This window comes from Pseudomonas sp. BCRC 81390, assembly GCF_030341915.1.
In the GTDB taxonomy this organism is placed as follows: Bacteria; Pseudomonadota; Gammaproteobacteria; order Pseudomonadales; family Pseudomonadaceae; genus Aquipseudomonas.
In genome coordinates this window covers 23,440-71,971 of the sequence record NZ_JATAAG010000091.1, presented here as the reverse complement: position 1 = coordinate 71,971, position 48,532 = coordinate 23,440, and the positions used below count along the sequence as shown (strand labels likewise).

40 protein-coding genes and 1 other RNA gene are annotated in these 48,532 nt (G+C 63.7%); 28 read left to right on the top strand and 13 right to left on the bottom strand.

The genetic code is table 11. The features are described from left to right. The first annotated feature begins 124 nt into the window (after positions 1-124). The 6 genes from QSV36_RS25420 to QSV36_RS25395 all read left to right on the top strand — a co-directional run bounded on the left by QSV36_RS25420 (position 125) and on the right by QSV36_RS25395 (position 6,489). The gene (locus QSV36_RS25420; RefSeq protein WP_289135850.1) at positions 125-2,599 is read left to right on the top strand and encodes a heavy metal translocating P-type ATPase; all 2,475 of its coding nucleotides are present in this window, start codon (positions 125-127) and stop codon (positions 2,597-2,599) included. Further along, positions 2,578-2,793, top strand: coding sequence for a cbb3-type cytochrome oxidase assembly protein CcoS (gene ccoS, locus QSV36_RS25415; RefSeq protein WP_289135849.1), 216 nt, complete (start codon positions 2,578-2,580; stop codon positions 2,791-2,793). Before QSV36_RS25420 ends, ccoS begins: the two co-directional genes overlap by 22 nt. Beyond that, on the top strand, positions 2,786-3,469 hold the full coding sequence (locus QSV36_RS25410) for a sulfite exporter TauE/SafE family protein (RefSeq protein WP_289135848.1): 684 nt from the start codon (positions 2,786-2,788) through the stop codon (positions 3,467-3,469). Before ccoS ends, QSV36_RS25410 begins: the two co-directional genes overlap by 8 nt. A gap of 119 nt (positions 3,470-3,588) precedes the next feature. Then, the gene (gene hemN / locus QSV36_RS25405) at positions 3,589-4,971 is read left to right on the top strand and encodes an oxygen-independent coproporphyrinogen III oxidase (RefSeq protein WP_289135847.1); all 1,383 of its coding nucleotides are present in this window, start codon (positions 3,589-3,591) and stop codon (positions 4,969-4,971) included. Positions 4,972-5,152: 181 nt separating this feature from the next. Next, positions 5,153-5,887 (top strand): Crp/Fnr family transcriptional regulator FnrA, encoded by a 735-nt coding sequence (gene fnrA, locus QSV36_RS25400; protein WP_015271145.1) that lies wholly within the window; start codon positions 5,153-5,155, stop codon positions 5,885-5,887. A 53-nt stretch (positions 5,888-5,940) separates the two neighbouring features. Beyond that, the gene (locus QSV36_RS25395; protein ID WP_027921268.1) at positions 5,941-6,489 is read left to right on the top strand and encodes an adenine phosphoribosyltransferase; all 549 of its coding nucleotides are present in this window, start codon (positions 5,941-5,943) and stop codon (positions 6,487-6,489) included. 39 nt (positions 6,490-6,528) lie between these two features. Here QSV36_RS25395 and recR read toward each other — a convergent pair whose 3' ends face one another. The 3 genes from recR to dnaX all read right to left on the bottom strand — a co-directional run bounded on the left by recR (position 6,529) and on the right by dnaX (position 9,738). After that, positions 6,529-7,131 carry a recombination mediator RecR gene (gene recR, locus QSV36_RS25390; protein WP_289135846.1) on the bottom strand — a complete coding sequence of 201 codons (603 nt, stop codon included), beginning with the start codon at positions 7,129-7,131 and terminating at the stop codon, positions 6,529-6,531. Between the two features lie 144 nt (positions 7,132-7,275). Beyond that, positions 7,276-7,611, bottom strand: a complete 336-nt coding sequence (locus QSV36_RS25385; protein WP_289135845.1) for a YbaB/EbfC family nucleoid-associated protein — start codon at positions 7,609-7,611, stop codon at positions 7,276-7,278. Positions 7,612-7,674: 63 nt separating this feature from the next. Continuing rightward, positions 7,675-9,738 carry a DNA polymerase III subunit gamma/tau gene (gene dnaX, locus QSV36_RS25380; RefSeq protein WP_289135844.1) on the bottom strand — a complete coding sequence of 688 codons (2,064 nt, stop codon included), beginning with the start codon at positions 9,736-9,738 and terminating at the stop codon, positions 7,675-7,677. 124 nt (positions 9,739-9,862) lie between these two features. Between dnaX and QSV36_RS25375 the strand changes: the two genes are divergently transcribed. After that, a complete protein-coding gene (locus QSV36_RS25375) occupies positions 9,863-10,630 on the top strand; it encodes a substrate-binding periplasmic protein (RefSeq protein WP_289135843.1) in 768 nt (255 codons plus the stop codon). Between the two features lie 22 nt (positions 10,631-10,652). Here the strand turns inward: QSV36_RS25375 and QSV36_RS25370 are convergent, their stop codons facing one another. After that, positions 10,653-11,141 carry a DUF2938 domain-containing protein gene (locus tag QSV36_RS25370; RefSeq protein ID WP_289135842.1) on the bottom strand — a complete coding sequence of 163 codons (489 nt, stop codon included), beginning with the start codon at positions 11,139-11,141 and terminating at the stop codon, positions 10,653-10,655. A gap of 82 nt (positions 11,142-11,223) precedes the next feature. Here QSV36_RS25370 and QSV36_RS25365 point away from each other — a divergent pair, with 82 nt between their 5' ends. Further along, the gene (locus QSV36_RS25365) at positions 11,224-11,646 is read left to right on the top strand and encodes a helix-turn-helix domain-containing protein (RefSeq protein WP_289135841.1); all 423 of its coding nucleotides are present in this window, start codon (positions 11,224-11,226) and stop codon (positions 11,644-11,646) included. A gap of 126 nt (positions 11,647-11,772) precedes the next feature. Then, entirely contained in the window at positions 11,773-12,198 is a 426-nt protein-coding gene (locus QSV36_RS25360) for a hypothetical protein (RefSeq protein ID WP_289135840.1), read from the top strand. Between the two features lie 252 nt (positions 12,199-12,450). On the opposite strand, the gene ffs is transcribed toward QSV36_RS25360, so the two are convergent. The 5 genes from ffs to QSV36_RS25335 form a co-directional block, all read right to left on the bottom strand. Next, an RNA gene (ffs, locus tag QSV36_RS25355) (signal recognition particle sRNA small type) lies at positions 12,451-12,547 on the bottom strand. 176 nt (positions 12,548-12,723) lie between these two features. Then, positions 12,724-15,054, bottom strand: a complete 2,331-nt coding sequence (ligA, locus tag QSV36_RS25350; protein WP_289135839.1) for an NAD-dependent DNA ligase LigA — start codon at positions 15,052-15,054, stop codon at positions 12,724-12,726. Positions 15,055-15,229: 175 nt separating this feature from the next. Then, positions 15,230-16,120, bottom strand: a complete 891-nt coding sequence (gene zipA, locus QSV36_RS25345; protein ID WP_289135838.1) for a cell division protein ZipA — start codon at positions 16,118-16,120, stop codon at positions 15,230-15,232. A 204-nt stretch (positions 16,121-16,324) separates the two neighbouring features. After that, complete coding sequence (gene smc, locus QSV36_RS25340; RefSeq protein WP_289135836.1) at positions 16,325-19,813, bottom strand: chromosome segregation protein SMC; 3,489 nt, start codon at positions 19,811-19,813, stop codon at positions 16,325-16,327. A 3-nt stretch (positions 19,814-19,816) separates the two neighbouring features. Further along, on the bottom strand, positions 19,817-20,476 hold the full coding sequence (locus QSV36_RS25335) for a GntR family transcriptional regulator (protein WP_289135834.1): 660 nt from the start codon (positions 20,474-20,476) through the stop codon (positions 19,817-19,819). 267 nt (positions 20,477-20,743) lie between these two features. On the opposite strand from QSV36_RS25335, the gene xdhA reads away from it, so the two are divergent. The 4 genes from xdhA (at position 20,744) to guaD (ending at position 26,835) form a co-directional block, all read left to right on the top strand. Then, complete coding sequence (gene xdhA, locus QSV36_RS25330; protein ID WP_289135832.1) at positions 20,744-22,198, top strand: xanthine dehydrogenase small subunit; 1,455 nt, start codon at positions 20,744-20,746, stop codon at positions 22,196-22,198. After that, positions 22,191-24,590, top strand: coding sequence for a xanthine dehydrogenase molybdopterin binding subunit (xdhB, locus tag QSV36_RS25325; RefSeq protein ID WP_289135830.1), 2,400 nt, complete (start codon positions 22,191-22,193; stop codon positions 24,588-24,590). The genes xdhA and xdhB overlap by 8 nt, the downstream gene beginning before the upstream one ends. Positions 24,591-24,674: 84 nt before the next feature. Further along, positions 24,675-25,520, top strand: coding sequence for a xanthine dehydrogenase accessory protein XdhC (xdhC, locus tag QSV36_RS25320; protein WP_289135828.1), 846 nt, complete (start codon positions 24,675-24,677; stop codon positions 25,518-25,520). A 10-nt stretch (positions 25,521-25,530) separates the two neighbouring features. Beyond that, entirely contained in the window at positions 25,531-26,835 is a 1,305-nt protein-coding gene (gene guaD / locus QSV36_RS25315; RefSeq protein WP_289135826.1) for a guanine deaminase, read from the top strand. Positions 26,836-26,883: 48 nt separating this feature from the next. Here guaD and QSV36_RS25310 read toward each other — a convergent pair whose 3' ends face one another. After that, entirely contained in the window at positions 26,884-27,639 is a 756-nt protein-coding gene (locus QSV36_RS25310) for a GntR family transcriptional regulator (protein WP_186674849.1), read from the bottom strand. 283 nt (positions 27,640-27,922) lie between these two features. Here QSV36_RS25310 and QSV36_RS25305 point away from each other — a divergent pair, with 283 nt between their 5' ends. After that, a complete protein-coding gene (locus QSV36_RS25305) occupies positions 27,923-29,272 on the top strand; it encodes an NCS2 family permease (RefSeq protein WP_170030995.1) in 1,350 nt (449 codons plus the stop codon). A gap of 129 nt (positions 29,273-29,401) precedes the next feature. Here QSV36_RS25305 and uraH read toward each other — a convergent pair whose 3' ends face one another. Next, positions 29,402-29,755, bottom strand: a complete 354-nt coding sequence (uraH, locus tag QSV36_RS25300; protein ID WP_225778619.1) for a hydroxyisourate hydrolase — start codon at positions 29,753-29,755, stop codon at positions 29,402-29,404. Positions 29,756-30,161: 406 nt separating this feature from the next. Here uraH and puuE point away from each other — a divergent pair, with 406 nt between their 5' ends. The 8 genes from puuE to QSV36_RS25260 all read left to right on the top strand — a co-directional run bounded on the left by puuE (position 30,162) and on the right by QSV36_RS25260 (position 39,520). Further along, complete coding sequence (gene puuE, locus QSV36_RS25295; RefSeq protein WP_170030999.1) at positions 30,162-31,088, top strand: allantoinase PuuE; 927 nt, start codon at positions 30,162-30,164, stop codon at positions 31,086-31,088. Continuing rightward, positions 31,088-31,603 carry a 2-oxo-4-hydroxy-4-carboxy-5-ureidoimidazoline decarboxylase gene (gene uraD / locus QSV36_RS25290; protein ID WP_289135822.1) on the top strand — a complete coding sequence of 172 codons (516 nt, stop codon included), beginning with the start codon at positions 31,088-31,090 and terminating at the stop codon, positions 31,601-31,603. The genes puuE and uraD overlap by 1 nt, the downstream gene beginning before the upstream one ends. Before the next feature lie 57 nt (positions 31,604-31,660). Beyond that, the gene (locus QSV36_RS25285; RefSeq protein WP_056801462.1) at positions 31,661-32,164 is read left to right on the top strand and encodes an ureidoglycolate lyase; all 504 of its coding nucleotides are present in this window, start codon (positions 31,661-31,663) and stop codon (positions 32,162-32,164) included. A 59-nt stretch (positions 32,165-32,223) separates the two neighbouring features. Continuing rightward, entirely contained in the window at positions 32,224-33,552 is a 1,329-nt protein-coding gene (locus QSV36_RS25280) for a urate hydroxylase PuuD (protein WP_289135820.1), read from the top strand. A 207-nt stretch (positions 33,553-33,759) separates the two neighbouring features. Next, positions 33,760-35,112 carry a nucleobase:cation symporter-2 family protein gene (locus tag QSV36_RS25275; RefSeq protein ID WP_186688431.1) on the top strand — a complete coding sequence of 451 codons (1,353 nt, stop codon included), beginning with the start codon at positions 33,760-33,762 and terminating at the stop codon, positions 35,110-35,112. 153 nt (positions 35,113-35,265) lie between these two features. Next, a complete protein-coding gene (locus tag QSV36_RS25270) occupies positions 35,266-36,051 on the top strand; it encodes an outer membrane protein OmpK (RefSeq protein ID WP_289135817.1) in 786 nt (261 codons plus the stop codon). A gap of 350 nt (positions 36,052-36,401) precedes the next feature. After that, positions 36,402-37,184, top strand: coding sequence for an outer membrane protein OmpK (locus tag QSV36_RS25265; RefSeq protein WP_289135815.1), 783 nt, complete (start codon positions 36,402-36,404; stop codon positions 37,182-37,184). A 392-nt stretch (positions 37,185-37,576) separates the two neighbouring features. Next, a complete protein-coding gene (locus tag QSV36_RS25260) occupies positions 37,577-39,520 on the top strand; it encodes an LTA synthase family protein (protein WP_289135813.1) in 1,944 nt (647 codons plus the stop codon). Here the strand turns inward: QSV36_RS25260 and QSV36_RS25255 are convergent. Continuing rightward, on the bottom strand, positions 39,510-40,418 hold the full coding sequence (locus QSV36_RS25255) for a DUF808 domain-containing protein (protein ID WP_289135811.1): 909 nt from the start codon (positions 40,416-40,418) through the stop codon (positions 39,510-39,512). The genes QSV36_RS25260 and QSV36_RS25255 overlap by 11 nt on opposite strands. Positions 40,419-40,550: 132 nt before the next feature. Between QSV36_RS25255 and QSV36_RS25250 the strand changes: the two genes are divergently transcribed. After that, entirely contained in the window at positions 40,551-41,162 is a 612-nt protein-coding gene (locus QSV36_RS25250) for a TetR/AcrR family transcriptional regulator (RefSeq protein ID WP_013973538.1), read from the top strand. A 118-nt stretch (positions 41,163-41,280) separates the two neighbouring features. Here the strand turns inward: QSV36_RS25250 and QSV36_RS25245 are convergent, their stop codons facing one another. Next, on the bottom strand, positions 41,281-41,721 hold the full coding sequence (locus tag QSV36_RS25245) for a GlcG/HbpS family heme-binding protein (RefSeq protein WP_289135808.1): 441 nt from the start codon (positions 41,719-41,721) through the stop codon (positions 41,281-41,283). A 256-nt stretch (positions 41,722-41,977) separates the two neighbouring features. Here QSV36_RS25245 and gcl point away from each other — a divergent pair, with 256 nt between their 5' ends. The 5 genes from gcl to pyk all read left to right on the top strand — a co-directional run. Beyond that, the gene (gcl, locus tag QSV36_RS25240; RefSeq protein ID WP_170031015.1) at positions 41,978-43,753 is read left to right on the top strand and encodes a glyoxylate carboligase; all 1,776 of its coding nucleotides are present in this window, start codon (positions 41,978-41,980) and stop codon (positions 43,751-43,753) included. A 69-nt stretch (positions 43,754-43,822) separates the two neighbouring features. Continuing rightward, entirely contained in the window at positions 43,823-44,647 is an 825-nt protein-coding gene (hyi, locus tag QSV36_RS25235; protein WP_289135805.1) for a hydroxypyruvate isomerase, read from the top strand. An 81-nt stretch (positions 44,648-44,728) separates the two neighbouring features. Further along, the gene (locus tag QSV36_RS25230) at positions 44,729-45,622 is read left to right on the top strand and encodes a 2-hydroxy-3-oxopropionate reductase (RefSeq protein ID WP_289135803.1); all 894 of its coding nucleotides are present in this window, start codon (positions 44,729-44,731) and stop codon (positions 45,620-45,622) included. A 233-nt stretch (positions 45,623-45,855) separates the two neighbouring features. Further along, the gene (locus QSV36_RS25225) at positions 45,856-47,130 is read left to right on the top strand and encodes a glycerate kinase type-2 family protein (protein ID WP_289135801.1); all 1,275 of its coding nucleotides are present in this window, start codon (positions 45,856-45,858) and stop codon (positions 47,128-47,130) included. Beyond that, a partial coding sequence (gene pyk, locus QSV36_RS25220) for a pyruvate kinase (RefSeq protein ID WP_289135799.1) occupies positions 47,127-48,532 on the top strand: 1,406 nt, incomplete at its 3' end. The genes QSV36_RS25225 and pyk, both read left to right, overlap by 4 nt.

Here is a 48,532-nt window from a genome sequence, read left to right as displayed (position 1 = left end):
GGAGCGGGCTTGCCCCGCGAAAGGGCCTGACCTGTGAACATCATTTTCCAGGCCTGGCCCTTTTGCGGGGCAAGCCCGCTCCCACAGGGGCCTACGTTCCCGTCAGAATTATTGTGTTCGCCTTATGACCCAACCCACCCCCTGCTACCACTGCGCCCTGCCCGTCCCCGCCGGCAGCCGCTTCACCGCCGTGGTCCTGGGCGAGCCAAGGCAGTTCTGCTGCCCCGGCTGCCAGGCGGTGGCCGAGTCGATCGTCGCCGGCGGCCTGGAGCATTATTACCAGCACCGCAGCGACAGCAGTGCCAACCCCGAGGCACTGCCCAAACAACTCCAGGACGAACTGGCCCTGTACGACCGCAGCGACGTTCAGCAGAGCTTCGTCCGCCATGCTGGAAACCTGGCCGAAACGACCTTGCTGGTCGAAGGCATCAGCTGCGCCGCCTGTGGCTGGCTCATCGAAAAACACCTGCGCAACCTGCCCGGCGTCGCCGAAGCCCGCCTGAACCTGTCCAACCACCGCCTCCTGCTGACCTGGGACGACCAGCAACTGCCGCTGTCCCGGCTGCTCGCCGAGCTGCGCCAGATCGGCTACGCCGCTCACCCTTACCAACCCGACCAGGCCGCCGAGCAGCTGGCGCGCGAAAACCGCAGTGCCCTGCGCCGCCTGGGCGTGGCCGGGCTGCTGTGGTTCCAGGCGATGATGGCAACCATGGCCACCTGGCCGGAATTCAACATCGACCTGTCGCCTGAGCTGCACACCATCCTCAGGTGGGTGGCGCTGTTTCTCACCATCCCCATCGTCTTCTACAGCTGCGCGCCGTTGTTCAAGGGCGCCGCGCGCGACTTGCGCACCCGTCACCTGACCATGGACGTCTCGGTGTCGCTGGCCATTGGCCTGGCTTTCGCCGCCGGCATCTGGACCGCCATCACCGGCAGCGGCGAGCTGTACTTCGACACCGTGGGCATGTTCGCCCTGTTCCTGCTCACCGGCCGCTACCTGGAGCGCCGTGCCCGCGAACGCACGGCCGCGGCCACTGCGCAGCTGGTCAACCTGCTGCCCGCCTCATGCCTGCGCCTGGATGCCCACGGCCACACCGAGCGCATCCTGCTCAGCGAGCTGCAACGCGGCGACCGGGTACAAGTGCTGCCAGGCGCGGTGATTCCTGCCGACGGCTGCATTGTCGATGGCCGCTCCAGCATCGATGAATCGCTGCTCACCGGCGAATACCTGCCGCAACCCCGCCGGGCCGGTGAACGCGTCACCGGCGGCACGCTGAATGTCGAAAGCACCTTGAATGTGCAAGTCGAAGCGCTGGGCGCCGATTCGCGGCTATCCGCCATCGTTCGCCTGCTGGAGCGTGCCCAGACCGAGAAACCGCGCCTGGCCGAAATCGCCGACCGCGCCTCGCAGTGGTTCCTGCTGTGCTCGTTGCTGGCCGCCCTGGCCATCGGCCTGTGGTGGTGGCACCTGGACCCGACGCGGGCGTTCTGGATCGTGCTGGCCATGCTGGTAGCGACCTGCCCTTGCGCACTGTCCCTGGCCACGCCGACGGCCCTGACCGCCGCCACCGGCACCTTGCACAAGCTTGGCCTGCTGGTGACCCGTGGCCATGTGCTGGAAGGCCTGAACCAGGTCGACACAGTGGTGTTCGACAAGACCGGCACACTGACCGAAGGCCGCCTGACCTTGCGCAGCATCCGCCCGCTCGGCAACCTGCCGGCCGACCGCTGCCTGGCCTTGGCCGCGGCCCTGGAAAACCGCTCCGAACACCCCATCGCGCGTGCCTTCGGCCGCAGCGCCAGCCCTGCCGATGACGTGCAGAGCGTGCCGGGCCTGGGCCTGGAAGGCCAGGTGGCAGGCCAGCTGCTGCGCATTGGCCAGGCCACCTTCGTCTGCGCCCTGAGCGGCGCTGCGCCCCCCGCGGTGCCGGAACCGCGCGGCCAGTGGCTGCTGCTGGGCGACCGCCAGGGGCCGCTGGCCTGGTTCGGCCTGGACGATCGCCTGCGCGACGACGCCCCTGCCCTGCTGGCCGCTTGCAAGGCCCGCGGCTGGCGCACGCTGCTGCTGTCCGGTGACAGCTCGCCGATGGTTGCCGAAGTGGCCGCCCAGCTGGGCATCGACCAGGCCATCGGCGGCCTGCGCCCGGACGACAAACTGGACCGGCTGAAGGCGCTGCAGGCAGCCGGGCGCAAGGTGCTGATGCTGGGCGATGGGGTCAACGATGTGCCGGTGCTGGCCGCCGCCGACATCAGCATCGCCATGGGCAGTGCCACCGACCTGGCCAAGACCAGCGCCGATGCCGTGTTGCTGACCAACCGCCTGTCGGCGCTGGTGCAAACCTTCGAGCTGGCCCGCCGCACCCGCCGTAATATCCTCCAGAATCTGTTGTGGGCGACCCTGTATAATGGCCTGGTGCTGCCGTTCGCCGCGCTCGGCTGGATCACCCCGGTGTGGGCGGCCATCGGCATGTCGCTCAGCTCGCTGGTGGTGGTGCTCAATGCCCTGCGCCTGACCCGCCTGCCGCCAGCATCGGGTGTGCCCACCCATCAAGCGTCCTTGCCCGGGAGTAAGTCACCATGCCCGCCCTCTATGTCATGATCCCCGCGGCACTGCTGCTGGTTGGCGTGGCCGTGTACATCTTCTTCTGGGCAGTGGACAGCGGCCAGTACGACGACCTCGAAAGCCCTGCCCATAGCATCCTGTTCGACGACCAGGACCCGCGTCACCAGGCAGCCGTGACGCCTGACGACAGCCAAGCCGCCAGCGCCAAGGAACCGCCACCCCGTGCCTGAACTGCTACCCCTGCTGGGCTCGGCACTGATCCTGGGCCTGCTGGGCGGTGGTCACTGCCTGGGCATGTGTGGCGGCCTGATGGGCGCGCTGACCCTGGCCATTCCCCCGGAACAACGCGGCCGGCGCCTGCGCCTGCTGCTGGCGTACAACCTTGGCCGGGTGCTCAGTTATGGCTGTGCCGGCCTGCTGCTGGGCCTGGCCGGCTGGGCCGTGGCCAGCAGCCCTGCGGCCCTGGCGTTGCGGGTGCTGGCGGCGCTGCTGTTGATCGTCATGGGGCTGTACCTGGCTGGCTGGTGGAGCGGGCTGACCCGCATCGAGGCGCTGGGCCGTGGGTTGTGGCGGCATGTCCAGCCCGTGGCAGCGCGCTTGCTACCGGTCTCCAGCCTGCCGCGCGCGCTGCTGCTCGGGGCACTATGGGGGTGGCTGCCGTGCGGGCTGGTGTACAGCACCTTGCTGTGGGCGGCCAGCCAGGGCAATGCCGGGTACAGCGCAGCATTGATGCTGGCCTTCGGGGTAGGGACCTGGCCGGTGCTGCTGGCGACCGGGTTTGCGGCAGAACGGGTAAACACTTTGTTGAAACGGCGCAGTGTGCGCGTGGCTGGCGGGGTGCTGGTAATGCTGTTTGGCATCTGGACCCTGCCTGGGCCACACCAGCATTGGCTGATGGGGCATTGAAGGGGGCCGCTTTGCGGCCTCGGCATCCACTGCCAATTCCCCTTGATACAAATCAACACAGATTCCTACAGACAACCCTAGACTCCGGTGCATTGCTGCTCTTTCCGGGGACCGCCCTCATGCTCGACGACCTACGTTGGGATACCGACCTGATCCGCCGCTACGACCTGGCCGGACCACGCTACACCTCTTACCCGACCGCCGTGCAACTGCACAGCGAAGTGGGCTCGTTCGACCTGCTCCACGCCCTGCGCGAGAGCCGTCGGGCCGTGCGCCCGCTGTCGCTGTACGTACATGTGCCGTTCTGTGCAAACATTTGTTACTACTGCGCCTGTAACAAAGTCATCACCAAGGACCGTGCCCGTGCCGCGCCGTACCTGCAGCGCCTGGAACAGGAAATTCAGCTGATCGCCTGCCACCTCGACCCCAGGCAACGGGTCGAGCAGCTGCATTTTGGCGGTGGCACCCCGACGTTCCTCAGCCATGTGGAACTGCGTCAGCTGATGGCCACCCTGCGCCAGCATTTCCACCTGCTGGACGACGACTCCGGCGACTACGGCATCGAGATCGACCCCCGCGAGGCTGACTGGTCGACCATGGGCCTGCTGCGCGAACTGGGCTTCAACCGCGTCAGCCTCGGCGTGCAGGACCTCGACCCGGCCGTGCAACGCGCCGTCAACCGCCTGCAGAGCCTGGAACAGACCCGCACCCTGATCGAGGCTGCACGTACCCTGCAGTTCCGCTCGGTCAACCTCGACCTGATCTACGGCCTGCCCAAGCAGACCCCGGAAGGCTTCGCCCGCACCGTCGAAGAAGTGATCCGCCTGCAACCCGACCGCCTGTCGGTATTCAACTACGCCCACCTGCCCGAGCGCTTCATGCCGCAACGGCGCATCGACAACAATGACCTGCCCAGCGCGGCCGCCAAGCTGGAGATGCTGCACAGCACCATCGACCAGCTGACCGCAGCCGGCTATCGCTATATCGGCATGGACCATTTCGCCCTGCCCGATGACGAACTGGCCATTGCCCAGGAAGAAGGCACCCTGCAGCGCAACTTCCAGGGCTACACCACCCACGGGCACTGCGACCTGATCGGCCTGGGCGTGTCGGCCATCAGCCAGATCGGTGACCTGTACTGCCAGAACAGCAGCGACCTCAACACTTACCAGGACAGCCTCTCCAACGCCCAGCTGGCAACCCAGCGCGGCCTGATCTGCAACCACGACGACCGCTTGCGCCGCGCAGTGATCCAGCAGCTGATCTGCCATTTCGAGCTGGACTTCGAGCCGATCGAACAAGCCTTCACCCTCGATTTTCGCGGCTATTTCAACGACCTCTGGCCTGAACTGCTGACCTTGCAGCGCGACGGCCTGATCCGCCTGGACGACAAGGGCATACGCATCCTGCCGGCCGGCCGCCTGCTGGCGCGCTCGGTGTGCATGGTGTTCGACGCCTACCTGGGCCTGCACAACCGCCAGCGCTTTTCCCGGGTCATCTGAACCGAGTCGTTCAACCGCATGGACAAGTTTCCTTGCCAGGCACACCATGGGCACAGCGAAGGCCCCGGCATAGCCGCCGGGGCCTGGCCTGCGCGCAGTACGACAGCGTACGCTGGCCTACACCCTACGCCGTGAGTTACCCTTACGTCTTATGTGTGCTTTCCCACAAGGATCGAAGAAAATGTCCGAGCCAGTCAAACTGCGCCCACACAACCAGGCCCATTGCAAGGACTGCAGCCTGGCCCCCCTGTGCCTGCCCCTGTCGCTGAACCTGGAAGACATGGATGCACTTGACGAAATCGTCAAGCGCGGGCGGCCGCTGAAAAAAGGCGAGTTCCTGTTCCGCCAGGGCGACAACTTCGGCTCGGTCTACGCGGTACGCTCCGGCGCCCTGAAAACCTTCAGCCTCAGCGACAGCGGCGAAGAGCAGATCACCGGCTTCCACCTGCCCAGCGAGCTGGTCGGCCTGTCGGGCATGGACACCGAGGCCTATCCGGTGTCGGCCCAGGCGCAGGAAACCACCTCGGTGTGTGAAATCCCCTTCGAGCGCCTCGACGAACTGTCGGTGCAGCTGCCACAGCTGCGTCGCCAGCTGATGCGGGTGATGAGCCGGGAAATCCGCGATGACCAGCAAATGATGCTGCTGCTGTCGAAAAAGACCGCCGACGAGCGCATCGCCACCTTCCTGGTCAACCTGTCGGCGCGCTTCCGTGCCCGCGGTTATTCGGCCAACCAGTTCCGCCTGAGCATGTCGCGCAACGAAATCGGCAATTACCTTGGTCTGGCCGTGGAAACCGTGTCGCGGGTGTTCACCCGCTTCCAGCAGAACGGCCTGATCCGCGCCGAAGGCAAGGAAGTGCACATCCTCGACCCGATCCAGCTGTGCGCGCTGGCCGGCGGTGCGATGGAGGCCTGAGGCGGCGTTTAGCAGGTATACTTGGGCATCGTTTTCCCAGGATACCCGCAACAATGCACAGCGACGCCTTTGACCTCAAAGCCCTGATCCGCCCGGTAGTGGATTTCCCCAAGCCGGGCGTGATCTTCCGCGACATCACCCCGCTGTTCCAGTCGCCGCGCGGGCTGCGCTATGTGGCCGACCAATTCATCGAGCGCTATGTCGAGGCCGAGTTCAGCCACATCGGTGCCATGGATGCGCGAGGCTTCCTGATCGGCTCGATCATCGCCCACCAACTGAACAAGCCGCTGATCCTGTTCCGCAAGCAAGGCAAGCTGCCCGCCGATGTGCTGAGCGAGGCCTACCAGACCGAGTACGGCGAAGCGTTCCTGGAAGTGCACGCCGACAGCCTGTGCGAAGGGGATTCGGTGCTGATCTTCGATGACCTGATCGCGACTGGCGGTACGCTGCTGGCAGCGGCCAACCTGGTGCGTCGGACCGGTGCGCAGGTGTTCGAGGCGGCCGCAATCATCGACCTGCCGGAGCTGGACGGGTCGCGCCGGCTGCAGGCGGCGGGTGTGCCGACGTTCTGCCTGACCGAGTTTTCGCTCAGCGAATATTGAGACCACGGGGCTGCTTTTTGCAGCCCCGGCAATTCTGAATCAGAGCGAAATCGGCCGCCGCCCGGCGAAGGCATGGGCCAGGGTTCCGCCGTCGACCAGCTCCAGCTCCCCACCCAGCGGCACGCCATGGGCAATGCGCGACGCCACCAGGCCCTTCTCGCTCAGCAGTTGGGCAATGTAATGCGCAGTCGCCTCCCCTTCCACCGTCGGGTTGGTTGCCAGGATCACCTCGGTGAAGGTGCCCTGCTCCTCGATCCGCGCCATCAGTTGCGGAATGCCTATCGCCTCCGGCCCCAGGCCGTCCAGCGGCGACAGGTGGCCCTTGAGCACGAAATAGCGGCCACGGTAGCCCGTCTGCTCCACCGCATACACATCGGTCGGGCCCTCGACCACGCACAACTGGGTATCGTCACGGCGCGTGTCGGCGCATTGCGGGCACAGCTCCTGCTCGGTCAGGATACGGCACTGGCGGCAATGCCCTACCCCTTCCATGGCCTGGGTCAGGGCCTGAGCCAGGCGCAGGCCGCCGCTGCGGTCACGCTCGAGCAGCTGCAGGGCCATGCGCTGGGCGGTTTTCTGGCCGACACCCGGGAGAATACGCAGGGCGTCGATCAGTTGGCGGATGAGAGGGCTGAAGCTCATGGGAAAGGCCTGACAATTCAATGAGAGGCGGTTTATACCCAGCGCTGACAATGCCGTCAAATCAGCAGACCGTGTCCGGGGGAAATCTCACCCGAAAAAAAAACCGCCGCTGTTGTCAGCGGCGGTTCCCGGTATGCAATGCCTTCAGAAAGGCATCTTGAAGCCCGGCGGCAATTGCATGCCGGCAGTCATGCTACCCATCTTTTCCTGGCTGTTCTGCTCGACCTTGCGCACGGCGTCGTTCAGTGCAGCGGCGATCAGGTCTTCCAGCACTTCCTTGTCGTCTGCCTCAGTCGACATCAGGCTCTGGTCGATGCTGACGCGCTTCACGTCGTGACGACCGGTCATCACCACGCTCACCAGGCCGCCACCGGACTGGCCGGTAACTTCGGCGTTGGCCAGCTCTTCCTGCATCTTCTGCATCTTTTCCTGCATCTGCTGGGCCTGCTTCATCAGGCCGGCCATGCCACCTTTCATCATGGGGTATACCTCGATTGGGTCATGTGATGCGGCCCGGCACCTGGCCAGCCGCATGGTTATCCGTTACTGGCCCTGACTGGCCAGGGCCTCTACAGGTTCAATAGTATCCTGACGCACCTTGGCACCGAACAGCTTGATCATCTGCTGGATCAACGGATCCTGCTCGATCGATACCACGGCCTCGTGCTGACGCTCCCTGCGCTTGCGCGCTGCCGCCTGGGCCGGGGTTTCCTGCTCGGGCTGAATCAGCTCGATACGCAGGTTCAGCGTACGTCCCAGGTGCTGGTTGAGCGCTTCGTTCAGGCGTCGCTGCTGGGTGGCATTGAACAGCGCCCCTTGGCCAGGGTCCAGGTGCAGCAGCCAGTCGTCACCCTCGACGGCGATCAAGGTACAGTTCGCTGCGATGTTGCCTGTCATCCCGGACACAGGCAACTGGGGGAACATTTCCAGCCATTGCAGGGCCAGGCCGGTAGCCGGCTTGGCCGCTGGCAGCGGCTCGGCGACTGGTTTGGGCGCCTCTTCCTGAACGTGTTCGGCCAGCTCGTCCAGGTAGCTGAAGCCGACCGGGTCGTTTTCGCCGCCATAATAGTCTTCGTCCAGTGGCGGCTCATCGTCGCGGTCCATGCCCACGGCAGCGTAGGCCGACGGGTCGAAGGGCGGCTCGTCGTCGTGGGCCGGGGCCGCCTGCATCGGCGCGGGCGCAGGCGGCGGTGCAGGCGCGGGCTCAGGCGCTGCCGGTTCCGACTCTTCCCATGGCAGGTCAACCTCTTCTGCGACGGCAACTGGCTCCGGCTCGGGCTCGGCTTGCGGCTCGGGTTCGATAACGAGGGCTGGCTCAGCCGGCGGCACAGGCGCATCAACCAGCGGTGGTACTGGCGCCACCGGCGCGGGTGCCTGCGGCGCTGCAGCCGCAGCGGCAGGTTGCACGGCAGCGGCTGGCGCTAGCGCGGCAACCGCCGGCGCTGCCACCGGGGTTGCTGGATCAGCTGTGGCCTGGCTGATCCCCACTGGCTTTAGCAGCGGCTTCGGCGCGTCGTCGGTGTCGGCCGGGCGGAAGGCCAGCATGCGCAGCAGGACCATTTCAAAACCACCGCGCGGGTCCGGCGCCAGGGGCAGGTCACGGCGACCGATCAGGCCCATCTGGTAATAGAACTGCACGTCCTCGGCCGGCAATGCCGCGGCCAGCGCGAGTACCCGCTCGCGATCGCCCTGGCCGTTGTCCACGGCCTCCGGCAATGCCTGGGCAATGGCCACGCGATGCAGCACATTGAGCATCTCGGCCAGCACGCCAGCCCAGTCCGGGCCCTGCTCGGCCAGGTTGCGCACGGCCTCGAGCAAGGCCCGTGCATCGCCCTCGAGCAGCGCTTGCAGCACACCATAGACCTGGCCATGGTCAAGGCTGCCGAGCATGGCCCGCACATCGGCGGCCAGCACCTTGCCTTCGCCAAAGGCGATGGCCTGGTCGGTCAGGCTCATCGCATCGCGCATCGAGCCATCGGCAGCGCGGCCCAGCAACCACAGGGCATCCGTCTCGAACGGCACGTTTTCCGCAGTCAGTACATGACTGAGATGTTCGACCACCCGCTCCGGGCTCATGTTCTTTAGCGAGAACTGCAGGCAGCGCGACAGGATGGTGGCCGGCAGCTTCTGCGGGTCGGTGGTGGCGAGGATGAACTTGACGTAGGGCGGCGGCTCTTCGAGCGTCTTGAGCAAGGCGTTGAACGAGTGCGTCGACAGCATGTGCACTTCGTCGATCAGGTAGACCTTGAAGCGCCCACGGCTCGGGGCGTACTGCACGTTATCGAGCAGTTCGCGGGTGTCCTCGACCTTGGTGCGGCTGGCGGCATCGATCTCGATCAGGTCGACGAAACGGCCTTCGTCGATCTCCCGGCACACCGAACAGGTGCCACAGGGCGTCGAGGTGATGCCGGTTTCACAGTTCAGGCACTTGGCTATGATCCGGGCGATGGTCGTCTTGCCCACGCCCCGGGTACCGGTGAACAGGTAGGCATGGTGCAGGCGCTGGTTGTCCAGGGCGTTGATCAAAGCCTTGAGCACATGGGCCTGGCCGACCATTTCGCGGAACGAGCGCGGACGCCATTTACGTGCAAGGACCTGATAACTCATCGAAAAACCATCGTAGCCTGATCGAGCGGAAGATCGCTAATGCTAGCGGAGCGGGGGCAAAAATGCACCCCGCGCAGCTCGTCTAAGCTAGAAACTGAGTGTGCTGTCCAGGGAGGATACGCCTTTGCGCAGACTGCTGACCTTGTTGTTGATCTGGAGCTCGCAGAGTCTCGCCGAACAGGCGGTGCTGCGCTTTTCCGTGGCGGAAAGCTGGAGCATGCCGCTGGCGCGCATCGAAGCCGAGCAGCCAGTCGAAGGCCTGCTGTACGACCTCACCCAGGCGCTGGCCAGAGAAGTTGGCGCGAACCCGGTGTACCACGTCATGGCCCGCCTGCGCCTGCAGGAGGCAATGGAGCAGGGTGATATCGATGTGCGTTGCTATGTCAGCACCCGCTGGTTCGCTAACCCGCCGAAGAATTTTGTCTGGAGCATCCCGTTGATGCACCAGCGCGACCTGCTGGTGGGCCGCCCGGGCGTCAGCCCGCCAACATCCCTCGGGCAACTGCCGTCCCAGACGATCGGCACGGTGCTGGGCTACACCTACCCAAGCCTGCAGCCTCTGCTTGAGCAGGGCCGATTGCAGCGTGAAGACAGCCGCAACCAGTTGCTGGTACTGCAGAAGTTGCAGGCCGGCCGCTATCGCTACGCGGTCAGCAACCAGCTGTCCTTGCAGTGGTACAACCGGAGCCAACCAAACGGGCAACGCCTGCAGGCACTGACGGTGCTGGACGAGCAGGAGCTGGGCTGCATGGTACGCAATGATCCGGCGATACCGACCCAGGGGCTGCTGCGGGCGCTGGCGCGGATGAAGCAGTCAGGGGAAATCGAGCGGATTGTGCAGCGCTATGAAGGGCTGGGTCATCAGCACGCCATGCCGGTAGCCCAACCATGAGCAGGCCCGCCGCAAAAGCCCCTCACACCAGCGCCACCAGGGCTGCACTGAGGAACAGCCCTACCCCGAACACTGCGTGCGTCACCAGGCTCCTCAGGCAGTTGCGCGCCGGTGCCGGTGTCTTCGAAGCGAAGAACCCCGCCCCCATCGCCGGCTGCATGAGACACAGCGGCGCCACCACAGTCCCCACACCCACCATCAGCGCCGGCCACAGGGTCGGCGCCAACAACCAGCCTTCGCCGACGATCAGCACCAGCAGCAGGGCGAACAGCACGCCGATGACGTAATGGATCAGCCACCCCCACACCCGTTCGTGGCGCACCGGCTCCGCACGGGCAATTGCCTGATGCCGCACCCGTCCCTGCAACAAATGCCCCACCCAGCGCCCGACCATGGCGAAGTTCGGCGTGGCGCCCCCCAGGCGCCGCAACAACAAGCCCCACCCATCCATGACCAGCGTGGCACCCACGCCGATCGGCAAGGCAGCAGAAAGCATCGCAGTAAAGGTCATTGAAAAAGCCCTCGAAGGTTGACGGTCATCACTACGCCACGCAGCATAGAAGTTGAAGTCAACTTCAAGTCAAGGGCCCGGAATGGACATTGCCGATGTCGCCAGACGTACAGGCGTACCCGCCTCGACGCTGCGTTACTACGAAAAGAAAGGCTTGCTCAAGTCACTTGCCGGGCGCGGTCAACGACGGCAGTTTGCCGCGGATGTGGCAGACCGCTTGGCACTGATAGCCCTTGGGCAAGCGGCGGGGTTTTCCCTGGATGAAGTGGGAGCGATGCTGGTGGACCTGCAGGTCGACCGGCAGCTGCTGATCGCCAAGGCCGACGAACTGGATGCACGGATCAGGCGCTTGCAGGCAATGAGCAAGGGCCTGCGGCATGCGGCGCAGTGCCCTGAAGCGGATCACCTGGCCTGCCCGACATTCCAGCGGCTGATGAAGTTGTCGGCGGCGGGGCTTGGAAAAAGGCAGAACGGGTCAACGCCTGTCATGAAACACTCAGGTTAGAGCTACTGTGCAAACCCGAACTGAATGATGGCCCATTAATATCAATAAGCCATCACTCAGTGTAGAGTGACGCGCCTCCGCACCCAGCTGTGCGCGAGAACCGTACTCACACTCAGGAAACGTTGCATGCCCACAGTAAGAAACCTCACCGCTGCCGCACTCATAGCGCTGACCCCTGGTTGTGCTACAGGCCCCAATTCGGTTCAGGAGTCGGAACTTGCCGGCTATCGCGCCAGAAACCTCGCGGTTGAAGAAAAGAACCCTGGGCTTGCTGCCGGCCTTGGCCTGCTTCCGGGTGGCGGCTCCTTCTACGGTCGCGCATACGGCTTTGGCGTGGTCAACCTGCTGTTCTGGCCGCTTTCCATATTTTGGGACCCAGTAAGCGGGCATGACGCCGCAGAACTCATCAACTATCAGGCTACCAAGGCTCATGTTGCGAGCTTGAAAAAACACGATATGGACGCGCTTGACGCCCAGCTTGAGTCCGATGCGATCGACGTCAAGCGCTACACGCTCGACAAACGCAGAATCGATGAAAAGTACAACCTCTGAGGGCTTCGGCCGAACAGCGCAACGTCTGGCCTGAGGCTGGCGTATCCGAGGATACGGCCTGGGTCGGCCTGCCTGGCTTGTGGCGCGGATGGGATGAAGACCTGTCCGCTGCCAATCATTGTACGGATGCTGGGAGTGTTGGGGTGTCAGCTTGCAAGATGCCGCTTCATCCGGGAGATCCCGAATACGGTCGTAACCGGAAATGTTTCTAGCGAGGCGTCTTGAGGATTCAAGAGCCTGAAATGGAGGCAGCCCCACCAGCCACACCCCGGCACTCGATGTTCCCGCTATGGCTGCTCCCTTCCGGGCCTGACCAGGTTAACGGGTAATCAATGCGGGGGGACCGATGGGGCCACCACTGCAGAGCTCGCTGAGCAGCGAGTGGCGCCATTGTACCGGTCTTGAAAGCAGATACAACCTCTGGGGCGAGAAAAAGTCATCATTTCTCAATGACTTGTCCGGGTTGCTGCGGCCTGGCGGGCCTCTTCGCGACAACGCCCGCTCCCCTAACGGGCGAGCAGGACTTCAGACCGCTATGCCCTGCTCGGCCAGGAAGGCAACGAAGGCGTCTTCGTCCAGCACCTTTACCCCCAGTTCGCTGGCCTTGGCCAGCTTGGAGCCCGCCCCTGGCCCCGCCACCACGCAGTGGGTCTTGCCAGACACCGAACCGGCCACCTTCGCCCCCAGGCTTTCCAGCTTGTCCTTGGCAATGTCGCGGCTCATGCGCTCCAGGGTGCCGGTCAGCACCCAGGTCTGGCCAGCCAGCGGCAAGCCTTCAGCGACTTTCTTCTCACTGCTCCAGTGCATGCCGAACGCCAACAACTGCGCTTCGATGGCGCGAGCCAGTTGCTGGTTGGCTTCGACCTTGAAGAATTCACGCACGGCCTCGGCCTGCTTGGCCGCCAGGGCCTGGCGCAGGTCGATGCCGTCAGCGGCGATGATCTTGTCCAGGCTGTCGAGCCTGGCTACCAGCTTTTCGGCACCGGTCGGGCCAACCGAGGCAATGTCGAGCTTGGCGATCATCCCGGCCAGGGTGGTGCTGGCCGCGAATTCCGCAGCCAGGTCGCCTTCGCCCTGCAATTGCATGCCGCTATCGAGCAACTGTTTGATAACCTTCTGGTTGTGCTCGTCTTCGAAGAAGTTGTGAATTTCGTAGGCCACCTCCAGGCCGATATCCGGCAGGTAGGTGAGCACTTGCGGCAGCGCCTGCTGCACGCGCGCCAGGCTGCCCAGCGAGCGAGCCAGCACCTTCGCGGTCTCCTCGCCAACGTCGGGAATGCCCAGGGCATAGATAAAGCGCGCCAGGCTCGGGCGCTTGCTGGCTTCGATGGCATCCAGCAGCTTGCGGCTGGAGACCTCGGCGAAGCCTTCCAGGCCGACGATCTGTTCGAACTCCAGCTTGTACAGGTCTGCCGGCGAGCCGATCAGGCCTTCGTCCACCAGTTGCTCGACGCTCTTCTCGCCCAGGCCTTCGATGTCCATGGCCCGGCGCGATACGTAGTGGATGATCGCCTGCTTGAGCTGGGCAGCACAGGCCAGGCGGCCGACGCAGCGGTACACCGCGCCTTCGCTGGTGGTTTCCTTGCCTTTGCTGCGCTTGACCAGCTGGGTACGCTCGACCTGCGAGCCGCATACAGGACATTGACTTGGCACTGGCACCGGGCGGGCATCTTCCGGGCGACGCTCCAGCACCACCTGCATCACTTGCGGGATCACGTCCCCGGCGCGACGGATGATCACCGTATCGCCAATGCGCAGGCCCAGACGCGCAATTTCGTCCATGTTGTGCAGGGTGGCATTGGACACGGTCACCCCAGCCACCTTGACCGGCTTCAGGCGGGCCACCGGGGTTACCGCACCGGTGCGGCCGACCTGGAACTCGACGTCCAGCACCTCGGTCAGCTCTTCCATGGCGGGGAACTTGTGGGCGATCGCCCAGCGCGGCTCACGGGCACGGAAGCCCAGTTCGCGCTGCGCAGCCAGGCTGTTGACCTTGAACACGACACCATCGATTTCGTAGGGCAGGCTGTTGCGCCGCTCGCCGATGTCGCGGTAGTAGGCCAGGCATTCTTCGATGCCGGCAGCGTGCCTGAGCTCGCGACTGATCGGCAGTCCCCAGGCCTTGAGCTGCTCGAGGATGCCGATGTGGCTGTCGCCGATGCTCTGCGACACCTGGCCGACGCCATAGCAGCAGAACTCCAGCGGGCGGCTGGCAGTGATCTTCGAATCCAGCTGGCGCAGGCTGCCGGCAGCGGCGTTGCGCGGGTTGGCGAAAGTCTTGCCACCGGCCTCGGCCTGGGCGGCGTTGAGCCGCTCGAAACCGGCCTTGCTCATGTACACCTCGCCGCGCACCTCGAGCACCGCCGGCCAGCCTTCGCCCTGCAGCTTGAGCGGGATGTTGCGCACGGTGCGCACATTGGCGCTGATGTCTTCGCCGGTAGTGCCGTCGCCACGGGTAGCGCCCTGCACCAACAGGCCGTCACGGTACAGCAGGCTCACCGCCAGGCCGTCGAGCTTGGGCTCGCAGCTGTAGTCCACTGCACCGGGCTGGTCGAGGCCATCGACCACACGGCGGCCGAACTCACGCAGGTCGGCTTCTTCGAAGGCGTTGCCCAGGCTCAGCATCGGCACTTCGTGGCGCACCTGGCTGAACGCGGCCAAGGCCGCGCCGCCAACCCGCTGGGTTGGCGAGTCAGGGGTCACCAGGTGCGGGTGTTCGGCTTCAAGCGCCTTGAGCTCGTTGAACAGGCGGTCGTATTCGGCATCGGGCACGCTGGGCTCGTCGAGCACATAGTAGCGGTAGTTGTGCTGGTCGAGCTGGTGACGGAGTTCGTGGATACGGGATTCGACGGTCATGGGGTTGTCTTCTCTTGCAAAGCAAAAGAGCAGCCTGGGGGAGGTGCCTGGCGTTCAAGGTCTTTGTCGCCTGTTCCGGCCTCTTCGCGGGTAAACCCGCGAAGAGGCCGGAACAGGGGAAAACAACACCTGCACCGCCCAGCACGCCCTCAGGCTGCTCTTTCGTCTGGATCTGTCAGCGCTTCTGCGTCAGCGCACGGCGCTCGAATTCGACGATACGCTGGCGATAGTGCTCGATGGTCTGGGCGGTCAGCACGCTGCGCTGGTCGTCCTTGAGCTCGCCGTTCAGTTCGTGGGCCAGCTTGCGCGCCGCAGCCACCATCACGTCGAAAGCCTGCTTCGGGTGACGCGGGCCGGGCAGGCCGAGGAAGAAGCTCACCGCACGGGTGCTGAAGTGGTCGATATCGTCCAGGTCGAATACGCCAGGCTTGACCGCGTTGGCCATGGAGAACAGCACTTCACCGTGGCCGGCCATGCTCTCGTGACGGTGGAAGATGTCCATTTCGCCGAAGCGCAGGCCACTTTCCAGAATGTTCTGCAGCAGCGCCGGGCCCTTGAAGCCACCCTCGTCGCGGGAAATCACGCTGATCACCAGCACTTCCTCGGCCGGTGGCAGCTCCTTGACGCTGCTGCTGGCAGGTGCCGGATTGCTGCTGCGGGTGGTTTCCGCAGCAAAATCGTCATCGCTGTCGGCAAACAGGTCGGCCTCACGCGGCTCGGCACTCAAATTCAGGTCGCCCTGCTGCGCCTCGGCAGCCGCGGTGGCACGCTTGTTGCGCTTGCTGGCCTTGGCCGGCTTGGGTTCGCGTTCGCGGTCACGTGCGGAAGCGCTGAGCGACGGCAGGTCGCTTTCGTCCAGCTCAGGCTCCTTGTGGGTTTCCAGCACCCGCGACGGGCCAAGCACTTCGGCATTGCCCTCTTCGTCCGGCAGGTTGGCATAGCTGCGATCCAGACGGAATTTCAACTTGCCTTTGCCGCCGCGCATGCGGCGCCAGCCGTCGAAAAGAATCCCGGCAATGACAATGATGCCGATGACGATCAGCCACTCGCGCAGACCGATTTCCATGTAATCCCGTGCCTCTATAAAAATATGCTTGAAAACAAAGGGTTCAAAGCCCTTTAACACGTGGCGCCAACTCTATGTTCTGACAGGCGTTTTCCCCACGCAAAAAACGAGTGACATTAAGCTAGCACGACCAAAGACAACTTTACACCGTCTGTCGCACATGGCGGGGGCATTTCGCAACAGAATATGCCCCATCGTCGCGTATCAGGCGTCGACCATGGCCATGGCCTCCTCCACATCCACGGCCACCAGCCGTGAACAGCCCGGCTCATGCATGGTCACCCCCATCAACTGGTCGGCCATTTCCATCGCGATCTTGTTGTGGGTGATATAGATGAACTGCACGCTTTCACTCATTTCCTTGACCAGGCGGGCATAGCGCCCGACGTTGGCATCGTCCAGCGGCGCATCGACCTCGTCGAGCATGCAGAACGGTGCGGGGTTCAACTTGAAGATGGCAAACACCAGCGCCAATGCGGTCAGTGCCTTTTCGCCGCCGGACAGCAGATGGATGGTGCTGTTCTTCTTGCCCGGTGGTCGCGCCATGATCGTTACCCCTGTATCGAGTAGATCTTCGCCCGTCAGTTCCAGATAAGCGCTGCCACCACCGAAAACTTTTGGGAAAAGTGCCTGTAATCCGGCATTTATCTGATCAAAGGTATCCTTGAAACGGTTACGGGTTTCCTTGTCGATCTTGCGGATGACGTTTTCCAGGGTCTCCAGCGCTTCGACCAGGTCTGCGTCCTGAGCGTCCAGGTAACGCTTGCGCTCGGACTGCTGCTCATACTCCTCGATGGCCGCCAGGTTGATCGCCCCCAGGCGCTGGACCCGCGCGTCGAGCTGCTCCAGCTCCTGCTCGGTGCCTTGCTCGGTGGCGTCGGCCTCGAGGCTGGCGAGCACGCCCTGCAGGTCGTAACCATCGGCCAGCAATTGTTCCTGCAGGGTCTTGCGCCGCACGTCCAGGCCCTGGCACTCCAGGCGCAACTGCTCCAGCTGGCCGCGCAGCAGTTGGGCTTGCTGCTCGGCCTGGGTGCGGCGCTTCTCGGCATCGCGCAACTCACGGTCCGCCTCGTCCATGTGCAGGCGGGCCAGGCGCATTTCTTCGTCGACGCTCATGCGCTGCTCCAGCAGCGCTTCGAGCTTCAGGCGCAATTCCTCGAGTGGCGCCGCGCCCTCCTCCAGGTTCAGGCTCAGTTGTTCCTGGCGCTCGGTCAGGCGTGCGGCCTGCTGCTCCAGGCGCTCCAGGGCCTGCCGGGTGGAATCGTGCTGGGCGCGCAGCGAGCCCAGGCGCACGGCCAACTGGTGGGCATGGTCCTTGTGCTGGCGGGCCTCCTGGCGCACGCGGTCGAGGCTTTCGCGCAGGGTGTCGCGACGGGCCATCAACTGCTCGCGCTGCTCGGTGTCCTGGGCCATCAGCTCAAGGGCTTCCTGCAACAGCAGGCGCGCTTCGCCCAATTGCTCGTGCTCCAGGGCGCGCTGCTCCTCCAGCTCAGCCAGTTCTTCCTGCAGGCGTTGGCGGCGCAACTCCACCTGCTCGGCGCGCGCGCGAACGGCTGACAGGCTGGCCTTGAGCTCGCCGTGCAGGCGGTTTTCTTCCTGGGTACGGCGGCGCAGCTGCTCGCGCTGCTCCTCCAGGCCCAGCTGTTGCTCGCGCAGGGCCTGCAATCGCTGCTCCAGCTGCTCCAGGGCCGCTTCCTGTTGCAGTTGCTCGTGGCCCAGGCGTTCGATTTCCTGACTGCGCGCCAGCACCCCGCCTTCGGCCTCGCCGCCACGACGTATGCGCAGGAAATGCCGACCAACCCAATAGCCATCGCGGCTGACCAAGCTCTGCCCGTCACCGAGCGAAGCACGCTGCGCCAGCGCCTGCGCCAGGTCTTCCACCGGTTTGACCTGGCCCAGCCAGGGCGCCAGGTCGATCGGGCCTGTGACCTTTTCCAGCAAGCTGCCGGGCAGCGACGCAGTGGCGCCGTCGGCCAACAGCAAGTGCAATTCGCCCTGCTCCAGGCTGGCAAAGTCGAGGCGGTTGAAATCGTCGACCAATACAGCCTGCAAGTCGGCACCCAGGACCGTTTCCACGGCCAGTTCCCAGCCCGGCTCCACGCGCAGCCCTTCAGCCAGGCGTGGCCGCTGCCCCAGGCCTTGGCCGTGCAGCCAGTCGGCAGCCCCTGCGCCCGGCTCCAGCGCAGCTTGCTGCAAAGCCTCAAGCGAAGCCAGGCGGCCGCCCAGACGTTGCAGCTCCCCCTGCGCCTGCTGTTGGGCCTGGGTGGCCTGCTGCAATTGTTGGCGCACGCCTTCCAGGCGCTCGACCCCTTGCTCTTCGGACAATTGCAGTTCTTCGAGCAGCATTTCGCTGCTGGCCAATTGCTCGGACAATTCGAGCATGGCGGCATCCTGCGGGTCGCTGCCCAACTGCTCGCGTTCCTCGCCCAACTTGCGCTGGCGTTCGGCCAGCCGTTCGAGGCTGGCCTCCAGCTGCACCAGGCGCGCCTGCTGCACTTCGGCCTGGCGGCGCGGCTCGGCGGAGCGGCTGTTGAAGCTGTCCCACTGCTCCTGCCAGCCGTGCATGCCCAGTTCGGCCTCTTCAAGCGCGGCGGCGGCTTCTTCGGCAGCGGCCAGGGTCATTTCCTGCTCGGGTTCGAGCATGGCCAGCTCTTCGCCCAGGGTCGCCAGCAGGGTGCGATCGTGGCCCAGGTGCGATTCGGTCTCCAGGCGCGTGCGCTCGGCTTCCTTGAAGTCGTCCTGCAACTGGCGCAGGCGCTGCTGGCCGTGCTGGATGCTTTGCTCGACCCGGGCGATATCCCCGGCCACCGAGTAGAAGCGGCCCTGCACCTGGTTGAAGCGCTCGGACAATTCGTGATGGCTGTCGCGCAGGCGCTCGATACTGGCATCGGCGTTGCGCTGCTCGGCAACCAACGCCTCATGGGCCACGTCCTGGTCGCCGATCACCGCCTCGCGCTGGCGTACCCGCGTGTCCAGGTCGCGCCAGCGCAAGGCCGACAGGCGAGCCTTCAGCTGGCGTTCCAGGGCCTTGTATTCGCGGTACTTTTCCGCCGCCTGGGCCTGCCGGTGCAGGCGTTCCAGCTGGCGCTCCAGTTCTTCGCGCAGGTCGGTCAGGCGCGCCAGGTTCTCCTGGGTGCGGCGGATGCGGTTCTCGGTTTCGCGGCGGCGTTCCTTGTATTTGGAAATGCCGGCGGCTTCCTCGATGAAGTTGCGCAGCTCCTCCGGCTTGGCCTCGATCAGCTTGGAGATCATGCCCTGTTCGATGATCGAGTAGCTGCGCGGCCCGAGGCCGGTACCGAGAAAAATGTCGGTAATGTCGCGGCGACGGCACTTGGTGCCATTGAGGTAGTAGCTGTTCTGCCCGTCACGGGTGACCTTGCGACGGATCGAGATTTCGGCGTAGGCGGCATATTCGCCGACCAGCGTGGTTTCGCTGTTGTCGAACACCAGTTCGATGCTGGCCTGGCTGACCGGCTTGCGGCCACTGGAGCCGTTGAAGATGACGTCGGTCATCGACTCGCCGCGCAGGTTCTTCGCCGAGCTCTCGCCCATCACCCAACGCACGGCATCGATGATGTTGGACTTGCCACAGCCGTTGGGGCCGACCACGGCCGCCATGTTGCTGGGGAAATTGACCGTGGTCGGGTCGACGAACGACTTGAACCCGGCCAGGCGAATGCACTTCAGGCGCATCGGTCAGCCTCGGGCCAGCGCCGCCAGTACCAGTTCGCAGCTGCGCTGGCAGTAGGCGGTGAGCACCTCGCGAATGCGCGGCAGGTCGCGGGCGACCACGGCGTCGAGCAGGCGGGCGAACAGGTCGAGGTAATCGCTCATGCTGGCCTGGCGCTGGTCCAGCGCCAGGTAATAGGCGCGGCTCATGGCCGGCTGCAGGTTTTCCACGGTTTCCTGCAGGAACGGGTTATCGGCGAACGAATAGGCCGCGCGCATGACCGCGAAACTGTCGGCGACGAAGGCCTTGATGTCGAGTTGCTGATGGGCACGCTGCAGGCGCTGCTGGATGTCCAGGAACGGGCGCAGGTCGGCATCGGTGCGCCATTTTTGCGCGACCGCATTGCCCAGCAGGATGTAGAACTCGCTCATCAGCGCGCACAGGCTGCGTACGCCGCGCTCGTCCAGCTCGGTCACGTGGGCACCGCGGCGCGGCAGGATCGCCACCAGGTGCCGGCGTTCGAGAATCAACAGCGCTTCACGCACCGAGCCGCGGCTGACGTTGAGCGCCTGGGTGACCTTCAGCTCCTGGATACGCTCGCCTGGCGCCAGTTCGCCGCGGATGATGCGTTCGGCCAGGTAATCGGCAATCTGCTCGGAGAGGCTGTCCGGGGCCTTGAACGTCATGGTTGTCCTTCAAAATCAGTGAACTGGGCACAAGAAGCGGATTGTAGCGCACTTGCCCGGTAATCGCGCAGAGGGGCCAGGCGGTTTATTTGACCCGCCAGGCAGCCCCGCGGCCGGCGCGATCTATGCTTGGCATATGGGCATGTGAACCGTTGGGCAGCGACACGATCAATTTCCTGACCTTTGAGTCAGAAAATTATTGACCATCAGGACAGGTCTTGCTTAGAGTCCGCCCAACAACAATAAAACCATTGCGAGGCCATCCCCGTGATCCAGTTTCTCGTCAACCAGGAGCTGCGTAGTGAGCATGCCCTGGACCCGAACATGACGGTGCTGCAATACCTGCGCGAGCACTTGGGCAAACCTGGCACCAAGGAGGGCTGCGCCAGTGGTGACTGCGGTGCCTGCACCGTGGTGGTCGGCGAACTGACCCTGGACGACCAGGGCAACGACAGCCTGCGCTACCGCAGCCTCAATTCGTGCCTGACCTTCGTTTCCTCGCTGCACGGCAAGCAACTGATCAGTGTCGAGGGGCTCAAGCACCAGGGACAACTGCACAGCGTGCAGCAGGCCATGGCCGATTGCCATGGTTCGCAGTGCGGCTTCTGCACCCCTGGCTTCGTCATGTCGCTGTTCGCCCTGCAGAAGAACAGCGACGGCCCCGACCTGCACCAGGCCCAGGAGGCCCTGGCCGGCAACCTGTGCCGCTGCACCGGCTACCGGCCGATCCTCGAAGCCGCCGAGCAGAGCTGCCGGCAGCCGTGCCGCGACCAGTTTGATGCCCAGCAAGCCCAGACCATCAGCCGCCTCAAGGCGATTGCGCCGACCCACACCGGCGAGCTGAACAGCGGCGACAAGCGCTGCCTGGTGCCGCTGACCGTGGCCGACCTGGCCGACCTGTACAGCTCGCACCCCGAGGCGCGGCTGCTGGCCGGCGGTACCGACCTGGCCCTGGAAGTCACCCAGTTCCACAAGACCTTGCCGGTGATGATCTACGTCGGTCACGTGGCCGAGCTCAAGCGCATCGAGAAAACCGCCAGCCACCTGGAAATCGGCGCTGCCACCCCGCTCACCGATTGCTACGGCGCACTGAACGAGGAGTACCCCGACTTCGGCGCCCTGCTGCACCGCTTCGCCTCGCTGCAGATCCGCAACCAGGGCACCCTGGGCGGCAACATCGGCAACGCTTCGCCGATTGGCGACTCGCCACCCCTGCTGATTGCCCTGGATGCGCAGATCGTCCTGCGCCAGGGCGAGCGCCAGCGGGTGATGGCACTGGAAGACTATTTCATCGACTACCGCATCACGGCCCGCCAGGACAGCGAGTTCATCGAGAAGATCATCGTGCCACGCGCCACCTCCGACTGGGCGTTCCGCGCCTACAAGGTTTCCAAGCGCCTGGACGATGACATCTCCGCGGTGTGCGGGGCCTTCAACCTGAGCATCGAAGACGGTGTGGTCAGCGGCGTGCGCATCGCTTTCGGCGGCATGGCGGCCATCCCCAAGCGCGCCCGCGCCTGCGAGGCGGCGCTGCGTGGCAAGCCGTGGAACCAGGCCGCCATCGAGCGTGCCTGCCAGGCCCTGGCCGAAGACTTCACCCCGCTCAGCGACTTCCGTGCCAGCAAGGAATACCGCCTGCTGACGGCGCAGAACCTGCTGCGCAAGTACTTCATCGAACAGCAAACGCCGTACATCGAAACCCGGGTGACCGCTTATGTCTAACCATCACGTAGCCAAGAGCCAGGCCGAGATGGCCGCACTGTTCAGCCAGGACCTGACCACCGGGGTTGGCCGCAGCGTCAAGCATGACAGCGCCGACAAGCATGTGTCCGGCGAGGCCGTGTACATCGACGACCGCCTGGAATTCCCCAACCAGTTGCACGTCTACGCCCGCACCTCCGATCGCGCCCATGCGCGCATCCTGCGCATCGACACCACGCCCTGCTATGCCTTCGAAGGTGTGCGCATCGCCATCACCCACGAAGACATCCCCGGCCTCAAGGACATCGGCCCGGTGGTGGCCGGCGACCCGTTGCTGGCCATCGACAAGGTCGAGTACTTCGGCCAGCCGGTGCTCGCCGTGGCCGCTCGCGACCTCGACACTGCACGCCGTGCGGCGATGGCCGCCATCGTCGAGTACGAAGACCTGGAGCCGGTGCTGGATGTGGTCGAAGCACTGCGCAAGAAGCATTTCGTGCTCGACAGCCACACCCACCAGCGTGGCGACGCCGCTGCCGCCCTGGCCACGGCCCCGCATCGCCTCCAGGGCACCCTGCACATTGGTGGCCAGGAGCACTTCTACCTGGAAACGCAGATCTCCTCGGTAATGCCCACCGAAGATGGCGGCATGATCGTCTACTGCTCCACGCAGAACCCCACCGAAGTGCAGAAGCTGGTCGCCGAAGTGCTCGACGTACCTATGAACAAGGTGGTGCTGGACATGCGCCGCATGGGCGGCGGTTTTGGCGGCAAGGAAACCCAGGCTGCCAGCCCGGCGTGCCTGTGTGCCGTCATCGCGCGCCTGACCGGGCAGCCGACCAAGATGCGCCTGCCAAGGGTCGAAGACATGACCATGACCGGCAAGCGCCACCCCTTCTATGTCGAGTACGACGTGGGCTTCGATGACGACGGCCGCCTGCATGGCATCAACCTCGACCTGGCCGGCAACTGCGGGTACTCACCCGACCTGTCCGGCTCGATCGTCGACCGCGCCATGTTCCACTCCGACAACGCCTACTACCTGGGCGATGCCACCGTGCACGGCCACCGCTGCAAGACCAACACCGCGTCCAACACCGCCTACCGCGGCTTTGGCGGCCCGCAGGGGATGGTCGCCATCGAGCAGGTGATGGACCACATCGCCCGCCATCTGGGCCGCGACCCGCTGGCCGTGCGCAAGGCCAATTACTACGGCAAGAGCGAGCGCAACGTCACCCACTACTACCAGACCGTCGAGCACAACATGCTCGAGGAGATGACCGCCGAACTGGAAGCCAGCAGCGACTATGCCGAGCGCCGCGAGTCGATTCGCCGCTTCAATGCCAACAGCCCGGTGCTGAAAAAGGGCCTGGCGCTGACCCCGGTCAAGTTCGGCATCTCGTTCACTGCCACTTTCCTCAACCAGGCCGGTGCGCTGATCCACATCTATACCGACGGCAGCATCCACCTCAACCACGGCGGCACCGAGATGGGCCAGGGCCTGAACACCAAGGTAGCCCAGGTGGTGGCCCAGGTGTTCCAGGTCGATTTCAGCCGCATCCAGATCACTGCCACCAACACCGACAAGGTGCCCAACACCTCGCCGACCGCCGCCTCCAGTGGCGCCGACCTGAACGGCAAGGCTGCGCAGAATGCCGCTGAAATCCTCAAGCAGCGCCTGACCGAGTTCGCCGCGCGGCATTACCAGGTCACCGAGGAAGACGTCGAGTTCCGCAACGGCCATGTGCGCGTGCGCGACCAGATCATCAGCTTCGAGCAACTGGTGCAGCAGGCCTACTTCGCCCAGGTGTCGCTGTCCAGCACGGGCTTCTACCGCACACCGAAGATCTACTACGACCGCAACCAGGCGCGCGGCCGGCCGTTCTACTACTTCGCCTTCGGCGCCGCCTGCGTGGAGGTGATCGTCGACACCCTGACCGGCGAGTACAAGATGCTGCGCGCCGACATCCTGCACGACGTGGGCGCTTCGCTGAACCCGGCCATCGACATTGGCCAGGTGGAAGGCGGCTTCATCCAGGGCATGGGCTGGCTGACCAGCGAAGAACTGGTGTGGAACGCCAAGGGCAAGCTGGTGACCAATGGACCGGCCAGCTACAAGATCCCCGCCGTGGCCGACATGCCGCTGGACCTGCGGGTGAAGCTGGTGGAAAACCGCAAGAACCCGGAGGACACCGTGTTCCACTCCAAGGCCGTGGGCGAACCACCGTTCATGCTCGGCATCGCGGCCTGGTGCGCGCTCAAGGACGCCGTGGCCAGCATCGCCGACTACCGCGTGCAGCCCAACATTGATGCGCCGGCGACGCCGGAGCGGGTGTTGTGGGGTTGCGAGCAGATGCGCAAGGCGGTGGCTGCCGCGCAACCTGCCGAGCCGGAACTGGAAACCGTCACCCAGTAACGCCGCCGGCCCGCTTCGTGCAGGAACGTCCTTGTGCCGCGCCTACACAAAGCGGACCGCGTTGTCCTGAAGAGGATCTGCATCATGCACCAATGGATCAACGCCCTCGCCGACCACCAGTCCCGTGGCGAAGCCTGCGTGCTGGTCACCATCATCGAGGAGCGCGGCTCGACCCCGCGCAACGCTGGCTCGAAAATGGTCGTCAGCGCCACCGGCCTGTTCGACACCATCGGCGGCGGCCACCTGGAATACAAGGCGCTGCACATCGCCCGGCAGATGCTTGCGGAGCAACGCAGCACCCCGCACCTGGAGCGCTTCAGCCTCGGCGCCAGCCTGGGCCAGTGCTGCGGCGGCGTCACCGTGCTGCTGTTCGAACCCATGGCTGCGGTACAGGCGCAGATCGCCGTGTTCGGCGCGGGCCATGTCGGCCGCGCTCTGGTACCCTTGCTCGCCGCGCTGCCCTGCCGGGTGCGCTGGATCGATTCGCGCGAGCAGGAATTCCCGGCGCTGGTGCCCGACGGGGTAACCAAGGTGGTCAGCGAGGAACCGGTCGACGAAGTCGCAGGCCTGCCACCGGGCTGCTACTGCATCGTCATGACCCACAACCACCAGCTCGACCTGGAGTTGACCGCGGCCATCCTCAAGCGCAACGACTTCACCTGGTTCGGCCTGATCGGCTCGAAGACCAAGCGGGTCAAGTTCGAGCACCGCCTGCGCGAACGCGGCTACGACGATGCCGTGCTGGCGCGCATGCGCTGCCCGATGGGCCTGGCCGAGGTCAAGGGCAAGCTGCCCATCGAGATCGCCGTGTCCATCGCCGCCGAGATCATCGCCACCTACAACGCCTGCTTCGGCCAGCACGACGCTGCGGCCAATGCCGGCCCCATTGCCCAGTTGCTGCCGCCCTCCCGGCGCAGCCAAGCCCATTGACGAGTGTGTTATGACCGTTACCCGCAAAGCCTACCGTGCCGCCATCCTGCACAGCATCGCCGACCCGGCCGAGGTGGGCCTGGAAGCTTCCCATGAGTATTTCGAGGACGGCCTGCTGGTGGTCGACGATGGCCGTATTCGCGCCCTCGGCCATGCCAGCGAACTGCTGCCGAGCCTGGATGCCGACATCCCGGTCGAGCACTATCAGGACGCGTTGATTACCCCTGGCTTCATCGACACCCATATCCACTTCCCGCAGACCGGCATGATCGGTTCCTATGGCGAACAGCTGCTGGACTGGCTGAATACCTACACCTTCCCTTGCGAAAAACAGTTTGCCGACAAGGATCACGCCGACCAGGTCGCGAAGATCTTCCTCAAGGAACTGCTGCGCAACGGCACCACCACTGCGCTGGTGTTCGGCAGCGTGCACCCGGAATCGGTCAATGCCCTGTTCGAAGAGGCCGAGCGCCTGGACCTGCGCCTGATCGCCGGCAAGGTGATGATGGACCGCAACGCCCCGGACTACCTGACCGACACCGCCGAGTCCGGCTACACCGAAAGCAAGGCCCTGATCGAACGCTGGCATGGCAAGGGCCGCCTGCACTATGCCGTCACCCCGCGCTTCGCCCCGACCAGTACCCCTGAACAGCTGGCGCTGGCGGGCCAACTGCTCAAGGAGCACCCGGGCGTGTACATGCACACGCACCTGTCGGAGAACCTCAAGGAAATCGATTGGGTCAAGTCGCTGTTCCCCGAGCAGAAGGGCTACCTCGACGTGTACGACCACTTCGAGCTGCTGGGCGAACGCTCGGTGTTCGCCCACGGCGTGCACCTGTGCGACGAGGAATGCCAGCGCCTGGCGGAAACCGGCTCGGCCGTGGCCTTCTGCCCCACCTCCAACCTGTTCCTCGGCAGTGGCTTGTTCAACCTGCCGCAGGCCGAGCGCTTCAAGGTCAACGTGGGCCTGGGCACCGACGTCGGCGCCGGGACCAGTTTCTCGCTGCTCAACACCCTCAACGAAGCGTACAAGGTAATGCAGCTGCAGGGCGCACGCCTGCACCCGTACAAGTCGCTGTACCTGGCCACCCTCGGCGGCGCCCGGGCGCTGCGCCTGGACGACCGCATCGGCAGCCTGCGCCCGGGTAACGATGCCGACTTCGTGGTGCTGGACTACAAGGCCACGCCGCTGCTGGACTACCGTATCCAGCAGTCCAACAGCATTGAAGAGACGCTGTTCGTGCTCACCACCCTGGGCGACGATCGCACCGTGCGCGAAACCTACGCCGCCGGGCGTTGCGTGCACCAGCGCTGATAATAGAAAGGGGCCGCAAGCGGCCCCTTCGTTCATTCCGGCAAACGATCAACCCTTGGCGGCTACCTTGGGCTTTTTCAGCAGGTGCGAAAACACCGCATGCAGGTCGTCCGAGGCGCTTTCCTCGTCCAGGTTCAGCTTGCTGTCGATGTGGTCCATGTGGTGCATCATCAGGCTCACGGCCTGCTCGGCATCACGCGCCTCGATGGCATCGATCAGTTGCATGTGCTCGTCATACGAGCAGTGCGAGCGGTTGCCGCTTTCGTACTGGGCAATGATCAGCGAGGTCTGCGACACCAGGCTGCGCTGGAAGCTGACCAGTGGCGCGTTACCCGCAGCCTCTGCCAGCTTGAGGTGGAACTCGCCGGACAGGCGGATGCCGGCGCCCCGGTCACCGCGGGAAAAACTGTCGCGCTCGTCGCGCACCATCTGCCGCAGTTCGTTGAGTTGCTCTGGCGTGGCGTGCTGCACCGCCAGCTCGGTGATGGCGCGCTCGACCATGCGCCGCGAGAAGAACACCTGACGGGCTTCTTCCACCGTCGGGCTGGCCACCACCGCGCCACGGTTCGGCCGCAGCAGCACCACGCTTTCGTGGGCCAGGCGCGACAAGGCACGGCGGATGATGGTGCGGCTGACGCCGAAGATCTCGCCCAGCGCTTCCTCGCTCAACTTGGTGCCCGGAGCCAGACGCTGCTCGAGGATCGCCTCGAAAATATGCGCGTAGACGATGTCGTCCTGGGTACCACTGCGGCCGGCCTTGCCGTTGCGCGCAGGTTTCTTCAGAGGTTGCAGCTGTTCGTTCATGGGCTCTCGAGGCACGAAGGAAAGTATGGCGCCATTGTACACAGGCTGAGCCGATTCTGCAGGTGGCCTTTTACCTATATAGCCGTTGTACGCCACATCACGCACACAAAAGATAAAACATTATTTGCATTCTTTGTACACAAAAGCATAATCCACCCAGCAACTTCTTGACCTGCAAGTCAACAAAAGCGGTCAGATGTCTGCCTTCCCTCGCGGGGCCGCCAAGTGCATTGCGCAGGAACCGGGCCCAAGAACAACAAGAAAGACTTGAGGAGTACCTGCTGTGGAAAGCCGCAAATCCGAAGCCCCTACGCTGGATCTCGCCCCACCGCTCGAAACGAGCTGGCTGGAGCGGATTTTCAAACTCAAGCAACACGGCAGTACCGTCAGGACCGAACTGATCGCCGGGGTGACCACCTTCATCACCATGGCCTACATCATCTTCGTCAACCCCAACATCATGGCCGACGCCGGCATCGACCACGGCGCCGCCTTCGTCGCCACCTGCATCGCCGCCGCGCTGGGCTGCCTGCTGATGGGCCTGTATGCCAACTGGCCGGTGGGCCTGGCGCCCGGCATGGGCCTGAACGCCTTCTTTACCTACACCGTGGTCGGCACCATGGGCTACAACTGGGAAACAGCACTCGGGGCGGTGTTCGTCTCGGGCGTGCTGTTCATGTTCCTGACCTTGTCGAAAGTGCGCGAATGGTTGCTCAACAGCATCCCGGTCAGCCTGCGCCATGCCATGGGGGCCGGCGTCGGATTGTTTCTCGGGCTGATCGGCCTGAAGACCGCAGGCATCATCGTCGACAGCCCCGCCACCCTGATCAAGCTGGGCTCGCTGCACGAGCCGGGGCCGCTGCTGGCGGCGCTGTGCTTCCTGCTGATCGCCATCCTCAGCTACAAGCGGGTGTTCGGCGCGATCCTGATCAGCATCATCGGTGTCACCCTGGCGGGCTGGGGCCTGGGCCTGGTCAAGTTTGGCGGGGTGATGTCGATGCCGCCGAGCCTGGCCCCGACCTGGATGGCCATGGATGTGGCCGGGGTGTTCAACGTCAGCATGATCAGCGTGGTGCTGGCGTTCCTCTTCGTGCATATGTTCGACACCGCTGGCACCCTGATGGGCGTGGCGCAGCGGGCCAACCTGGTGGCGCCGGACGGGCGCATCGAAAACCTGTCGCGGGCGCTGAAGGCCGACAGTGCGTCGAGCGTGTTCGGTGCCGTGGTCGGTGTACCGCCGGTGACCAGCTATGTGGAGAGTGCTGCGGGGGTTGCCGCAGGTGGCCGTACCGGGCTGACGGCGGTGGTGGTCGGCGTGCTGTTCATTGCCGCGATGTTCTTTGCGCCACTGGCCGGGATGATTCCCGCCTACGCGACTGCCGGCGCGCTGATCTACGTGGCGATGCTGATGATGGGCAGCATGGCCCACATCCATTGGGACGAGGCTACCGACAGCATCCCGGCGATCGTCACGGTGATCATGATGCCGCTGACCTTCTCCGTCGCCGATGGTATCGCCTTGGGCTTCATCAGCTACGTGGCGCTGAAGGCGGGTACCGGCAAGTACAAGGAAATCTCCGCAAGCCTGTGGGTACTGTGCGCGATCTTCATTGCCAAGTTCGTGTTCCTCTGACCCCTGCTGCACCAACCAAGGGCGCTTCGGCGCCCTTTCTTTATTTCGCCGGTGATAAACAGCAGACGAAAAAAAGCCCGCCAGTGTGAGAGCGGGCCAAGGACCTACGAAGATTCTTCTAGCGACCAACTAGCTTCCACGATAGGTCGAATAGCTGTACGGCGAGATCAGCAGTGGCACGTGGTAGTGCTCTTGCTGCTGGTCAATGCCAAAGCGCAGCACGACAACATCCAGGAACGCCTGGGCCGGCAGCTGCACGCCGCGGGCGCGGTAGTAGTCGCCGGCGCTGAACTGCAACTGGTAGACGCCGGTGCGGTAGTCGTCACCCTGCAGCAGCGGCGCGTCGACGCGGCCATCGCTGTTGGTCAGGGCAGTGGTCACCAGTTCGAGCTGCTGGCCTTCGACACGGTACAGCTCGACCTTGATCGAGCTGCCCGGGCAGCCATGCGCGGCATCCAGTACGTGTGTGGTCAAACGTCCCATTGCTTGTCGCCTCTTGTTCAATCTGTGGGCAAAAAATACACGGCCAGCATCACGGCAACGCCGTCGATACGCGGGAAGGACACCATTAAGACATTTGATCGCAGGATTGTACACAATTTTTTGAACCAATCCGCTTCACTTGGCGTTTCACGCGTAGCCGCTCCCCTTTGGTCGCAAATACACGGGCAACTCAGACTCCGAGCCGACGACAACGTTACAAGCTGACCAAACAGGCAGGTTTCTTGCAACGAAATTACGGGCCGCTGCCAAGCGACAAAAGGGAAGAAATGCGGAAAAACAGGCTTACAAAAGATTTCAGAAGTTGTATACAATCAGCCCATCCGGTGGTGCGACATCCCGACGCGGCCCGCCCACCCCCGCACAACGCACAAGAAGGAAGACTGCAGTGAGCGCTGACTATCCTCGCGACCTGATCGGTTACGGCAACAACCCTCCACACCCGCAATGGCCGGGCAACGCTCGCATCGCGCTGTCGTTCGTTCTCAACTACGAAGAAGGCGGCGAACGCAACATTCTGCACGGTGACAAGGAATCCGAAGCGTTCCTGTCAGAAATGGTCGCTGCCCAGCCGCTGCAGGGCGTGCGCAACATGAGCATGGAATCGCTCTACGAGTACGGCAGCCGCGCCGGCGTGTGGCGCCTGCTGAAGCTGTTCAAGGACAGCGGCGTACCGCTGACCATCTTCGCCGTGGCCATGGCCGCCCAGCGCCACCCCGACGTGATCCGCGCCATGGTCGAAGCCGGCCATGAGATCTGCAGCCACGGCTACCGCTGGATCGACTACCAGTACATGGACGAGGCCCAGGAGCGCGAGCACATGCTCGAAGCCATCCGCATCCTCACCGAAATCACCGGCGAACGCCCGCTGGGCTGGTACACCGGCCGCACCGGCCCGAATACCCGCCGCCTGGTGATGGAGGAAGGTGGCTTCCTCTACGACAGCGACACCTATGACGACGACCTGCCCTACTGGGAGCCGAACAACCCCACCGGCAAGCCGCACCTGGTGATCCCCTACACCCTCGATACCAATGACATGCGCTTCACCCAGGTACAAGGCTTCAACTGCGGCGAGCAGTTCTTCCAGTACCTCAAGGACGCGTTCGATGTGCTGTACGCCGAAGGTGCCGAAGCACCGAAGATGCTGTCGATCGGCCTGCATTGCCGCCTCGTCGGGCGCCCCGCGCGTCTGGCCGCGCTGAAGCGTTTCGTCGACTACGCCAAAAGCCATGACCAGGTCTGGTTCGCCCGTCGCGTGGACATCGCCCGCCACTGGCACACCACCCACCCGTACCAGAAAGAGAACGCCTGATGACCGCCTTCAAGACCCTCAAGCCATCCGCCCTGGACCGTGAAGCCTTCGTCAAGGCCTTCGCCGACATCTACGAGCACTCGCCCTGGGTTGCGGAAAAGGCCTACGACCTGGGCCAGCTGGCTGAACTGGACGAGATCGAGGCGCTGCACCAGCGCATGAGCGACATCCTGCTCAGCGCCAGCCACGCCGAGCAGCTGGCACTGATCAACGCACACCCGGACCTGGCCGGCAAGGCGGCCATCCAGGGCGAACTGACCGAGTCGAGCACCAACGAGCAGGCCGGTGCCGGTATCCACCAGTGCACCGCGCAAGAGTTCGCCCGTTTCACCGAGCTGAACGATGCCTACAAGGCCAAATTCCAGTTCCCGTTCATCATGGCGGTGAAAGGCAGCAACCGGCACCAGATCCTCGCCGCTTTCGAAAAACGCATCCACAACGACGCCGATGCCGAATTCAAGGAAGCCCTGGCGCAGATCAACCTGATCGCCCTGTTCCGCCTGCTGCAGCTGTAACCGGCGCGGCAACGCTTGAACCTGAACCAGAACAACGAACATAGAAGAGATATCCGCATGCGCACCCTGATGATCGAGCCCCTGAGCAAAGAAGCCTTCGCCCCCTTCGGAGACGTGATCGAAACCGATGGCAGCGACCACTTCATGATCAACAACGGCTCGACCATGCGCTTTCACAAGCTCGCCACGGTGGAAACCGCCGAGCCTGAAGACAAGGCGATCATCAGCATCTTCCGCGCCGACGCGCTGGACATGCCGCTGACCGTGCGCATGCTGGAACGCCATCCGCTGGGCAGCCAGGCTTTCATCCCGCTGCTCGGCAACCCCTTTCTGATCGTGGTCGCGCCGGTTGGCGATGCACCTGTATCAGGCTTGGTCCGCGCCTTCCGCAGTAATGGCAGGCAGGGCGTTAATTACCATCGCGGCGTCTGGCACCACCCGGTGCTGACGATCGAAAAGCGGGATGACTTCCTGGTGGTTGATCGCAGCGGTTCTGGCAACAACTGCGACGAGCATTACTTCACCGAGGAACAGATGCTGATCCTCAATCCCCACCAATAAGAAAAGGTCGGTCATGCAAAGGCCCAGCCTGAGCGGGTGACCGGCAAGAGGTACATACTGTGGAAGCACACCTTCACGAATGGCTGAACCTGAGCATTCGCTGGGTTCACATGATCACCGGTATCGCCTGGATCGGTGCATCGTTCTATTTCGTCTGGCTGGAAAACAACCTGAACCGGAGCAATCCGCGCGAGGGGCTGTCGGGTGACCTCTGGGCCATCCACGGCGGTGGTATCTACCACCTTGAAAAGTACAAGCTGGCGCCGCCGAAAATGCCCGAGAACCTGCACTGGTTCAAATGGGAAGCCTACTTTACCTGGATGTCCGGTATCGCCCTGCTGTGCGTGGTGTTCTACTGGAACCCGGCACTGTACCTGCTGGCCCCTGGCAGCACCCTGAGCGGTGCCGAGGGCGTGGCCATCGGTATCGGTTCGCTGATCGCCAGCTGGTTCATCTACGACTTCCTGTGCGACTCGCCCCTGGGCAAGAAGCCAGCGCTGCTCGGCGGTGTGCTGTTCGTGCTGATCATCGCCGCGTGCTGGGGCTTCAGCCTGGTGTTCAGTGGCCGTGGTGCCTACCTGCACACCGGCGCGATCATCGGCACCATCATGGTCGGCAACGTGTTCCGCATCATCATGCCGGCCCAGCGCCAGCTGGTGGCCGCGATCGAGAACAACACCACCCCCGATCCGGTACTGCCGGCCAAGGGTTTGCTGCGCTCGCGCCACAACAACTACTTCACCCTGCCGGTGCTGTTCATCATGATCAGCAACCATTTCCCGAGCACCTACGGTAGCCAGTACAACTGGCTGATCCTGGCCGGTATCGCAGTAGCCGCGGTGTTGATCCGCCACTACTTCAACACCCGCCACGACAGCAACAAGTACGCCTGGACCCTGCCGGTCGGCGCGCTGGCGATGATCTGCCTGGCCTACGTCACTGGCCCCAAGCCGATGGCCGTAAGCCCTGAGCAGGCCGCAGCGAAGGTCGAGTACCAGCCGCTGCCGGCGACCGCTGTCGGTGGCAAGACCGCTGCCGAGCAACGCGCCGAGGACGCCGCCAAGGCTGCCGCAGCGCCTGCCGCGCCCGCCGAAGCCCCAGCCCAGGCCACGGCCCAGGCAGGCGGCGAGAGCTTCGACAAGATCCACAATGTCATCCAGGAACGCTGCACCGTGTGCCACTCGTCCAAGCCGACCAGCCCACTGTTCAGCAGCGCGCCTGCCGGCGTGATGTTCGACACCCCGCAGCAGATCCAGGCCCAGGCCGCGCGCATCCAGGCGCAAGCGGTCGCCAGCCAGATCATGCCGCTGGGCAACATCACCCAGATGACCACCGAAGAGCGCAAGCTCGTCGGTGACTGGATCGCCAAGGGCGCGCCGGTCAACTGAAACACCTGTCGGGGCAACACCGCTTCCTGTGGGAGCGGGTTTACCCGCGAAGAGGCCGGCACGCCCGGCCTCGAACCTGAAGATACACGCAACAAGCAAGCATCGAGCGTCAGCCCCAGGCGGTAACCCCAGGCTCTCCACAGCGTGAGCCTGCCGCTTGGTGCCGGCGCTTGGATCCGAGAATAAAAACAAAACTCGAGGTGCTGCATGTCCGAGTCACGCAAGGCGTATATCCCTGTTGCGCCGCCGCGAGAGCCCTTGCCCCTGCTCCAGCTGATCCTGGTTGGCCTGCAACATGTCCTGCTGATGTACGGCGGCGCGATCGCCGTGCCCCTGATCATCGGCCAGGCCGCCGGCCTGTCCCGTGAAGAAGTCGCTTTCCTGATCAACGCCGACCTGCTGGTAGCGGGTGTCGCCACCATCATCCAGTCATTCGGTATCGGCCCGGTGGGCATCCGCATGCCGGTGATGATGGGGGCCAGTTTCGCTGCCGTCGGCAGCATGGTGGCCATGGCCGGCATGCCCGGCGTGGGCCTGCAGGGGATCTTCGGCGCGACCATCGCGGCCGGGTTCTTCGGCATGCTGATCGCGCCGTTCATGTCCAAGGTCGTACGGTTCTTCCCACCCCTGGTCACCGGCACGGTGATCACCTCGATCGGCCTGTCGCTGTTCCCGGTGGCAGTCAACTGGGCCGGTGGCGGCCAGCAGGCAGGTACCTTCGGTGCGCCGATCTTCCTCTTGGTGGCCGGCTTGGTGCTGGCAGTGATCCTGCTGATCAACCGCTTCATGCGTGGGTTCTGGGTCAACGTGTCGGTGCTGGTAGGCATGGGCCTGGGCTACATCCTCGCCGGCGCCATCGGCATGGTCGACCTGTCGGGCCTGAGCCAGGCACCGTGGCTGCAAGTGGTTACCCCACTGCACTTCGGCATGCCGACCTTCAGCCTGGCACCGATCCTGTCCATGTGCCTGGTGGTGGTGATCATCTTCGTCGAGTCCACCGGCATGTTCCTGGCGCTGGGCAAGGTGACCGGCCGTGAAGTGACCCCAGGCATGCTGCGTCGCGGCCTGTTGTGCGATGCCGGGGCATCGTTCGTTGCCGGCTTCTTCAACACCTTCACCCACTCCTCGTTCGCTCAGAACATCGGCCTGGTGCAGATGACCGGGGTCCGCTGCCGCTACGTCACCGTGGTGGCCGGCGCGCTGCTGATTCTGCTCAGCCTGCTGCCCAAGGCGGCCTTGCTGATTGCCTCGATCCCGCCTGCGGTACTGGGCGGCGCCTCCATCGCCATGTTCGGCATGGTTACCGCCACCGGGATCAAGATTCTGCAGGAGGCGGACATCGGCGACCGCCGCAACCAGTTGCTGGTTGCGGTGAGCGTCGGCTTCGGGCTGATCCCCGTGGTGCGCCCGGAGTTCTTCGCCCAGATGCCGCAGTGGATGGAACCCATCACCCACAGTGGCATTGCCATGGCCACGGTCAGTGCGCTGGTGCTGAACGTGCTGTTCAACATCCTCGGCGGTGCCGATCGCGCGGCGCACAACGCCTGCCACCAGCACTGAAGCAACCCGCCTGGAGCAACAGGGGGCGGCGCATTGCCGCCCCTGCCTCGACCTCGTTGTAAACGCTGCACCGTCGGCCCGCCGGAATGGGCCGCCCGGGGCGCCTGCGCGCCAAAAAAACCCAACAAAAACAATAAGTCCGGGAACCACAACATGAAACGCATCACCTCGTCCCTCTTGCTGGGCAGCAGCCTGCTGGCCACCCTCCCCACCCACGCCGGGGAATGGCTGCAGTGGCACGGCGAAAGCCTGACCTACCTGTACGGCAAGGACTTCAAGGTCAACCCCCGCATCCAGCAGACGATCACCTTCGAGCACGCCAACAAATGGAAGTACGGCGACACCTTCATGTTCGTCGACAAGGTCTTCTATAACGGCAAGGCCGACCCCGGCAAAGGCGTCACCAGCTATTACGGGGAGTTCAGCCCGCGCCTGTCGCTGGGCAAGATCACCGGCCATAAATTCGAACTGGGTCCGATCAAGGACGTGCTGGTTGCCATGACCTACGAGCGCGGCGAGGGCGACAACGAGGCCTACCTGATCGGCCCCGGCTTCGACCTGGCAATGCCCGGCTTCAACTATTTCACCCTGAATTTCTACCTGCGTAATACCGAAGGCAGCCGCCCCGGTGACAATGTCTGGCAGATTACCCCGGCCTGGTCCTACACCGTGCCGGTGGGCAAATCCGACATTCTGATCGACGGTTACATGGACTGGGTGGTGGACAACGACCAGACCCGTCGCGGCACCTACCACGCCAACCTGCAGTTCAACCCGCAGGTCAAGTACGACCTCGGCAAAGCCCTTGGCCTGGGCGCCAAGCAGCTGTACGTGGGCATCGAGTACAGCTACTGGAAGGACAAGTACGGCATCGACAGCCAAGGCAACGTCGACAGCAACCAGAGCGTCACCAGTGCCCTGGTCAAGGTGCACTTCTAAAAAACTGACCAAACGCACAAGTTTGGTCCGTCGCGCTCCAGGACGGAGCACTTGAGGCACGGCGCGCAAGCCAGTAATCTGCGCGCCCCCTCGATCAGGGCAGAACGGATTCTGCCTGCGTTTACTGACCGCTCAGTCAATGAATACGGGCGGTTGGCGAACGTGTTGCCAGCCTGAAAGACCCTTTTCATCCGTTCAGAACGAAGTCGAGCAGGAAGGTTTTGCCAGCCCGGGAAAGTTGGCTCAACCCTTGCCAAACAGCTGTGGCCTATCGAAAAAAACTGACTCGAAAGACAAAAAAAGCGCGATAACGCGCTGACAACAGATCAATCAAGGGAGCGAAACTCGCAATGCGTACCATCAACAGCCTGATCCTCGCCGGCGGCCTGCTGGCCTGCGGCACCACCTTCGGCGGCGACCTGCTGCAATGGCAGAACAACAGCCTGACCTACCTGTGGGGCAAGAACTTCAAGGTCAACCCGGCGATCCAGCAAACGGTTACCTTCGAGCATGCCGACGCCTGGAAGTACGGCGACAACTTCATCTTCGTCGACAAGATCTTCTACCAGGGCCAGAAAGACGCGGGCAATGGCCCGAATACCTACTACGGCGAGATCAGCCCGCGCCTGTCCTTCGGCAAGATCTTCGACCAGAAGCTCGAGTTCGGCCCGGTCAAGGACGTGTTGCTGGCGATGACCTACGAGTTCGGCGAGGGTGACACCGAGGCGTACCTGATCGGCCCCGGCTTCGACCTGGCCATCCCCGGCTTCGACTACTTCCAGCTGAACTTCTACAACCGCACCACCGATGGCAGCCGTGCCGGCGACAACGTGTGGCAGATTACCCCGGTGTGGTCGTACACCATCCCGGTCGGTTCTTCCGACGTGCTGATCGACGGCTTCATGGACTGGGTGGTGGACAACGACGAGAACCGCCGCGGCACCTACCAGGCCAACCTGCACTTCAACCCGCAGATCAAGTACGACCTGGGCAAGGCCTTGCACCTGGGTGAGAAGCAGTTGTACGTGGGTGTGGAATACGACTACTGGAAAAACAAGTACGGCATCAAGGACTCCGATGCCTTTACCACCGACCAGAACACCATGAGTTTCCTGGTGAAGGTGCACTTCTGATCGACTGATCCCCGACGGCGCCGTTATCCAACGGCGCCTTCAACTCGCACTTGTACGCATAAGCTTACAGGCCTTTCGGCACTTTCTAACTTGCGATAAAGTTGCCTATAAAGTAAGCGCTTGAATAGCGATAGCGCCAGCGCCAACATCACTGGCAACGATTTCACCTGGCACTGCAGCCTATGCCAAAGGCCCATACCAGCTGGACAAACAAGCCTTCGCCTCCTGACGTCGGTCAATGCACTGCGGGAAATCCCTGTCATGCCGGCGCACAACTTCTTGCACAAAAAACCGGCACGCTCAACGCATCGGCAATTTTGACATTTTTTTTGCAAGCCATGAACTAACCTGCTTTTCTTCGCACAACAAAAGAAAGAAAACAGGCCAACTTCATGCGTAACACACTCGCTGCGCCATGGCGCTATCTGCTGTTAAACTGCGTACTCTGGTTCGGTATCTTCCTGCTCACACGCTTCCTGTTGCTGATTACTCATCTGGATGAGGTCGGTGGCAACTATGTGTCCATATTCTTCGACGGGGCAATCTACGACCTGAGCTTCCTGGTATATGCCGCATTGCCGCTAGGCCTGTACCTGTCGCTGTGTCCGAATGCCCTCTGGCGCACCCGCGCCCATCGCTGGCTGCTCGGTGCATCGCTGATAGCCAGCCTGTTCGTCATGCTGTTCGTCGCGGTGGCAGAATGGCTGTTCTGGGACGAATTCGGCGTGCGCTTCAATTTCATCGCCGTCGACTACCTGATCTATTCCAAGGAGGTTCTGGACAACATCCGCGAGTCCTACCCGCTGCCGACACTGCTCAGCGCCATCGCCGTGGTTGCGTTGGTACTCGCCCTGATGCTGCGCAAGCCACTGTCCCAGGTGCTTGACGGCCCGCTCGCGAGCGGACGCCAGCGCCTGTTGGGTATCACCCTGCTGGCGGTACTGGGCGGTATGAACGGGTTGCTGGTCGACCAGCAATTTCCACGCGGCGAAGGTGGCAACGCCTACCAGCGTGAACTCGCCAGTAACGGCCCCTACCAGTTCTTCGCTGCGTTCCGTAACAACGAGCTGGACTACTCGCAGTTCTACGCCAGCATCGGTGCCAGTGACATCGGCGCGCAGATGCACCAGGAACTGGCCGAACCCAATGCCAGCTTCCAGGGGACGCAGCCCGAGGACATCCGCCGCCACATCAGCGCCAACGGCCAACCACGCAGGTTGAATGTCATTCTGGTGACTATCGAGAGTTTCAGTGCCAAGTACCTGGGCAGCAACGGCGATCCGCGCAACCTGACACCGAATCTCGACGCCCTGCGTCGCGAGAGCCTGTACTTCAACAATTTCTACGCCACCGGCACCCGCACCGACCGGGGCCTGGAAGCCATCACCCTGGCGATCCCGCCCACGCCAGGCCGCTCGATCGTCAAGCGCATCGGCCGTGAAAGCGGCTACGCCAGCCTTGGTCAGCAGTTGGCAGCCAAAGGCTACGACGCCGTGTTCGTCTACGGCGGACGCGGTTACTTCGACAACATGAATGCCTTCTTCAGCGGCAACGGCTACCGCATCGTCGACCAGAGCAGCGTCGATGAAAGCGACATCAGCTTCAAGAACGCCTGGGGCATGGCCGACGAAGACCTCTACCGGCAAACACTCAAGCTCGCCGATGCCGACTACGCCAGGCAGAAGCCATTTTTCCTGCAATTGATGACCACTTCGAATCACCGCCCCTACACCTACCCGGACGGCCGCATCGATATTCCTTCCGGTGAAGGACGCGAAGGTGCGGTGAAATACACCGACCATGCCATTGCGCAGTTCCTCGCGCAGGCCAAGGGCAAGCCGTGGTTCGACAACACCCTGTTCGTCTTCGTCGCCGACCATACGGCAGGCAGCGCAGGCGTCGAGGACCTGCCGGTGAACAACTACCAGATCCCGCTGTGGATCTACGCACCGAAACTGATCGCACCCCGCGAAGAGGCCAAGCTGGCCAGCCAGATCGACCTTGCGCCTACCTTGCTGGGCCTGCTCAACTTCGACTACACCTCGACGTTCTTCGGCCGCGATCTGCTCAAGGACGACACCCTGCCACCACGCGTGTTGATCGGCAACTACCAGCATCTGGGACTGTTCGACGGCAACGACCTAGCCATCCTCAGCCCGCGCGGCGGCATGCGTGTGCATGAGGATGCGCTGGGCAACAGCCGTGAAAGCCGGGCAACCCAGGACAACCCGCTGATCCGCCGCGCCATTGCCTATTATCAGAGTGCTGCCTACGGTTTCAGCGAGGGCCTGCTGGCCTGGAAGCCGAACCAGAGCGGCATGGCAGTCAACCCCTGACCGCCCGCCACAGCTTACCGACCATGCTGACCGCGGCCAGTACCACGGCCCCGGCCAGCACGCCGGCCACGCCATTGAGCAAATTACTGGTCAGCACACCACCGCGCCCTTCGCTGAACGCCTCGATGGCGTGATGCAGCGGCACGATGCCATGCACCAGGATCCCGCCGCCGACCAGGAACATCGCCGCAGTACCGATCACCGACAGGCTCTTCATCATGTACGGCGCGGCCCACAAGATGCCATTACCCACGGCCTGGGCCAGGCGGGATGCCTTGCGGGTCATCCACAGCCCGAGGTCATCGAGCTTGACGATGCCGCCCACCAGCCCGTACACACCGATGGTCATGACCACCGCAATGCCCGCCAGCACGATGACCTGTTGGCTCAATGGCGAATCGGCAACGATGCCCAGGGTAATGGCGATGATTTCCGCGGAAAGGATGAAGTCGGTGCGCACCGCGCCCTTGATCTTGCTCTTCTCGTACGCCACCAGGTCGACCTTGGCATCCGCCACCGCCTCCTTGCGCGCCTCGTGCTGCGCCTCGTCCTCTGCCTTGCTATGCAGGAACTTGTGCGCCAGCTTTTCGAAGCCCTCGAAGCACAGGTAGGCCCCGCCCAGCATCAGCAGCGGCGTCACCGCCCAGGGTATGAACGCACTGATCAACAGCGCCGCCGGTACCAGGATGGCCTTGTTCAGCAGTGACCCTTTGGCCACCGCCCATACCACTGGCAGCTCGCGGTCGGCGCGCACGCCGGTGACCTGCTGGGCGTTCAGCGCCAGGTCATCGCCCAGCACACCTGCGGTCTTTTTTGCCGCTACCTTGGTCATCAGCGAGACGTCATCGAGCACCGTGGCGATGTCGTCGATCAGTACCAGTAGACTGCTTCCTGCCATGTTTGTCTGCTTCCGGATGAATGAATGCTGCCGATTCTAGCGCAAAGCCGCTGCCTTGAGCCCCCGTCGAGCCCGGTGCTACCATGCCCGATCCCTCTTAGAGGTGGCCAGACACGAGGAAGATCCCTGACCATGAGCACCATTCGCGAGCGCAACAAGGAACTGATCCTGCGCGCGGCCAGCGAGGAATTCGCCGACAAGGGCTTCGCCGCCACCAAGACCAGCGATATCGCGGCCAAGGCCGGCCTGCCCAAGCCGAACGTGTATTACTACTTCAAGTCCAAGGACAACCTCTACCGCGAGGTGCTGGAAAGCATCATCGCGCCGATCATGCAGGCGTCGACCCCGTTCAATGCCGACGGTGACCCGAAAGAAGTGCTGAGCGCCTACATTCGCTCGAAGATCCGCATTTCGCGCGACCTGCCGCATGCATCCAAGGTGTTCGCCAGCGAGATCATGCACGGCGCCCCGCACCTGTCGCCGAACCAGGTGGCGCAGCTGAACGAGCAGGCCCGGCACAACATCGAATGCATCCAGCGCTGGATCGACCGCGGGCAGATCGCCCATGTCGACGCGCATCACCTGATGTTCAGCATCTGGGCAGCGACCCAGACCTATGCCGATTTCGACTGGCAGATTTCGGCGGTGACCGGCAAGGCCAAGCTGGCCGACAGCGATTATGATGCGGCAGCCGAGACCATCATCCGCATGGTGCTCAAGGGTTGTGAGCCCGAAGTAGCCTGAGCCCCCAAAGGCCATTCGCGGGCACGCCCGTTCCCACAGGATCACCACAGTTCGGAAGCCTGTGGGGGCCCTGTGGGAGCGGGCGCGCCCGCGAAAGGTCGGAACAGGTAATAGGGCGCTAGGCTGCTACCCCAGCATCCGCGCGCAACCCCACCTCCTCGATCGCACTGATCGCACACTGCTCGTCGATATCCGAGGTATCCCCGCTGATCCCTACCGCCCCCAGCACCTTGCCGTCCTGATCACGCACCAGCACGCCACCCGGCGCCGGCACCACCGGCCGTTCACCCAAGCCGTTCAGCGCGGCAAAGAACGCTGGCCGTTGCTGCGCATCCAGCGCCAGCAAGCGCGAGCCCTTGCCCAGCGCAATCGCGCCCCAGGCCTTGCCAGTAGCCACCTGCGGGCGAATCAGGCTGGCACCGTCCTCACGTTGCAGCGCCAGCAGGTGGCCGCCGGCGTCCAGTACCGCCACGGTCAGCGGTGCAGCATTGATCTTGCGGCCCGCCGCCAGCGCGGCATCCACCAGGCTGACCGCGACTTTCAGGTTCAAAGCGTTCATGGAAAGGTCCTCTTCTTGTTGTGAGAAGCCCTGAGGGCAGTTGAAAACAATAGGACCAATAGAACACAACGAGTTGATTTTTTGTATACAATATTTTGAAACGATCGTATGCGATAGCGCAAACGCCCGTTTTCTGGGGCGCTCGAACGAAAGCATCCGCTGCCGACGAAAACCCGTTGACCTGAGCGGCCAGCCATGAATACACTCTGGCGCAAAGCAAGTTGTATACAATTACAAAATCGATGAGGCACAAACCATGAGCAAAATGAGAGCAATCGATGCAGCCGTTCTGGTCATGCGCCGTGAAGGTGTAGATACCGCGTTCGGCATCCCGGGGGCTGCCATCAACCCGTTGTACTCGGCCCTTAAGAAAGTCGGTGGCATCGATCACGTCCTCGCTCGCCACGTCGAAGGCGCCTCGCACATGGCCGAGGGTTATACCCGCGCCAACCCGGGCAACATCGGCGTGTGCATCGGTACCTCCGGCCCGGCCGGCACCGACATGGTCACCGGGCTGTACAGTGCCTCGGCCGACTCCATCCCGATCCTCTGCATCACCGGCCAGGCGCCGCGCGCGCGCCTGCACAAGGAAGACTTCCAGGCAGTCGACATCACCAACATCGTCAAGCCGGTGACCAAGTGGGCCACTACCGTTCTGGAGCCAGGCCAGGTGCCTTATGCGTTCCAGAAAGCCTTCTATGAAATGCGCACCGGCCGCCCAGGCCCGGTACTGATCGACCTGCCGTTCGACGTGCAGATGGCCGAGATCGAATTCGACATCGACGCCTACGAACCGCTGCCCGTGCACAAGCCGTCCGCCACCCGCGTACAGGCCGAAAAAGCCCTGGCCCTGCTCAATGACGCCGAGCGCCCGTTGCTGGTTGCCGGTGGCGGCATCATCAACGCCGACGCCAGCGACAAGCTGGTCGAGTTCGCCGAACTGACCGGCGTGCCGGTCATCCCGACCCTGATGGGCTGGGGCACCATCCCCGACGACCACGCGCAGATGGTCGGCATGGTCGGCCTGCAGACCTCGCACCGCTATGGCAACGCCACCCTGCTGAAATCCGACCTGGTGTTCGGCATCGGTAACCGTTGGGCCAACCGCCACACCGGCTCGGTCGACGTCTACACCGAAGGCCGCAAGTTCATCCACGTCGACATCGAACCGACCCAGATCGGCCGCGTGTTCACCCCGGACCTGGGTATCGTTTCCGACGCCGGCAAGGCGCTGGACGTGTTCCTCGAAGTGGCCCGCGAGTGGAAGGCCGCAGGCAAGCTGAAGTGCCGCAAGGCCTGGCTGGAAGACTGCCAGCAACGCAAGGCCAGCCTGCAGCGCAAGACCCACTTCGACAACGTGCCGGTCAAGCCGCAGCGCGTCTACGAAGAAATGAACCAGGTGTTCGGCAAGGACACCTGCTACGTCAGCACCATCGGCCTGTCGCAGATTGCCGGTGCGCAGTTCCTGCACGTGTACAAGCCACGCCACTGGATCAACTGCGGCCAGGCCGGCCCGCTGGGCTGGACCATCCCTGCTGCCCTGGGCGTGGTCAAGGCCGACCCGAAACGCAAGGTGGTCGCGCTGTCGGGTGACTACGACTTCCAGTTCATGATTGAAGAGCTGGCAGTAGGCGCGCAGTTCAACCTGCCGTACGTACACGTGCTGGTGAACAACGCCTACCTGGGCCTGATCCGTCAGGCGCAACGTGGCTTCGACATGGATTACTGTGTACAACTGGCGTTCGAGAACATCAACGCCACCGACGCCGCCACCTACGGTGTCGACCACGTTGCCGTGGTCGAGGGCCTGGGCTGCAAGGCCATCCGCGTGTTCGAGCCGGCAGACATCGCCCCTGCCCTGCTCAAGGCACAGAAGATGGCCGAAGAGTTCCGTGTGCCGGTGGTGGTCGAAGTGATTCTCGAGCGCGTGACCAACATTTCCATGGGCACCGAGATCAACGCGGTCAACGAGTTCGAAGACCTGGCCCTGGTCGGCAACGACGCGCCTACCGCCATCTCGCTGCTCGACTGATCGCCTGACGCCCCCGTGCCGGCCCCTGTTGCAGGGGCGCCGGGGGCCTTCACCGCAAGGAGACACACCATGCCTCGCTTCGCTGCCAACCTGTCCATGCTGTTCACCGAACAGGACTTCCTGGCCCGCTTCAAGGCTGCCGCCAATGCTGGTTTCAGCGGCGTCGAATACCTCTTCCCGTATGACTTCAGCGCCGCCGAGATCAAGCAGCAGCTGCAGGCCAACGGCCTGACCCAGGTGCTGTTCAACCTGCCGGCCGGCGATTGGGCCAAAGGCGAGCGTGGCATCGCCTGCCACCCGGACCGCGTCGCAGAGTTCCGCGCCGGGGTCGACAAGGCCATCGAATACGCCAAGGTGCTGGGCAATACCCAGGTCAACTGCCTGGCCGGCATCCGCCCGCAAGGCCGGCAGTGCGCCGATGTGCGCAAGACCTTCGTCGACAACCTGAAGTTTGCCGCTGACAAACTGCAAGCCGCCGGCATTCGCCTGGTCATGGAAATGATCAACACCCGCGACATTCCGGGCTTCTACCTGAACACCACCCAGCAGGCCCTGGAGATCCAGGCCGAGGTGGGCAGCGACAACCTGTTCCTGCAATACGACATCTATCACATGCAGATCATGGAAGGTGACCTGGCGCGGACCATGGAAACCAACCTGAAACTGATCAACCACATCCAGCTGGCCGACAACCCGGGCCGCAACGAACCCGGCACCGGCGAGATCAACTACCGCTTCCTGTTCGAGCACCTGGACCGCATTGGCTACCAGGGTTGGGTGGGCGCGGAGTACAAGCCGCTGACCACCACCGAAGCGGGTCTGGGCTGGCTGGAAACGCATGTGGGAGCGGGCTTGCCCCGCGAAAGCGCCCGCAAAGACACCTCCATTGCCTGATCTATCGCATTCGCGGGCCAAGCCCGTTCCCACAGGGCAGGCCCGCGGTCAGGTTAAACAAATACAAAGAGGCACATCGTCATGGCTAAAATCGGTTTCATCGGCACCGGCATCATGGGCAAGCCCATGGCGCAGAACCTGCAGAAAGCAGGTCACAGCATCTTCGTTTCCACCCACCACGACGCAGCCCCAGCCGACCTGATCGCCGCTGGCGCAGTGGCCCTGGCCAATCCGAAGGAAGTGGCCCAGGAAGCCGAGTTCATCATCATCATGGTACCGGACACCCCTCAGGTCGAAAGCGTCCTGTTCGGTGACAACGGCGTGGCCGAAGGCGTGGGCCCGAACAAGGTAGTGATCGACATGAGCTCGATCTCGCCGACCGCGACCAAAGCCTTCGCCGAGAAGATCAAGGCCACTGGCGCCGCCTACCTGGATGCCCCGGTATCCGGTGGTGAAGTGGGTGCCAAGGCCGCGACCCTGAGCATCATGGTCGGTGGCTGCCCGAAAGCCTTCGAGCGCGCCCTGCCGCTGTTCGAAGCCATGGGCAAGAACATCACCCGCGTAGGCGGCAATGGCGACGGCCAGACCGCCAAGGTAGCCAACCAGATCATCGTTGCCCTGAACATCCAGGCCGTGGCCGAAGCCTTGCTGTTCGCCGCCAAAAACGGCGCCGATCCCGCCAAGGTGCGTGAAGCGCTGATGGGTGGCTTCGCCTCGTCGAAAATCCTCGAAGTGCATGCCGAGCGCATGATCAAGGGCACCTTCGACCCAGGCTTCCGCATCAACCTGCACCAGAAAGACCTCAACCTGGCCCTGCAGGGCGCCAAGGAGCTGGGCATCAACCTGCCCAACACCTCCAATGCCCAGCAAGTGTTCAACACCTGCCAGGCCCTGGGCGGCGGCAACTGGGACCACTCGGCGCTGATCAAAGGCCTGGAGCACATGGCCAACTTCTCGATCCGCGACGACCAGTAAGACCTTACCGGCCTCTTCGCGGGTAAACCCGCTCCCACAGGGACGCACCCATCTTGCAGCCTGTGCAGTACCTGTGGGAGCGGGTTCACCCGCGAAGAAGCCAGCATCGATGAACCTGCCATCACAGGTTCATGGGTGAACCCGAGCAACACCCGCCCCTGGTTCGGCCTGCACGGAGGCAGTTCCAGGGGCGTTCTTGATTGTGCAGAACAACAATAAACTGGGAGCCTGCCATGTCGGTCGATCCGCAAAAACTTCTCCGCGAGCTGTTCGACACAGCCATCGCCGCCGCCCACCCGCGCCAAGTCCTCGAACCCTACCTGCCCGCCGACCGTAGCGGCCGGGTCATCGTCATCGGCGCCGGCAAGGCCGCCGCCGCCATGGCCGAAGTGGTCGAGAAAAGCTGGCAGGGCGAAGTCTCCGGCCTGGTCGTCACCCGTTACGGCCATGGCGCCAACTGCCAGAAGATCGAAGTGGTCGAAGCCGCCCACCCGGTCCCCGATGCCGCCGGCCTGGCCGTGGCCAAGCGCGTGCTGGACCTGGTCAGCAACCTCGGCGAAGACGACCGCGTCATCTTCCTGCTGTCTGGCGGTGGTTCGGCGTTGCTGGCCCTGCCAGCCGAAGGCCTGACCCTGGCCGACAAGCAGCAGATCAACAAGGCGCTGCTCAAGTCCGGCGCCACCATCGGCGAGATGAACTGCGTGCGCAAGCACCTCTCGGCGATCAAGGGCGGCCGCCTGGCCAAGGCCTGCTGGCCGGCCACGGTCTATACCTATGCCATTTCCGATGTACCGGGCGACCTCGCCACGGTGATCGCCTCCGGCCCCACCGTGGCCGACCCGAGCACCTCGGCCGATGCCCTGGCCATCCTCAAGCGCTACAACATCCAGGCCCCCAAAGCGGTCATCGACTGGCTCAACAACCCAGCCTCGGAAACCGTCAAGGCCGATGACCCGGCCCTGGCCCGCAGCCACTTCCAGCTGATCGCCAAACCCCAGCAGTCGCTCGAGGCCGCTGCGGTCAAGGCCCGCCAGGCCGGGTTCAGCCCACTGATCCTCGGCGACCTGGAAGGCGAGTCGCGCGAAGTGGCCAAGGTGCACGCAGGCATCACCCGACAGATCGTCCAGCATGGCCAGCCATTGAAGGCCCCATGCGTGATCCTGTCCGGCGGCGAAACCACCGTCACCGTACGTGGCAATGGCCGTGGCGGGCGCAATGCCGAATTCCTGCTCAGCCTCACCGAGAGCCTCAAGGGCCTGCCAGGGGTATATGCCCTGGCCGGCGACACCGATGGCATCGATGGCTCGGAAGAGAACGCCGGCGCCTTCATGACCCCGGGCAGCTACGCCCGCGCCGAAGCGCTGGGCCTGTCGGCCAGCGACGAGCTGGACAACAACAACGGCTACGGCTACTTCGCCGCGCTGGATGCGCTGATCGTCACCGAGCCAACCCGCACCAACGTCAACGACTTCCGCGCCATCCTGATTCTCGAGACTGCCCAATCATGACGCCTGATAAAAAAGTGAAGATCCTCGCCACCCTCGGCCCAGCGATCAAAGGCATCGACGACATCCGCCAGCTGGTCGAAGCCGGGGTGAATATCTTCCGCCTCAACTTCAGCCACGGCGAACACGCCGACCACGCGCTGCGCTACCAGTGGATTCGCGAGGTCGAGCAGCAGCTGAACTACCCGCTGGGCATTCTCATGGACCTGCAGGGGCCGAAGCTGCGCGTTGGCCGCTTTGCCGAAGGCAAGGTCCAGCTGCAACGCGGCCAGGCCCTGCGCCTGGACCTGGACAAGGCCCCGGGCGACAACCGCCGGGTGAACCTGCCGCACCCCGAAATCATTGCCGCCCTTGAGCCAGGCATGGACCTGCTGCTCGACGACGGCAAGCTGCGCCTGCGCGTCACCGCCAAGCACAGCGACGCCATCGACACCGAAGTGCTGGCCGGCGGCGAGCTTTCCGACCGCAAAGGGGTCAACGTGCCGCAAGCGGTACTCGACCTCTCGCCGCTCACTGAAAAAGACCGCCGCGACCTGGCCTTCGGCCTGGAACTGGGCGTGGACTGGGTGGCCCTGTCGTTTGTCCAGCGCCCGCAAGACATCACGGAAGCACGCCAGCTGATCGGTGACCGCGCCTACCTGATGGCGAAGATCGAGAAACCCTCGGCAGTCGAGCAACTGCAAGCCATTGCCGAGCTGTCGGACGCGATCATGGTGGCCCGTGGCGACCTCGGCGTGGAAGTGCCGGCGGAAAGCGTGCCGCAGATCCAGAAGCGCATCATCGGCACCTGCCGCCAGTTGGGCAAACCGGTGGTGGTGGCCACGCAGATGCTCGAATCCATGCGTTTCTCGCCGGCCCCGACCCGTGCCGAAGTCACCGACGTGGCCAACGCCGTGGCCGAGGGTGCCGATGCGGTGATGCTGTCGGCCGAGACCGCTTCCGGTGATTACCCGCTGGAAGCCGTGCAGATGATGAGCAAGATCATCCGCCAGGTGGAGAATGGGCCGGATTACCAGGCCCAGCTCGACGTGGGCCGGCCGAAGGCCGAAGCCACCGTGTCGGACGCCATCAGCTGCGCGATCCGCCGTATCAGCGGCATCCTGCCGGTGGCGGTGCTGGTCAACTACAGCGAGTCGGGCGCCTCGACCTTGCGTGCTGCGCGCGAGCGCCCACGGGCACCGATCCTCAACCTGACGCCGAACCTGAACACCGCGCGCCGCCTGAGCGTGGCGTGGGGCGTGCACTCGGTGGTCAACGACCGCCTGCGCCAGGTGGACGAGGTGGTTTCCACCGCGTTGGAAATTGCCCAGGCGCAAGGCATGGCCAGCCGTGGCGACACGCTGCTGATCACCGCCGGTGTGCCGTTCGGCAAGCCGGGGTCGACTAATACGCTGCGGATCGAAAC

Coding starts and splice junctions, on each gene's coding strand:
- xdhB (WP_289135830.1), top strand. CDS start 22,191: ATGTCTAACCATCACGTAGCCAAGAGCCAGGCCGAGATGGCCGCACTG.
- QSV36_RS25370 (WP_289135842.1), bottom strand. CDS start 11,141: ATGACCTTTACTGCGATGCTTTCTGCTGCCTTGCCGATCGGCGTGGGT.
- QSV36_RS25225 (WP_289135801.1), top strand. CDS start 45,856: ATGTCGGTCGATCCGCAAAAACTTCTCCGCGAGCTGTTCGACACAGCC.
- QSV36_RS25245 (WP_289135808.1), bottom strand. CDS start 41,721: ATGAACGCTTTGAACCTGAAAGTCGCGGTCAGCCTGGTGGATGCCGCG.
- QSV36_RS25230 (WP_289135803.1), top strand. CDS start 44,729: ATGGCTAAAATCGGTTTCATCGGCACCGGCATCATGGGCAAGCCCATG.
- QSV36_RS25420 (WP_289135850.1), top strand. CDS start 125: ATGACCCAACCCACCCCCTGCTACCACTGCGCCCTGCCCGTCCCCGCC.
- QSV36_RS25260 (WP_289135813.1), top strand. CDS start 37,577: ATGCGTAACACACTCGCTGCGCCATGGCGCTATCTGCTGTTAAACTGC.
- recR (WP_289135846.1), bottom strand. CDS start 7,131: ATGAGCTTCAGCCCTCTCATCCGCCAACTGATCGACGCCCTGCGTATT.
- QSV36_RS25360 (WP_289135840.1), top strand. CDS start 11,773: ATGCCCACAGTAAGAAACCTCACCGCTGCCGCACTCATAGCGCTGACC.
- xdhC (WP_289135828.1), top strand. CDS start 24,675: ATGCACCAATGGATCAACGCCCTCGCCGACCACCAGTCCCGTGGCGAA.
- zipA (WP_289135838.1), bottom strand. CDS start 16,120: ATGGAAATCGGTCTGCGCGAGTGGCTGATCGTCATCGGCATCATTGTC.
- QSV36_RS25265 (WP_289135815.1), top strand. CDS start 36,402: ATGCGTACCATCAACAGCCTGATCCTCGCCGGCGGCCTGCTGGCCTGC.
- QSV36_RS25270 (WP_289135817.1), top strand. CDS start 35,266: ATGAAACGCATCACCTCGTCCCTCTTGCTGGGCAGCAGCCTGCTGGCC.
- QSV36_RS25250 (WP_013973538.1), top strand. CDS start 40,551: ATGAGCACCATTCGCGAGCGCAACAAGGAACTGATCCTGCGCGCGGCC.
- QSV36_RS25310 (WP_186674849.1), bottom strand. CDS start 27,639: ATGAACGAACAGCTGCAACCTCTGAAGAAACCTGCGCGCAACGGCAAG.
- gcl (WP_170031015.1), top strand. CDS start 41,978: ATGAGCAAAATGAGAGCAATCGATGCAGCCGTTCTGGTCATGCGCCGT.
- uraH (WP_225778619.1), bottom strand. CDS start 29,755: ATGGGACGTTTGACCACACACGTACTGGATGCCGCGCATGGCTGCCCG.
- dnaX (WP_289135844.1), bottom strand. CDS start 9,738: ATGAGTTATCAGGTCCTTGCACGTAAATGGCGTCCGCGCTCGTTCCGC.
- QSV36_RS25285 (WP_056801462.1), top strand. CDS start 31,661: ATGCGCACCCTGATGATCGAGCCCCTGAGCAAAGAAGCCTTCGCCCCC.
- QSV36_RS25385 (WP_289135845.1), bottom strand. CDS start 7,611: ATGATGAAAGGTGGCATGGCCGGCCTGATGAAGCAGGCCCAGCAGATG.
- QSV36_RS25395 (WP_027921268.1), top strand. CDS start 5,941: ATGCACAGCGACGCCTTTGACCTCAAAGCCCTGATCCGCCCGGTAGTG.
- ligA (WP_289135839.1), bottom strand. CDS start 15,054: ATGACCGTCGAATCCCGTATCCACGAACTCCGTCACCAGCTCGACCAG.
- hyi (WP_289135805.1), top strand. CDS start 43,823: ATGCCTCGCTTCGCTGCCAACCTGTCCATGCTGTTCACCGAACAGGAC.
- QSV36_RS25275 (WP_186688431.1), top strand. CDS start 33,760: ATGTCCGAGTCACGCAAGGCGTATATCCCTGTTGCGCCGCCGCGAGAG.
- hemN (WP_289135847.1), top strand. CDS start 3,589: ATGCTCGACGACCTACGTTGGGATACCGACCTGATCCGCCGCTACGAC.
- QSV36_RS25365 (WP_289135841.1), top strand. CDS start 11,224: ATGGACATTGCCGATGTCGCCAGACGTACAGGCGTACCCGCCTCGACG.
- uraD (WP_289135822.1), top strand. CDS start 31,088: ATGACCGCCTTCAAGACCCTCAAGCCATCCGCCCTGGACCGTGAAGCC.
- ccoS (WP_289135849.1), top strand. CDS start 2,578: ATGCCCGCCCTCTATGTCATGATCCCCGCGGCACTGCTGCTGGTTGGC.
- QSV36_RS25255 (WP_289135811.1), bottom strand. CDS start 40,418: ATGGCAGGAAGCAGTCTACTGGTACTGATCGACGACATCGCCACGGTG.
- fnrA (WP_015271145.1), top strand. CDS start 5,153: ATGTCCGAGCCAGTCAAACTGCGCCCACACAACCAGGCCCATTGCAAG.
- QSV36_RS25335 (WP_289135834.1), bottom strand. CDS start 20,476: ATGACGTTCAAGGCCCCGGACAGCCTCTCCGAGCAGATTGCCGATTAC.
- guaD (WP_289135826.1), top strand. CDS start 25,531: ATGACCGTTACCCGCAAAGCCTACCGTGCCGCCATCCTGCACAGCATC.
- smc (WP_289135836.1), bottom strand. CDS start 19,813: ATGCGCCTGAAGTGCATTCGCCTGGCCGGGTTCAAGTCGTTCGTCGAC.